This is a genomic window from Streptomyces sp. NPDC037054 (assembly GCF_055606745.1).
Genome location: NZ_JBVJSJ010000001.1, coordinates 453066 through 508972, shown reverse-complemented (window position 1 = coordinate 508972; position 55907 = coordinate 453066). Strand labels below are relative to the sequence as shown.

54 protein-coding genes and 1 pseudogene (2 of these 55 cut by a window edge) are annotated in these 55907 nt (G+C 70.6%); 32 read left to right on the top strand and 23 right to left on the bottom strand.

What is annotated here, in order from left to right; genetic code table 11:
• A protein-coding gene (locus ACZ7D7_RS02255) for a hypothetical protein (protein ID WP_470821630.1) crosses the window boundary here: on the top strand, positions 1-488 show its 3' portion. Its footprint begins 7 nt before the window's first position; only the last 488 of its 495 coding nucleotides appear in the window; the start codon falls outside the window, past its left edge; its stop codon occupies positions 486-488.
• 42 nt (positions 489-530) lie between these two features.
• On the opposite strand, the gene ACZ7D7_RS02250 is transcribed toward ACZ7D7_RS02255, so the two are convergent.
• The 5 genes from ACZ7D7_RS02250 to ACZ7D7_RS02230 form a co-directional block, all read right to left on the bottom strand.
• The gene (locus ACZ7D7_RS02250; protein ID WP_470821629.1) at positions 531-872 is read right to left on the bottom strand and encodes a helix-turn-helix domain-containing protein; all 342 of its coding nucleotides are present in this window, start codon (positions 870-872) and stop codon (positions 531-533) included.
• Positions 873-904: 32 nt separating this feature from the next.
• Positions 905-1315 carry a type II toxin-antitoxin system VapC family toxin gene (locus ACZ7D7_RS02245; protein WP_470821627.1) on the bottom strand — a complete coding sequence of 137 codons (411 nt, stop codon included), beginning with the start codon at positions 1313-1315 and terminating at the stop codon, positions 905-907.
• Positions 1312-1536, bottom strand: a complete 225-nt coding sequence (locus ACZ7D7_RS02240; RefSeq protein WP_470821625.1) for a hypothetical protein — start codon at positions 1534-1536, stop codon at positions 1312-1314. Before ACZ7D7_RS02240 ends, ACZ7D7_RS02245 begins: the two co-directional genes overlap by 4 nt.
• Before the next feature lie 135 nt (positions 1537-1671).
• Positions 1672-2082: an SCO4983 family protein gene (locus ACZ7D7_RS02235; protein WP_470821624.1), complete on the bottom strand. Its 411-nt coding sequence runs from the start codon at positions 2080-2082 to the stop codon at positions 1672-1674.
• Between the two features lie 81 nt (positions 2083-2163).
• Positions 2164-3375, bottom strand: a complete 1212-nt coding sequence (locus ACZ7D7_RS02230) for a pyridoxal phosphate-dependent aminotransferase (protein ID WP_470821623.1) — start codon at positions 3373-3375, stop codon at positions 2164-2166.
• Positions 3376-3501: 126 nt separating this feature from the next.
• On the opposite strand from ACZ7D7_RS02230, the gene ACZ7D7_RS02225 reads away from it, so the two are divergent.
• On the top strand, positions 3502-4224 hold the full coding sequence (locus ACZ7D7_RS02225) for a hypothetical protein (protein ID WP_470821622.1): 723 nt from the start codon (positions 3502-3504) through the stop codon (positions 4222-4224).
• A gap of 25 nt (positions 4225-4249) precedes the next feature.
• On the opposite strand, the gene ACZ7D7_RS02220 is transcribed toward ACZ7D7_RS02225, so the two are convergent.
• Together ACZ7D7_RS02220 and ACZ7D7_RS02215 are read right to left on the bottom strand one after the other, a co-directional pair.
• A complete protein-coding gene (locus ACZ7D7_RS02220) occupies positions 4250-5875 on the bottom strand; it encodes an N-acyl-D-amino-acid deacylase family protein (protein ID WP_470821620.1) in 1626 nt (541 codons plus the stop codon).
• A gap of 14 nt (positions 5876-5889) precedes the next feature.
• On the bottom strand, positions 5890-7155 hold the full coding sequence (locus tag ACZ7D7_RS02215) for an amino acid deaminase (protein ID WP_470821619.1): 1266 nt from the start codon (positions 7153-7155) through the stop codon (positions 5890-5892).
• 136 nt (positions 7156-7291) lie between these two features.
• Between ACZ7D7_RS02215 and ACZ7D7_RS02210 the strand changes: the two genes are divergently transcribed.
• The 5 genes from ACZ7D7_RS02210 to ACZ7D7_RS02190 all read left to right on the top strand — a co-directional run bounded on the left by ACZ7D7_RS02210 (position 7292) and on the right by ACZ7D7_RS02190 (position 11866).
• Positions 7292-8347: a sugar kinase gene (locus ACZ7D7_RS02210; RefSeq protein ID WP_470821618.1), complete on the top strand. Its 1056-nt coding sequence runs from the start codon at positions 7292-7294 to the stop codon at positions 8345-8347.
• Positions 8344-9105, top strand: coding sequence for an IclR family transcriptional regulator (locus tag ACZ7D7_RS02205; RefSeq protein WP_470821616.1), 762 nt, complete (start codon positions 8344-8346; stop codon positions 9103-9105). The genes ACZ7D7_RS02210 and ACZ7D7_RS02205 overlap by 4 nt, the downstream gene beginning before the upstream one ends.
• Positions 9102-9512, top strand: coding sequence for a RidA family protein (locus ACZ7D7_RS02200; protein WP_470821615.1), 411 nt, complete (start codon positions 9102-9104; stop codon positions 9510-9512). Before ACZ7D7_RS02205 ends, ACZ7D7_RS02200 begins: the two co-directional genes overlap by 4 nt.
• 129 nt (positions 9513-9641) lie before the next feature.
• A complete protein-coding gene (locus ACZ7D7_RS02195; RefSeq protein WP_470821614.1) occupies positions 9642-11132 on the top strand; it encodes a GntP family permease in 1491 nt (496 codons plus the stop codon).
• Positions 11133-11236: 104 nt separating this feature from the next.
• Positions 11237-11866, top strand: coding sequence for a hypothetical protein (locus tag ACZ7D7_RS02190; RefSeq protein WP_470821613.1), 630 nt, complete (start codon positions 11237-11239; stop codon positions 11864-11866).
• 12 nt (positions 11867-11878) lie between these two features.
• On the opposite strand, the gene ACZ7D7_RS02185 is transcribed toward ACZ7D7_RS02190, so the two are convergent.
• Complete coding sequence (locus tag ACZ7D7_RS02185; protein WP_470821611.1) at positions 11879-13252, bottom strand: M14 family metallopeptidase; 1374 nt, start codon at positions 13250-13252, stop codon at positions 11879-11881.
• A 454-nt stretch (positions 13253-13706) separates the two neighbouring features.
• Here ACZ7D7_RS02185 and ACZ7D7_RS02180 point away from each other — a divergent pair, with 454 nt between their 5' ends.
• Complete coding sequence (locus ACZ7D7_RS02180; protein WP_470821609.1) at positions 13707-15041, top strand: Nramp family divalent metal transporter; 1335 nt, start codon at positions 13707-13709, stop codon at positions 15039-15041.
• A gap of 19 nt (positions 15042-15060) precedes the next feature.
• Here the strand turns inward: ACZ7D7_RS02180 and ACZ7D7_RS02175 are convergent, their stop codons facing one another.
• From ACZ7D7_RS02175 to ACZ7D7_RS02140, 8 genes are all read right to left on the bottom strand, one after another.
• Positions 15061-16383, bottom strand: a complete 1323-nt coding sequence (locus ACZ7D7_RS02175) for a hypothetical protein (protein WP_470821607.1) — start codon at positions 16381-16383, stop codon at positions 15061-15063.
• Positions 16384-16461: 78 nt separating this feature from the next.
• Positions 16462-16968 carry a SigE family RNA polymerase sigma factor gene (locus ACZ7D7_RS02170; RefSeq protein ID WP_470821605.1) on the bottom strand — a complete coding sequence of 169 codons (507 nt, stop codon included), beginning with the start codon at positions 16966-16968 and terminating at the stop codon, positions 16462-16464.
• Between the two features lie 569 nt (positions 16969-17537).
• Positions 17538-22025 carry a putative T7SS-secreted protein gene (locus ACZ7D7_RS02165; RefSeq protein WP_470821604.1) on the bottom strand — a complete coding sequence of 1496 codons (4488 nt, stop codon included), beginning with the start codon at positions 22023-22025 and terminating at the stop codon, positions 17538-17540.
• 310 nt (positions 22026-22335) lie between these two features.
• Positions 22336-24036 carry a chitinase gene (locus ACZ7D7_RS02160; protein WP_470821603.1) on the bottom strand — a complete coding sequence of 567 codons (1701 nt, stop codon included), beginning with the start codon at positions 24034-24036 and terminating at the stop codon, positions 22336-22338.
• Positions 24037-24234: 198 nt separating this feature from the next.
• Positions 24235-24678, bottom strand: coding sequence for a hypothetical protein (locus tag ACZ7D7_RS02155; protein ID WP_470821602.1), 444 nt, complete (start codon positions 24676-24678; stop codon positions 24235-24237).
• Entirely contained in the window at positions 24678-25109 is a 432-nt protein-coding gene (locus ACZ7D7_RS02150) for a DUF3592 domain-containing protein (protein WP_470821600.1), read from the bottom strand. The genes ACZ7D7_RS02155 and ACZ7D7_RS02150 overlap by 1 nt, the downstream gene beginning before the upstream one ends.
• A 2-nt stretch (positions 25110-25111) precedes the next feature.
• On the bottom strand, positions 25112-25705 hold the full coding sequence (locus ACZ7D7_RS02145; RefSeq protein ID WP_470821598.1) for a hypothetical protein: 594 nt from the start codon (positions 25703-25705) through the stop codon (positions 25112-25114).
• A gap of 20 nt (positions 25706-25725) precedes the next feature.
• Entirely contained in the window at positions 25726-27285 is a 1560-nt protein-coding gene (locus ACZ7D7_RS02140; RefSeq protein ID WP_470821597.1) for a hypothetical protein, read from the bottom strand.
• 406 nt (positions 27286-27691) lie between these two features.
• Between ACZ7D7_RS02140 and ACZ7D7_RS02135 the strand changes: the two genes are divergently transcribed.
• The 14 genes from ACZ7D7_RS02135 (at position 27692) to ACZ7D7_RS02070 (ending at position 39531) form a co-directional block, all read left to right on the top strand.
• Positions 27692-28573, top strand: coding sequence for a hypothetical protein (locus ACZ7D7_RS02135; RefSeq protein ID WP_470822423.1), 882 nt, complete (start codon positions 27692-27694; stop codon positions 28571-28573).
• A 70-nt stretch (positions 28574-28643) separates the two neighbouring features.
• Entirely contained in the window at positions 28644-29351 is a 708-nt protein-coding gene (gene cpaB / locus ACZ7D7_RS02130) for a Flp pilus assembly protein CpaB (protein ID WP_470821596.1), read from the top strand.
• A 9-nt stretch (positions 29352-29360) separates the two neighbouring features.
• Positions 29361-30614, top strand: coding sequence for an AAA family ATPase (locus ACZ7D7_RS02125; protein WP_470821594.1), 1254 nt, complete (start codon positions 29361-29363; stop codon positions 30612-30614).
• Between the two features lie 146 nt (positions 30615-30760).
• Complete coding sequence (locus ACZ7D7_RS02120; protein ID WP_470822421.1) at positions 30761-31090, top strand: pilus assembly protein; 330 nt, start codon at positions 30761-30763, stop codon at positions 31088-31090.
• Positions 31087-31452 (top strand): TadE/TadG family type IV pilus assembly protein, encoded by a 366-nt coding sequence (locus ACZ7D7_RS02115; protein WP_470821592.1) that lies wholly within the window; start codon positions 31087-31089, stop codon positions 31450-31452. Before ACZ7D7_RS02120 ends, ACZ7D7_RS02115 begins: the two co-directional genes overlap by 4 nt.
• A gap of 40 nt (positions 31453-31492) precedes the next feature.
• On the top strand, positions 31493-32830 hold the full coding sequence (locus tag ACZ7D7_RS02110; RefSeq protein WP_470821591.1) for a CpaF family protein: 1338 nt from the start codon (positions 31493-31495) through the stop codon (positions 32828-32830).
• An 11-nt stretch (positions 32831-32841) separates the two neighbouring features.
• The gene (locus tag ACZ7D7_RS02105; protein ID WP_470821590.1) at positions 32842-33786 is read left to right on the top strand and encodes a type II secretion system F family protein; all 945 of its coding nucleotides are present in this window, start codon (positions 32842-32844) and stop codon (positions 33784-33786) included.
• A gap of 22 nt (positions 33787-33808) precedes the next feature.
• The gene (locus ACZ7D7_RS02100; RefSeq protein ID WP_470821589.1) at positions 33809-34696 is read left to right on the top strand and encodes a DUF5936 domain-containing protein; all 888 of its coding nucleotides are present in this window, start codon (positions 33809-33811) and stop codon (positions 34694-34696) included.
• A gap of 73 nt (positions 34697-34769) precedes the next feature.
• On the top strand, positions 34770-36344 hold the full coding sequence (locus tag ACZ7D7_RS02095) for a sensor histidine kinase (RefSeq protein ID WP_470822420.1): 1575 nt from the start codon (positions 34770-34772) through the stop codon (positions 36342-36344).
• Between the two features lie 20 nt (positions 36345-36364).
• Positions 36365-37276 carry a response regulator gene (locus ACZ7D7_RS02090; protein WP_470821588.1) on the top strand — a complete coding sequence of 304 codons (912 nt, stop codon included), beginning with the start codon at positions 36365-36367 and terminating at the stop codon, positions 37274-37276.
• Positions 37277-37420: 144 nt separating this feature from the next.
• Positions 37421-37657 (top strand): hypothetical protein, encoded by a 237-nt coding sequence (locus tag ACZ7D7_RS02085; RefSeq protein WP_470821587.1) that lies wholly within the window; start codon positions 37421-37423, stop codon positions 37655-37657.
• Positions 37657-38256 carry a pilus assembly protein TadG-related protein gene (locus tag ACZ7D7_RS02080; protein WP_470821585.1) on the top strand — a complete coding sequence of 200 codons (600 nt, stop codon included), beginning with the start codon at positions 37657-37659 and terminating at the stop codon, positions 38254-38256. The genes ACZ7D7_RS02085 and ACZ7D7_RS02080 overlap by 1 nt, the downstream gene beginning before the upstream one ends.
• A 35-nt stretch (positions 38257-38291) precedes the next feature.
• Positions 38292-38870, top strand: coding sequence for a hypothetical protein (locus ACZ7D7_RS02075; protein WP_470821583.1), 579 nt, complete (start codon positions 38292-38294; stop codon positions 38868-38870).
• Between the two features lie 79 nt (positions 38871-38949).
• The gene (locus ACZ7D7_RS02070; protein WP_470821582.1) at positions 38950-39531 is read left to right on the top strand and encodes an OmpA family protein; all 582 of its coding nucleotides are present in this window, start codon (positions 38950-38952) and stop codon (positions 39529-39531) included.
• Positions 39532-39548: 17 nt separating this feature from the next.
• On the opposite strand, the gene ACZ7D7_RS02065 is transcribed toward ACZ7D7_RS02070, so the two are convergent.
• The 3 genes and pseudogenes from ACZ7D7_RS02065 to ACZ7D7_RS02055 form a co-directional block, all read right to left on the bottom strand.
• Positions 39549-39752 carry a DUF397 domain-containing protein gene (locus ACZ7D7_RS02065; protein ID WP_470821581.1) on the bottom strand — a complete coding sequence of 68 codons (204 nt, stop codon included), beginning with the start codon at positions 39750-39752 and terminating at the stop codon, positions 39549-39551.
• Positions 39749-40615, bottom strand: a complete 867-nt coding sequence (locus tag ACZ7D7_RS02060; RefSeq protein ID WP_470821579.1) for a helix-turn-helix domain-containing protein — start codon at positions 40613-40615, stop codon at positions 39749-39751. The genes ACZ7D7_RS02065 and ACZ7D7_RS02060 overlap by 4 nt, the downstream gene beginning before the upstream one ends.
• A 366-nt stretch (positions 40616-40981) precedes the next feature.
• A pseudogene (locus ACZ7D7_RS02055) lies at positions 40982-41746 on the bottom strand (transposase family protein).
• Positions 41747-42079: 333 nt separating this feature from the next.
• On the opposite strand from ACZ7D7_RS02055, the gene ACZ7D7_RS02050 reads away from it, so the two are divergent.
• The 3 genes from ACZ7D7_RS02050 to ACZ7D7_RS02040 are packed head-to-tail and all read left to right on the top strand — an operon-like array spanning position 42080 to position 44564.
• A complete protein-coding gene (locus ACZ7D7_RS02050; RefSeq protein WP_470821578.1) occupies positions 42080-42391 on the top strand; it encodes a hypothetical protein in 312 nt (103 codons plus the stop codon).
• Between the two features lie 9 nt (positions 42392-42400).
• Complete coding sequence (locus ACZ7D7_RS02045; protein ID WP_470821577.1) at positions 42401-44023, top strand: alpha/beta hydrolase; 1623 nt, start codon at positions 42401-42403, stop codon at positions 44021-44023.
• Positions 44024-44042: 19 nt separating this feature from the next.
• Positions 44043-44564 carry a hypothetical protein gene (locus tag ACZ7D7_RS02040; protein WP_470821576.1) on the top strand — a complete coding sequence of 174 codons (522 nt, stop codon included), beginning with the start codon at positions 44043-44045 and terminating at the stop codon, positions 44562-44564.
• 181 nt (positions 44565-44745) lie between these two features.
• On the opposite strand, the gene ACZ7D7_RS02035 is transcribed toward ACZ7D7_RS02040, so the two are convergent.
• Together ACZ7D7_RS02035 and ACZ7D7_RS02030 are read right to left on the bottom strand one after the other, a co-directional pair.
• Complete coding sequence (locus tag ACZ7D7_RS02035) at positions 44746-46311, bottom strand: serine/threonine-protein kinase (protein ID WP_470821574.1); 1566 nt, start codon at positions 46309-46311, stop codon at positions 44746-44748.
• A gap of 100 nt (positions 46312-46411) precedes the next feature.
• A complete protein-coding gene (locus ACZ7D7_RS02030) occupies positions 46412-46870 on the bottom strand; it encodes a DUF192 domain-containing protein (RefSeq protein WP_470821573.1) in 459 nt (152 codons plus the stop codon).
• A gap of 175 nt (positions 46871-47045) precedes the next feature.
• On the opposite strand from ACZ7D7_RS02030, the gene ACZ7D7_RS02025 reads away from it, so the two are divergent.
• The 6 genes from ACZ7D7_RS02025 to ACZ7D7_RS02000 all read left to right on the top strand — a co-directional run bounded on the left by ACZ7D7_RS02025 (position 47046) and on the right by ACZ7D7_RS02000 (position 54103).
• Positions 47046-47909, top strand: coding sequence for a methyltransferase domain-containing protein (locus ACZ7D7_RS02025; protein WP_470821571.1), 864 nt, complete (start codon positions 47046-47048; stop codon positions 47907-47909).
• 475 nt (positions 47910-48384) lie between these two features.
• Positions 48385-48888, top strand: a complete 504-nt coding sequence (locus tag ACZ7D7_RS02020; RefSeq protein ID WP_470821570.1) for a hypothetical protein — start codon at positions 48385-48387, stop codon at positions 48886-48888.
• A gap of 150 nt (positions 48889-49038) precedes the next feature.
• Positions 49039-49812, top strand: a complete 774-nt coding sequence (locus ACZ7D7_RS02015) for an isoprenyl transferase (protein ID WP_470821568.1) — start codon at positions 49039-49041, stop codon at positions 49810-49812.
• A 323-nt stretch (positions 49813-50135) separates the two neighbouring features.
• The gene (locus tag ACZ7D7_RS02010; protein WP_470821567.1) at positions 50136-51461 is read left to right on the top strand and encodes a PhoH family protein; all 1326 of its coding nucleotides are present in this window, start codon (positions 50136-50138) and stop codon (positions 51459-51461) included.
• Between the two features lie 425 nt (positions 51462-51886).
• Positions 51887-52594, top strand: coding sequence for an aggregation-promoting factor C-terminal-like domain-containing protein (locus ACZ7D7_RS02005; RefSeq protein ID WP_470821565.1), 708 nt, complete (start codon positions 51887-51889; stop codon positions 52592-52594).
• A 159-nt stretch (positions 52595-52753) separates the two neighbouring features.
• Entirely contained in the window at positions 52754-54103 is a 1350-nt protein-coding gene (locus ACZ7D7_RS02000; RefSeq protein WP_470821564.1) for an AI-2E family transporter, read from the top strand.
• 76 nt (positions 54104-54179) lie between these two features.
• On the opposite strand, the gene ACZ7D7_RS01995 is transcribed toward ACZ7D7_RS02000, so the two are convergent.
• Both ACZ7D7_RS01995 and ACZ7D7_RS01990 read right to left on the bottom strand, forming a co-directional pair.
• Positions 54180-54713 carry an alkyl hydroperoxide reductase gene (locus tag ACZ7D7_RS01995; RefSeq protein WP_470821563.1) on the bottom strand — a complete coding sequence of 178 codons (534 nt, stop codon included), beginning with the start codon at positions 54711-54713 and terminating at the stop codon, positions 54180-54182.
• Between the two features lie 6 nt (positions 54714-54719).
• Positions 54720-55274, bottom strand: a complete 555-nt coding sequence (locus ACZ7D7_RS01990; protein ID WP_470821561.1) for a peroxiredoxin — start codon at positions 55272-55274, stop codon at positions 54720-54722.
• A gap of 134 nt (positions 55275-55408) precedes the next feature.
• Between ACZ7D7_RS01990 and ACZ7D7_RS01985 the strand changes: the two genes are divergently transcribed.
• Positions 55409-55907 carry the 5' portion of a LysR substrate-binding domain-containing protein gene (locus tag ACZ7D7_RS01985; RefSeq protein ID WP_470821560.1) on the top strand. 440 nt of this gene lie beyond the right edge of the window, so the window shows 499 of its 939 coding nt (coding positions 1-499); the start codon lies at positions 55409-55411; its stop codon lies beyond the right edge, outside the window.

The window sequence follows — 55907 nt, the reverse complement described above, 5'->3', positions numbered from 1 at the left end:
TTCTCACCGACTACTTCCGCGCGCCGAACGCCGAGGCGGTGGTGCGGGTGTTGGAGGAGACGGACGGCGGTTCGCCGCTCTTCGTGGACCCGCCGCCGTTCGAAGGGGTCGAGGCGAAGGGCGTGGATCCGGCTGTGGTGCTGGGGCAGCTCGTCGCCGCCGTCCGCCGGACCGAGTGGAGCGTGGACCTGGCGGACGGGGCGACCGTGTGGCCGACCTCCCCGGCGCCGGGGCCGCAGGGTCCCGAGAGTGAGGACGATCCCTGGGCGACCGGCCCGTGGGTGTCGGAACTGCCGTCCCCGGTACGGGACACGCTGGCCGGGGTGGCCGACTCCGACGTCTCCGCGGTCGTCGCCCGGTGGGTGGAGGCGGAGGAGCTTCAGGGAGCCGACGCCGGGAGCGTGCAGCCGCTCGCCGAGGATCTCTTCCGGCTCGCCGCGCGGGCCCGGGACGCCGACGAGCGGCTCTACTGCTGGATGTCCCTTTGAACCCGCCCGCACGACGGCCGGCGGGCCGCGGCGTCGCGCCCCTCAGGCCGCGTCGGTGTCGTGGGCGGTGAAGGTCACGTGGGTGTCGTCGTCGTCCAGGGCGATGTTCAACTTCGCGTCCAGCGCCTTTGCCAGCTTTGCGAGAAGCGGCAGCGTGGGGACGGTGTCGGAACCTTCGATCCGGGAGATCTTGGCCTGAGTGAGGCCGGCGCGGTCGGCCACCTCGGTCTGGGTGAGGCCGAGTTCCGTCCGCCGGTCGTACACGGTTTTGGCCAGTGCCACGGACAGCCGGATCGCGCGCCGCGCCTCCGACACTTCTTCGGGCTCGGTGAAACCCTGTGCGATCTTCCGTTCCCGCAGGCTCTTCCAACGGCTGTGGCTCATCGCTCCACCTCTCCCTCGTGAAGCTGGGCTTGCTACGGGAGCAGGGTGAACGCGGGCGCGTGGCTGGGACGGACGACGCTGAAGTGGCGGCGGTCCAGCGTCGCGATTTCGACCGCGCGGAACTTCTCCGCCACGGCCACGACGAACGCGTCTGCCGTTCCCAGGGGAAGGTCTGCATACCGTTCCACCAGGTCGGCGGCGCGTGCGGCTTCGGAAGGGGTGACTGGGACCAGGTCGTACACGCGGTCAGCCACATCACGCAGGAAGTCGGCCTCGGCCTTCACGCCTGCCCGGCTGGAGAGCATGTAGCCGATCTCCGCCACGAGCGGTGACGGCAGTAGCAGCGGACCCGGGTGGTTCTCCAGTAGGCGCACACAAGCGGCGTGCTGATCATCCTTGCGGTTGGCGGCCGCGACGACGGGGCCAGTGTCGATGACGATCACGCGCTGCGTCGCTCCTGACCGTCCCAGGTCTCACGCACGATGTCCTTGGCTCGCGTCCCGAGGTCGGGGTCGCCGTCGAAGGAAGCGGTCGTGCGGAAGCGCCGACGAGGGCGCTCGTCGTGTTCCGCCTCGGCCCACCCGCGCAGTAGCTCTATGGCGTCCATCAGCCGGTCCTCCGGCAGAGTGTCCAGCAGGCGGTGCGCTTCGTCGCGAACGGTCATATCAGTCAGTCTACGACCCCTGAAGCCACTCGGTCCGGGTCTTGCCGGTGCGCTGAGTGCGGGTTCGTGGCGCCCGGTCCGCGCGTCGCTGCGGGTGCACGCGGACCGGGGCCGTCAAGGGGGCGAGCCCAGGGCTCAGCGGGACGCGAGTTCGCGCGGCTCCAGGGCCGCGGCGTGGGCGTCCATGCGCTCGGCGGACAGGATGGCGGCCGCCGTGTCGGCGCGCGAGGCGGCGACGACGAGGGCGCGTCCGGCCAGGGTGTGGGCCCGCCGGTGCAGGGCGAGGGCCTGGGACGCGGGCGCGTGCGCCGACGCGCGGGCCGGCGGACGACCGCCCCGCAGCCGGGTCACCTGCGCGGCGAGCCGCTCGGCCGCGGCGTCCAGATCGGTGGAGGGGGCCAGGGCGCGCAGCTCGTCGGTGACCGCGAGCAGCGCCGCGAGGTGGCCCGCGAGCTGGATGTCCAGCTCCTCCTCACGGGACCGGTGCGGGAAGTCGGTGCCGGCCGTCGTGCTGTGGACCGACTTGGTGCGGATCGGTTCGTACATGGGACGGCCTCCTGAACTCCAACAGGAAACCATCCTAGCTTAGATTTCGTCTAAAGTTGTCCGGGACCCCAGGATGCGGCGTCAGGGCTGGCTGTAGCCGTCCAGGAAGCGGCCGATGCGGCCCATCGCGTCCCGCAGGTCCGTGACCGCGGGCAGGGTCACCACCCGGAAGTGGTCCGGCTCGGGCCAGTTGAAGCCGGTGCCCTGGACGACCATGATCTTCTCGCGGCGCAGCAGGTCCAGGACCATCCGCCGGTCGTCCTTGATCTTGAACACCTTGGGGTCGAGGCGCGGGAAGAGGTACAGCGCGCCCTTCGGCCGTACGCAGGTCACGCCCGGGATCTGCGTCAGCAGCTCGTACGCGACGTCCAGCTGCTCCTTCAGGCGCCCGCCCGGCAGCACGAGGTCGTTGATCGTCTGGCGTCCGCTGAGCGCGGCGACCACGCCGTGCTGGCCCGGCATGTTCGCGCACAGCCGCATGTTCGCCAGGATCGTCAGACCCTCGATGTAGGAGTCGGCGTGCGCGCGCGGGCCGGAGATCGACATCCAGCCGACGCGGTAGCCGGCCACCCGGTACGCCTTCGACATGCCGTTGAAGGTCAGGGTCAGCAGGTCCGGGGCGATCTTCGCGGTGGGCGTGTGCGTGGCGCCGTCGTAGAGGATCTTGTCGTAGATCTCGTCGGAGCAGACCAGCAGGTTGTGGCGGCGGGCGATGTCGGTCAGGCCCTTGAGGACCGTCTCGTCGTAGACGGCGCCCGTCGGGTTGTTCGGGTTGATGACGACGATCGCCTTGGTGCGGTCGGTGACCTTCCGCTCCACGTCCGCGAGGTCGGGCATCCAGTCGGACTGCTCGTCGCAGCGGTAGTGCACGGCCGTGCCGCCGGAGAGCGAGACGGCCGCCGTCCACAGGGGGTAGTCCGGCGCCGGTACGAGCACCTCGTCGCCGTCGTCGAGCAGGCCCTGCATCGCCATGACGATCAGCTCGGAGACGCCGTTGCCGACGAAGACGTGCTCGACGTCCGTCTCGATGCCGAGGGTCTGGTTGTGCATGACGACGGCCCGGCGCGCGGCCAGGAGGCCCTTCGCGTCGCCGTAGCCGTGCGCGGAGGACACGTTGCGGAGGATGTCCTCCAGGATCTCGGGCGGGCACTCGAAGCCGAACGCGGCCGGGTTGCCCGTGTTGAGCTTGAGGATGCGGTGACCGGCAGCTTCCAGCCGCATCGCCTCCTCGAGCACCGGGCCCCGGATCTCGTAACAGACGTTGGCGAGCTTGGTCGACTGGATCACCTGCATGTCTGGGAGCTTACGGCCCGGTAACGCCGCCCGGGTCGTGTTTTCCGCCACGTGAGACGCGGCGGTTTGGGCGGTTATCGCCGTCCGCTGTCCCAGGAGCCCCTCCCGTCCCTACAATGCGCGGCCATGTCCAGGCCACCGCAGTACGAAAACGGGCCGTACGGTGCGACTCCGGCGTACGGCGACCCCGGCGTGCCGGACGTCCAGGGTGCGCACGGGGCCGGCGGTGAGCCGCCGGCTCCCCCGAACGTGTACGTCCCACCGGCGGCACCTCCACCGGCCTACGACGAGTACGCCGATCCGGCGACGGCCCACGGCTGGCAGAACGAGTACGACGAGACGCGGACGCTTCCGCCGGTGTCGGTGCCCACGCCGGTGCCGGAGCCGGGCCCCCGGGCGGCCGGCGCCCGCCGGGGCGCGCGCCGGAAGCCGAGCCCGTGGCGCTCGCGGCGGGTGGCCGTCGCCGCCGGTGCGCTGGGCGCGGTGTCCGCGGCGGCGCTGATCGCGGGCTTCTCCTTCGGTGGCTCCGAGGGCTCCTCGGGCGGCGCGGAGGGCAAGGACGACCGGCCGAAGCCGACCGTGACGGAGCCGGGGGACGGGTCGGAGGCGGAGGCCGGCGCGTCGGCCGACGCGGAGCCCACGGCGTCGGCGGGCGGCGGCGGCACGGGCCCGGGAGCCTCGGCGTCCCCGGACGCGAGCGCGTCGGACACCGGCTCGGGACCGGCGTCCGCGAGCCCGTCCCCCGGCGCGGCGACGACCCCCGCCCCGGCCCCCACGAGCGCCGCCCCGGGCGGCCCCCACGCCGCCGACGGCAAACCGGGCAAGGGCGGCGGCAGGGGCCCCAAGTAGCGGGCCCGCGGCCCACCCCGCCGGCTCACGCCGGTGTTCTGCGTACCGCCCGCCCCGCCAGTACGTCCGTGCGCCTGCCGTTCTCGACGGCGAACCGGCCGTTGACCAGGACGTGGGGGATGCCCGTCGGGAGCACGCGCGGGTTCTCGAACGTGGCGCCCGCCGCCACCGTCGCCGGGTCGAAGAGGACCAGGTCGGCCGCGTGGCCCTCGCGGACCAGGCCCCGGTCCGGCAGGCGCAGCCGGGCGGCCGGGCGGCCGGTCAGGTGCGCCACGCACTCCTCCAGCGACAGCACCCCCAACTCCCGTACGTACCGGCCGAGATAGTGCGGAAACGTGCCGTACGCCCGGGGGTGCGGCTTCGCGCCCTGGAGGATGCCGTCCGAGCCGCCCGTGTGGACCCGGTGCCGCATGATCGTCCGGACGTTCTCCTCGTGGCCGACGTGCTGGAGGATCGTCGGGGCCAGCCGGTCCGTGAGCAGCAGGCGGCGCGCCACCCGCCACGGCGTCTCGCCCCGGTCCGCCGCCGACCGGGCCACCGTACGGCCGACGTACTCCGTCAGGGCCGGGTCGCCCACGCCCGAGATCTCGATCGTCTCCCACTCCACCGGCACGCCGTGGCAGCCGTCCGAGCCGACCTCCTCCAGGTGGTGGCGGATCCGTTCGGCGGTCTCGTCGTCGGCCAGGCGGCGCAGGATCTGCTCCGGGCCGCCCTCGCTCGCCCAGCTCGGCAGGATCGCCACCAGCGTCGTGCAGCCCGGCGTGTAGGGGTAGGTGTCCAGGGTGATGTCGGCGCCCGCCGCGAGCGCCTCGTCCAGCAGGGCCAGCAGTTCGGGCGCCCGGCCCTCGTTCACGCCGAAGTTCATCGTCGCGTGGGCCAGGTGCAGCGCGCAGCCCGCCTCGCCCGTCAGCGTCACCATCTCCCGGTACGCCTCCAGCGCGCCCGCGCCGTAACTGCGGTGGTGGGGGCAGTAGTAGCCGCCGAACGCCGCCACCACCCGGCACAGCTCCGTCAGTTCGGCGTCCTTGGCGTACATGCCCGGCGTGTACGTCAGCCCCGACGACATGCCGACCGCGCCCTGCTCCAGGCCCTCCGCCACCAACCGCCGCATGCGGTCCAGCTCGGCCGGGGTCGCCTCCCGGTCCTCCCAGCCGACCGCCAGCGCGCGGACCGTGCCCTGCGGCACCAGGTACGCCGCGTTGACCGCGATGCCCCGCCCGTCGACGCCCCGGTCGAGGCGGTCCAGGTACTCGCCCACCGACCGCCAGTCGAAGTCGACGTCGTCGCCGTGGCCGTTCCAGCCGGCGATCGCGCGGCGCACCTCGCCGAGCGTGCGGTCGTCCACCGGCGCGTACGACAGGCCGTCCTGGCCGATCACCTCCAGCGTGACGCCCTGCGCGACCTTCGCGCTGTGGTCGGGGTCGCGCAGCAGCGCCAGGTCGCTGTGCGCGTGCATGTCCACGAAGCCCGGCGCCAGGACCAGGCCCTCCGCGTCCAGTTCCCGCGTCGCGCGCGGCCGTTGGCAGCCCGCTGCCGCCGCCTCCCGCACGATCGACACGATCCTGCCGCCGTCCACGACGACATCGGCGCGGTACGACGGGCCGCCCGTGCCGTCCACGACGTCCGCGTCCCGGATGACCAGGTCCTCCATGACAGCCCGCCTCCTCAGAAGAACGTGCGGATGTAGTCGACGACCGTGCCGTCCGCCTCGGCCACGGGGATCAGCGGCCACTTGTCGAAGGACGTGCACGGGTGGGACAGGCCCATGCCGAGCCAGTCGCCCACCTCCAGGTCGGCGCCCGGCTCCGTGCGCACCCAGGCGTGCTGGTCGGACACGGCCGTCACCGTGACGCCGGTCGCCGGGCGTTCCACGCCGTCGCGCCGGACCACCTGGGCGAGAGGCAGGTCGAGGTCGTACGCGGCGTCCCGCTTGCCCGCGTTGACGAACGCCTGCTCCGCCGACGGCCGCGACACCACCTGGGCCCACAGCCGGAACGCGGGCTCCAGGGCGCCCTCCTCCGGGACCCGGTTGAACGGGGTCAGCCTGCGGTAGTGCCCGTCGTCGTGCGACACGTACGCGCCCGAGCGCAGCAACTTCAGCACCGGCAGCGACAGTTCGGGGATCTCCGCGAACACCTCGGCCACCGCGTCGAACCAGGCGCTGCCGCCCGCGCTCACCACGATCCCGTCCAGGCCCGCGAAACGCCCCGCCTTGTCGAAGTCGACGGCCAGTGCCACGAGCCGGCGCAGCCACGCCCGCACCCGCTCCGGGTCCGCCCGCGGGACCTCGCCCTCGTAGCCCGCGACCCCGGCCAGCCGCAGCGTCGGTACGGCCGCCACCGCGTCCGCGACCGCCGCGCACTCCGCCTCCGTGCGCACGCCGGTCCGGGCGCCCTCGCCGCCGGCCAGTTCCACGACGACGTCCACCGGCCGGGGCGCGCCGCGCAGGGCCGCGTCCATCAGCTCCACGCCGCGCGCGGAGTCGACGTAACAGACGAACCGGAACGCCGTGTCGGCGGCGAGCTGGTCCGCGATCCACGACAGCGCCGCCGGGTCCACCAGCTCGTTGGCGAGGAAGACCCGCTCGATCCCGAACGCCCTCGCCACCCGCACCTGGTGGGGCACCGCGAGCGTGATGCCCCACGCCCCGTGCTCGATCTGCCGCCGGAACAGCTGCGGTGCCATCGAGGTCTTGCCGTGCGGGGCGAAGGCGAGGCCGTGCCGGGCCGCGTACGTCTCCATCAGGCGCAGGTTGTGCGCGAGGCGCTCGGCGGACAGGGCGAGGACCGGCGTCGTGAAGCCGCCGGTGAACAGGTCGCGGCGCTGGGCGGCCAGCTCGCGGACCGTGAGGCCGTCGGCGTCCGGCGGGAGGCCCTTGAACCGGTGGTCGACGCGCTCCTCGGCCAGACGGTCGAGAGCTTCGCTGCTCATTACGGCCTCCCTGATCAGGTGAGTTGCATTCTCTGCAACACCCATTGCGTATATCGCTTACCGCTGTCTAACATCTCGGCCAACACGGGGTCAACGGATCCGACCCGACCCCCCGCGCCGAGGAGCTACGACCATCGTGACCGTCACCGGACCCCGCAAGGCCCCCGACGTCGTGGACGTCGTCGCGCTCGGCGAGTCCATGGTCACGTTCCTGCCCTCCCGGCCCGGCCGCCTCGCCGACGTCCCCTCCTTCGACCGCGCCATCGGCGGCGCCGAGTCCAACGTGGCCTGCGTGCTGGCCGCCGCCGGGCACACCACGCGGTGGGTCGGCCGGGTCGGCGCCGACGGCTTCGGCGACCACCTCGTGGAGACCATCGCCGGCTACGGCGTCGACACGAGCGCCGTACGCCGCGACCCCGCCCGCCCGACCGGCGTCTACTTCCGCACCGCCGGGGACCGCGCGACGGACGCCCACGAGGTGGCGTACTACCGGGCGGGCTCGGCCGCCTCCGCGATGGGCGTCGGCACCGTCGACCGCGCCGCCTGCCGCGCCGGCCGCGTGCTGCACCTGACCGGCATCACGGCCGCCCTCTCCGCCGACTGCCTGGACCTGCTGCGCGACCTGACCGCCCCCGCCCCGGACCGGCCCCTCGTCTCCTTCGACGTGAACCACCGGCCGGGCCTGTGGCGCGGCGACCCCTCCGGCGCCCGGGTCCTGCTCGACCTCGCCCGCCGCGCCGACCTCGTGTTCGTCGGGGAGGACGAGGCCGCCGAGGCCTGGGGCGTCACCGGCGGCGCGGAAGCGGTCCGCGACGCCCTGCCCGAGCCGGACCTGGTCGTCGTGAAGCAGGGAGCGGCCGGGGCCACGGCCCTGGGCGCCGGCCGGCCCGCCGTGTCCGAACCGGCGCCCCGCGTCACCGTCACGTCGGCCACCGGCGCCGGCGACGCCTTCGCCGCCGGATTCCTCTCCGCGACCCTGCGCGGCCTGCCCATGCGGCAGCGCCTGCGGCACGGCCACCTCACGGCCGCCGCCGCCCTCACCGCCCCCGGCGACCTCGCCCCACCCCCCGCCCGCGCCCACGCCGACCGCCTCGCCGCCCTCGACGACGCCGCGTGGGGGAGACTGCGACTCGGCCCCGGCTGGACAGCCGCCGACGACGACCGGGCCGACGAGGAGGCACGCACGCCATGAGCCAGACCGTAGACCGAGCGCTGAGCATCCTGCCGCTGCTCGCCGAGGGCCCCGCCGACCTCGGGCAGGTCGCCGACCGCCTCGGCGTGCACAAGTCCACCGCCCTGCGGCTGCTGCGCACCCTGCACGAGCACGGCTTTGTCTACCGCCAGTCCGACCAGCGCTACCGCCTCGGCGCCCGCCTCATCGCGCTCGCCCAGGAGGCGATGGAGAACCTCGACGTCCGCGAGATCGCCCACCCCCACCTCGTCCGCCTCAACGAGACCTGCGGCCACACCGTGCACCTCGCCGTGTACGAGGAGAACGAGGTCCTCTACATCGACAAGGTCGAGAGCCGCTACCCGGTGCGGATGTACTCCCGCATCGGCAAGCCCGTCGCCATCACCGTCGCGGCCGTCGCCAAGCTGCTGCTCGCCGACCTGCCCGAGCCCGAGCGCCGCGCCGTCGCGGACAAGCTCGACTACCCCCTGTACACGGCCCGTTCGACGCCGAACGCCGACGCCTTCCTCAAGGAGCTGGCCACGGTGCGCGAACAGGGCTGGGCCACCGACCTCGGCGGCCACGAGGAGTCCATCAACTGCGTCGCCGCGCCGATCCGCGGCGCCGACGGCCGGGTGGTCGCCGCGATGTCGGTCTCCGCGCCGAACGTCGTCGTCACCGCCGACGAACTCCTCACCCTGCTCCCGCTGGTACGCCGCACGGCGGACGCCATCAGCGGCGAGTACTCCGGCAGGACACCAGCAAAGGGCACCGCATGACCGAGAAGACCGCACTCACCCCGAAGACCCACACCACCCCGCCCGCGAAGTTCTCCCACGGCGTGAGGAAGGGCAACATCCTCCAGGTCGCCGGGCAAGTCGGCTTCCTCCCGGCCGAAGAGGGCAAGCCGCCCACGCCGGCCGGCCCCACCCTGCGCGAGCAGACCCTCCAGACCCTCGCCAACGTCAAGGCGATCCTCGAAGAGGGCGGCGCGACCTGGGACGACGTGATGATGATCCGCGTCTACCTCACGGACACCGCCCACTTCGCCGAGATGAACGACCTGTACAACACCTACTTCGAGGAGCAGGGCCTCACCCAGCCGCCCGCCGCGCGCACCACGGTCTACGTCGGCCTGCCCGCGGGACTCCTCATCGAGATCGACGCGCTCGCCGTCCTCGGCTGACGCCTCACCCCCGACTCCCCACCCCCGTACACGGTCACGGCGCGGCACCCACACCCCCGGGCGCCGTGCCGCGATCCCCCCTGCCCGAAAGCCCCATGCCTCCCGTGCACTTACGCAGAGGACCCCCGCATGTCCTTCCCGCACCTCCCGCTCGCCGCCGCCCCCGCGCCGGCCGAGACCCCGCCCCACACCGGCGGCCTGCTCCTGCTGATCGACGGCACCGCCGGCCTGCTGACCGTCGCCGCGATCGGCATCGCGCTGCTGCTGTTCCTCATCATCAAGGCCCGGCTCCAGCCGTTCGTCGCGCTGCTCGCCGTGTCCATAGCCGTCGGCCTGCTCGCCGGGTTGTCGGTCACCGAACTCTTCGGCACCGTCCAGCGGTCCGACGCCGTCTCCACCATCGAGTCCGGCATGGGCGGCATCCTCGGACACGTCGCCATCATCATCGGCCTGGGCACCATGCTCGGCGCGATCCTCGAAGTCAGCGGCGGCGCCGAGGTGCTGGCGTCCCGGCTGCTCGGCCTGTTCGGCGAGAAGCGGGCACCGCTGGCGATGGGCCTGACCGGCCTCATCTTCGGCGTGCCGGTCTTCTTCGACGTCGGCATCTTCGTCCTCGCCCCGATCGTCTACGCCGCCGCCAAGCGGTCCGGCAAGTCGGTGCTGCTCTACTGCCTGCCGCTGCTGGCCGGCCTGTCCATGACCCACGCGTTCCTGCCGCCGCACCCCGGCCCGGTCGCCGCCGCCGGACTGCTGCACGTGGACCTCGGCTGGGTCATCCTCATGGGCATCGTCTGCGGCATCCCGGCCGTGCTCGCCGCCTGGGTGTTCTCCGCGTGGATCGGCCGCCGCATCTTCGTCGCCGTGCCGCAGGACATGGTGGAGGCCGCGGCCGAGGCCAGGCAGGCCGTCGTGGACGAGCAGCGTTCCGCCGGCGTCGAGCCGCGCGAGGAGCCCGTCGCCCTCGGCACGGTCCTCGCCATCATCGGCACGCCGCTGATCCTCATCCTCGCCGCCACGTTCTCCTCGATCGCCCTCGACCCGTCCACGCTCCGCTCGGTCGTCGAGTTCTTCGGCAACCCGTTCGTCGCCCTCACCCTCGCGCTCGTCCTCGCCTACTACCTGCTCGGCATCCGGCGCGGCTGGTCCCGCAAGTCCCTGGAGACCGTGTCCACGGCCTCCCTCAAGCCGGTCGGCAACATCCTGCTGGTGGTCGGCGCGGGCGGCGTGTTCGGCGCGGTGCTCAAGGCGAGCGGCGTCGCCCAGGCCCTGTCCGACACCTTCAACGGCGTGGGCCTGCCGGTGATCGTGCTGTCGTACCTGATCTCCGTGGTGCTGCGCGTGGCGCAGGGCTCGGCCACCGTCGCGATCGTGACGACGGCCGGCATCGTGGCGCCGCTGCTCGCCGAGGGCGACCACTCGCAGGCGTTCGTGGCCCTCGTCATCATGGCGATCTCCGCGGGCTCCATCTTCGCCTCGCACGTCAACGACGGCGGCTTCTGGATGGTCGCCAAGTACTTCGGCATCAGCGAGCGGGACACCCTCAAGACGTGGACCGTGCTGGAGAGCGTGCTGTCGGTGGCCGGATTCGCGGTGGCCGCGGTGCTCAGCGTGTTCGTGTAGAGGCGTGGACGCGGGGGCGGACGCGCGGTGTTCGTGTAGGCGTCTGATAACGAAGTCGGGTCCGGCTGTGACCGACACAGGTTTGTCGACCATACTGCTCCGCTGTGGAGCAGCGCATAGGTTCGAGCAGCCAGCCCCTGGAGGGCGCCGGATTCGACCCGGCATTCATCCCCGGGCTCACCTCACCCGTGTCCGGCGAGGACGCCAGGCCGGGGAAGGCCGCGGACACCGCGGCCGAGCCGGAGGAGAGCGAGGAGCAGGAGCCCGCCGCCCCCGAAGCGGCGGAGTCGGCCCCCTCAGCGGGGGGACCGGCTTCCGAAGGGGAGGAGCAGGCCCCGGAAGCGGCGGAGCCGGCCCCCTCCGAGGAGGAGGCCGACCCCGACGGACCCGTCTTCGACGCGTCCGACTTCCGCGCCAGGATCGTCGCCGACCACCGGGGCGTACGCCTGCGTCTGGACGACGAGGAGTGCGAGTTCCGCTGGGACGAGATCGCCGCCGTGGAGACGGAGTCGCCGCGCTTCGGCAAGCGGTTCACCGTCACGGTCCACACCCCGGACCGCCGCTGGTACCCGATCGAGATCCTGGCCGGGACCAAGTCCCAGCACAAGGACTGGGACGAGGCCCTCGACAAGGTGCTCGACGCGTACTTCGAGGAGGACGCCGGCGAGGACCGCGACGGGAACTCCCCCGAGAACACCGCCGAGGAAACCGCCGGGAACGCCGACGACGACTGAGGCTCCGGGGCGTCAGCCGCAGTACTGGGCGGCCTTGCCGATGGACCGGTACATGCAGTCGGCGTTCTCCAGCAGTTGGAGCACCGCGTCACGGTTGCGGGACGTCTCCCGCTCGATCACCTCGTCGGGCGGGTAGAACCCACCCCCGGTGCTCGATCGCGGATACATCTCGAAGGTGTATCCGAAGATCTTCTGGCTGCCCCACAGCCAGTCGTCGATCGACCCGTCGGTGATGTACAGGTCGCTGGACTGCTCGGCCGTGTAGCCGTTGCTGGCGCCCATCTTCTGCCCGACGGCGGCGAAGGCGTTCCGGTCGTCGGCCGTCATGCCGGTCGTCGTGTCCGAGTACGTGTAGCCGAACGGCCACAGCACCAGCTCGCTGTACGTGTGGAAGTCGATGCCGGCCGTGATCTGCTGCTTGCCGCCGACGATCCGGCTGCGCACGAAGTCGGCGACCACCTTCACCTCGGGCGCCGACTCGGGCGCCGCGCCGCGGTAGGTGTCCGAGGACGGCGAGCCCGAGGAGCCGCCGCAGCAGCCCCAGCGGTAGTTCCAGTTCCGGTTGAGGTCCGTACCGACGTACGAGGAACCGGAGTTGGGCTGGCGGTTCTTGCGCCACGAGCGGTAGGAGCCGGACGCGATGTCGTACTCGCCGCCGTCCGGGTTGAGGTCCGGGAGGATCCAGATCTCCCGGTTGTTCACCATGTTCGTGACGCGCGAGTCGCTGCCGTAGCCGGCGCCCAGCTCGCGGAGCAGGTACAGCGCCATCTCCACGGTGAGGTGCTCGCGGGCGTGCTGGTGGTGCGTGAACAGCACCTCCGGCTCGGCCTCGTCGCTCGCCACGTTGTCGCTGATCTTGATGGCGACGATGTCCCGGCCCTGGTACGACTTGCCGATGACGCGCTTGCTCATGATGTTCGGGTACGCGGCGAGACGCTGGTTGATCTCCGCGTTCATCTCGGCGTAGTTGTGGTAGCGCGAGTCGGCGGACGGGAAGTCGTAGAGCCGGATGTCGTCCGCCGCCGTGGAGCGGTCGGGGGCGGCGCCGAGGGGCTGGACCTCGTAGCCCTGCTTGCGGAGTTGGCGGATCTGGGCCGCGCGTCCGGAGACGACGACGGTCTCCTCGTCGGCCTCGTCCACGGTCACGCCCGACGCCGCGATGGCGGTCCGCATGGCCGGGGTGCTGTGGTGGACGTGGATCTCGTACTGGCGGACCTCGTCGGCCGTCGTGGCCGTCGCGCGGGCGCTGTCGGCGGTGGCGTCGGACGACGTCGCCGACAGGGGTGCCGCGAGGGCGAGGGCGAGGAGGCCGGCGAGGGCGGCGGTTCGTCTGCCGCCGCGCAGGCGCGAGCCTCGGACGCCTGAGCCTCGGATGCGGAGTCGCATGAAGTCTCCTTGGTTCTCCAGGGATTCCGGGGTCTCCGGAAGTGGGGAGTGGAGCTGGGGGCGTCTGACAAGTGCCGCCCCTTGGGGGGTGGTTCAGCGACGTGCGGGTGGAGCGCCCGGTGTGCGGGCCGCCGCTCATCGTTCAGGGTGTGGCATGCGCAGGTCAATAGAGAACGGGGCGCGAATGACATGAACCGACCGCAAATCGGCCGCACAGTGTACGCAAGGCGTCCCCATAAGGGAATTTGACGGCGAAAAACCACACGTCCGTGTGGCAAGTGCGCGCATATATGTACGACACGGGGGGTGGTGAGGTTCCCTCAGTGCGGCTCGTACGGCTGCGGTCGGCGACAGCCGTACGAGCCGCCCCCGGCGCCGGTCCGGTACGCGCATCGCGTGAAGATCCCGGCACGCCCTCTTGTCCGCCCGGCGCCCATGGGCTTTCTTGACCTGCATGGCGGACACCACGGGAAACACCAGCAAGGCCGCGGCCGGCGGCGAGCCGGACTCCGGCCGCCGCAAGTCCAGTTGGCGGTACATCGGGCCCGGCATCGTCGTCGCCGCGACCGGCGTGGGCGCCGGCGACCTCGTCGCCACCCTCATCGCGGGCAGCAATTTCGGCTACACGCTCCTGTGGGCGGCGGTCCTCGGCTGCATCGTCAAGATCTCCCTCGCGGAGGCGGCGGGCCGCTGGCACCTGTCCACCGGCCGCACCCTGTTCGACGGCTGGGCGAGCCTCGGCCGCTGGACCACGTACTTCTTCGTCGTCTACGTCGTCGTCTGGGGCTTCGTCTACGGCGCCGCGGCGATGTCGTCGAGCGCGCTGCCCCTCCAGGCGCTGTTCCCGGAGGTGATGGACCTCCAGTGGTGGGGCGTCGCCTGCGGCCTGGTGGGCCTGGTCTTCGTCTGGTTCAACAAGTACGCCGTCTTCGAGAAGGTCATGACCGTCCTCGTCGGCGTCATGTTCGTCGTGACGGTCTACCTCGCGATCCGCGTCACCCCGAACCTCCCCGACGCCCTCGCCGGCCTGCTCCCGGTGCTCCCCGACGAGAAGGACTCGGTCCTCAACACCCTCGGCCTGATCGGCGGCGTCGGCGGCACCATCACGCTCGCCGCGTACGGCTACTGGGTCAACGCCAAGGGGTGGACCAACACCGGCTGGATGAAGGTCATGCGGCTCGACAACCGCGTCGCCTACGTGACGACCGGCGTGTTCGTCGTCGCCATGCTGTTCGTCGGCGCGGAACTGCTGCACGCCGCCAACGTGTCCCTCGCGAGCGGCGACAAGGGCCTCGTGCAGCTCGGCGACATCCTGGAGCAGGAGTACGGCGCCGCCACGGCCAAGTTCTTCCTGATCGGCTTCTTCGCCACCTCCTTCACCTCGCTGATCGGCGTCTGGCACGGCGTGAGCCTGATGTTCTCCGACTTCGTGGCCCGCGAACGGGCCGCCCGCGCCGGCCGTCCGGAGGCGCGGGGCGAGGAGATCGCGGCCGGCGACCGCGAGCGCTCCTGGCCCTTCCGCGCGTACCTGCTGTGGCTGACCTTCCCGCCGATGGTCCTGCTGTTCCAGGGCCAGCCCTTCCGCCTGGTCATCATCTACGGCGTGCTGGGCGCGGCGTTCATGCCGTTCCTGGCGCTGACCCTGGTGTGGCTGCTCAACTCCTCCCGCACGCCGAGGGAGTGGCGCAACGGGGCGCTGAGCAACGCGATGCTGACGGTCGCGGGGCTGCTGTTCCTGGTGCTGTGCGTCAAGCAGATCTGGGACCAGCCGTGGGCGGACTTCTTCTAGATCCTTCCCGCCGAGGCCCTCAGGCCAGGGTCTCCCACGTCCGGTCGAGCGCGATCTCCCGCAGTTGCTCCATGCTCAGCGCGGGGGCGTCCCTGGTGGCGTCCTCGTGCTGGGCCCCTGTGTTGAAGGCGCTGATCACGACCCGGCGCCCGTCCTCCCGCATGGTGTCGACGGTCCACATGACGACGCCCTCGCCGCCCTTCTCGCCCGGCCCCTGACGGGTGGCGACCTTCGTGCCGTCGGGGAGCGTCTCGGCGTCGCCGTAGAGCTCGTCGGCGACGTCGCGCATGTCCCGCTGGACGTTGATCTGGACGAGGCTGCGGCCCTCGCCGTCGTCGACGACGACGTAACCGAAATCGCCCTGACCGCCGCGGTCCACGACGTCGACGCCCTTGGGCATCCTGGCGGCGAGCAGACCGGCGATGCGCTCGCCGGGGACGGACGACGGCGGTTCGGCGGAGGCCGGGGGCTTCCTGTCGCTCTCGGGGATCGCGTCGACGAGGGCGGTCCACCGCGGGTCCATGACGGCCTTCTTCAACTCCACGGCGGACAGCGGCGGTTCCGGCCGGCTGATCGGCGCGTCCTTCTCGGCGGCGGCGTTCCACTCGTTCAGACTGACCTGCTGCCCCTTCGGCGTGACGAGGACCGCGTGCCACCACTTGGTGTCCACACGGCGGTCCGGATACTCGTACCCCTGGAACACCACGACCCGCGCACCGCCGGGCAGGGTGTCGGTCGTGCAGGCGTCGTACGGGGTGAAGACCTTGTCCGGGCACTGCGTGAGGGAGCGGGCCTCCTCGCTGCCGGGCGTGGTGCGGCCGAGGCTCACGGACACGGCCGCGGCGCCGTCGCCGTCGTCGTAGACCACCTTCGCGTACGGCGAGGCCATTTCGCCGTCGGCGCCGCGCGACTCCTCGCCGCTGAACTCGCCGCCGGGCAGGAGGCTCTTGAGCGTACTGAGCACGTCGTCGCCGGAGACGGAGCCGGCGGCGGGGGAGGAACCGCCGGTGGGCGAGGGGTCGCCCGTGGGGGAGGAACCGCCGGTCGCGGTGGGCGTGTTCGCGGCCCCGGAGGCCACCGGACGCCGTCCCTCACCGCCGACGCTCGCGACGCCGCCGTCCGCGCTGCCGGCCGGCAGGAGCAGCGCGCCGCCGACGGCCACCAGGGCAATACCGGCGGCGCCGGACACGACGGCCGCGCGGCGGCGCAGCTGGATGCGCCGCCCGCGGGCCCGGCCGCCGGTGGCGAGGGCGGCGCGGTCGGTCTCGAAGGCGTCGCCGGTGTCGCGCAGGGCGGCGGCGAGTTCTTCCTCGAAGGGGTCGCTGTGCTGGTCGACGGGCATGGCTGATCCACCGTTCCGGGATAGGTGTGGAAGACGAGTCGGCGAAGTGGGGTGAGCGGTCGGCGCTGGGGGGACCCCCTACGGTCTGGCGTACTCGTTGAGGTCCTCGCCGAGCAGCTCGCGCAGCCGGGCGAGCGCGCGGACGCACCGGGTGCGCACGGCGGCCGAGCTGGCGTTGAGGGTGTCGGCGGTCTCCTGGATGGACCGGTCCTCCCAGTACCGCAGGACGATCACGGCCCGGTCCTTGGCCGGCAGCCGCGCGAGCGCCTCCAGCAGGGTGAGCCGCAACGGCAGGTCACGCGCGGCGCCGGGCCACTCGGGAAGCTCCCCCGTGGCCCGCTCGGAGCTGCTGCGCCGCCGCTGGTGGGCGAGGAACGTGCGGGTGAGCACGGTCTGCGCGTACCCGGCCGGATTCCCGACCCGCGACACCCGGCCCCAGCGGACGTACAGCCTGCCGAGGGTCTCCTGGACGAGATCCTCGGCCAGATGCGTGTCCCCGGCGGTGAGCAGACAGGCGGACCGGTACAGATGCCCCGCCCGCGCCGCCGCGAACTCGGCATACTCGTCCGCCCCGATCTCCCCCATGCGTCCCCCTGCCACCCGCCCTGCCGGGGCACACGACGCGCACCCCCACCTCATTGATGCGGTGGACCCCGGGGAATGTTTCAGATGGACGCAACGACGGGCAGGGCCCTCGCCGTTGTCGCGGTGGGGCCCTGCCCGCTCAAGCGCCTGTTCAGCGATCGTCCGCCGAGAGGTGCTGGAGGTGTCGCATGAGGAGTTCAAAGTCCGACCATGCTTTGAAGCAGAACTCGCGATCGTTCATATTGATGTCGTGTACTGCATCGGTAAAGGCTGGGCTCTCGAGCCCTTGCGCTTGAACGAGGATTCGACTGGGGAGTAGCAGCCAGTTCCTTCTCGTCGTGTCGAGCGTCCACTCGACTTGAGTAGGTGTCGATTCGACGGTGTTCGCTATTTGTTGCGCGATTTCGTCTCTTGGAGACTTGTAACGCCACCCCAAGTAAGGTACCTGCGGGTGGCCGTACACGGGATTTGACTCTGCGGGCAATTTGAACCATGCGATCTCTCCAAACCTGCTCAGAGTCTGCCTGGCGTCAATGCTTCGACTCGACATGTGAAGCTCCCGTCGCGTATCACCAGAGGGGTCCAGAATACCCTCCGTCTTGGATGAGCAGCTTCTTTCCGGGATTTAGTAGTCGAATGGCTCTCTCGTAATCACCGTAGGGGATTGGGTCAGAGCTCATGGCCGGATCGTACACATACCTCCCGTCCGTGTACACGTCATGGTAACGGTATTCAGTTACTAGTCGACCTGAATCCTCAGGGATATTTATAACCGGATCACCGCGCATGGTGAAGTTGATGATCTGTCCCCCACCTCCTGTCTCTCTGAGGATTCTCTCGGCGATCTCTGAACAGTCAATGTTCCCGCCGATCGGCGCGGCTCTCATGGCGGCGACTGCTGCCTCATTGGGAGGGTGATGCGGATTAGGTTCTCTGAAATCGAAAATCCCTCGAGTGTTTTGAGCGTCGGGGCAGTCGGGTGCAAGGCCGAGTGAATCGGATCCGGTCTGTGGATTCCGTACGTAGATGGCAGGGTTGGGGGAAGGTGCTAGTCCAAGGGGGTCGGGCGTAAGGTAGCGTCCCGTTTCTGGGTCGTACTGACGGAAATAGTTGTAGTGAAGCCGGGTCTCAGGGTCGTAGTACTGGCCAGGAAAGCGCAGCGGCGTGTACGCGGTACTGCTCGCTTCCCAGGCTGTTGTGCCCCACAGGGTGCTTCGCGCTCGCCATGTGACGTTGCCTTGTTCGTCGACCAGTTCGGTCGGTGTGCCCACCAGGTCGGTCACCATGGCGAAGAAGCGTGAGTCGATCACCTCTTGAGGGGTATCCGCCGCCGTAATGCGTTCCAACTGGGATATCGGGTGCAAGCCGCGGTGCTCCCAGGTCAGCGTGACCGGGTTCGGAAGGTCAGCGGACGTCGTCGTCTGTTCGCACAGGGTGGTGCCGTCCCACGTGAACGTGACCTGCTCGGCCGTCTCGCCGTCCGCCGCCAGGCGAATTTTGGCCGTGCGGCGGCCCAGTGGGTCGTACGTGTAGCGCCAGCGTGTGCCGTCCGGGGTCACTACCGAGGCGAGTCGGTCCTCGGCGTCCCATTCGTATCGCCAGGTATCCGGCTTACGGGACAGGCGGGTCTTCTGCCGCAGAGTGATACGGCCGAGGGCGTCGTGTTCGTAGCGGACGTTGCCGGCGCGGGTGATGCGGGTGCCGGTGTACTCGCGGGAGCCAAGGGCCTCGCTGCCCGGATGACCGGTCGGCCAGAACGCCTGGGTCTGGTTGCCCGCTTCGTCGTAGGAGTAGGTCTCCGTCCAGCTTCTGGCGTGAACCGCCGTCACTCGGCCGACCACGTCCAGGTCGAAACGGCGAAGACCCGAGAACTGGTCGTCCACGCCGATCAGGTTGCCGTCGGCACGGTAGGCGTATGTGCGGTGTTGAACCGACCTGCGGTTCTCTCCGGCCAACACCGACTGGGTCGTCTGACGACCAAGAGCGTCGAAGGTGTGATCCAGCGTGATCGTGTCGCCGATCCGGCGGGAGAGTTCGCGGCCTGCAGGGTCGTAGGTGAAGTCGATGAGATGATCGGCGGCGATCACCCCCGTGATGTGGCCGGCCGCATCATAGGACCACCTCGTTGCCGCGCCCGTCGGCGTCGTGCGGCTCGCCCGTCGACCCAGTTCGTCGTAGGTGTAGTTCACCTGTCGGCCGTCGACCGCCTCCGAGACCACCCTGCCGTGGCTGTCCCGTCGCACCGACAGCGTCGTACCGTCAGGGCCCGTCGCCTCCGACATCTGGTCCGTCGCGTCGTACGCGTACCTCGTGACCCGGCCGTCCGCGACCTTCCTCGTCACTCGTCCCAGCGCATCCCGCTCGAACGACACCACCACGCCCAGGGCGTTCGTGCGCGTGGACAGACGGCCCGCCGCGTCGTGCGTGTACGTGAGAGTGCGGTCGTCGAAGTCGGTCTCGGCGATCAGGCGGCCGGCGGGGTCGTACTCGTAGGACCAGGTCAGGCCCTGCGGATTCACGACCTTTGTCAGCCGAAGCTCCATGTCGTGCTCGAACTCGTGGCGGACGCCGTCCGGACCTGTGCGAGCCGTCAGCACGTCGAAGTGCGTGTACTCGAAGCGTGAGACATTGCCCAGGGCATCGGTGTGGCTCGTGCAATTGCCCTCCCCGTCGTACGTCCATGCCTGCGTGGCGCCGTCCGCCGTCGTGCTCCGGACCAGGCGGCCCTCGACCGTCCAGTCCAGGCGCGTCACGGCCCCAGTTGAGTCCGTGATTCTGACGGGACGGCCGAAGGCATCCCGCTCGTAGCGGGTTGTCGCGCCCAGAGGGTCGGTGATGGCGACCGGGAGGCCCGCGCGGTCACAGCGGACTGTGGTCGTGTGTCCGAGAGAGTCCGTCAGGGACGCGAGGTGGCCCGACTCGTTGTACGTGAAGTGGGTTGTCAGGCCCGCTGCGGATGTGACCGCGACCCTGTTGCCACGTTCGTCGTACGTCTGGCGTATCTCCGTACCGTCCGGCCTCGCCACCCGAACCGGCAGGCCCAGTCCGTCGTACTCCGCCGTCGACTCGAGACCGTCCGGGCGGATGACCGAAATCAGATTGCCCGCGTCGTCGTAGCGGGACGAAGTCGTGTGGCCAAGTGCATCGGTGCGCGACAGGAGCCGGTTGTGACGGTCGCGCTCGAAGCGCGTCTCGGCGCCCACCGGGTCGGTCTCGGAGACGACCTGATAGCGGTCGTTCACGAGGTAGCGGTAGACGTTTCCCGTGCCCGTGACGGCCGTTGTCGTACGCAGCGCCGTGTCCTGGTCCCGTTCACCGTAGGAGAGGCGCAGGCTCATATGGCCTGCCTCGCCGCCCTCCGCGATGCAACGATCGCGGTCGTCGTACTCGTAGATGTAGCTGCGGTCGTTGGTATCGGTCCACGAAGTGATGCGACCCGCTTCGTCGTACGTGAAGCGGAGAGGCAGACCGGACGAGTTCACGACCGCTGTGAGGTCGCCTGCGTCCGAGTAGCCGTACTCGACAAGTCGGCAGTCGCTGCCGTCGTCCGCAGCGCCGACCAGGTGCAGGGCAGTGACACGGTTGTCCTCGGTGGTGATCCGGATGCGGTAGCCGCCGCTGTGGGACACGGCGACGGGTGCGCCGCCAGTGTCGTATTCGTAGCTGATCCAGTTACCGTTGCGGTCGTCGATCTGCTCCAACAGGGCATGACCGTCGGTCCGTTGTGTGAAGTGCCAGGTGCGGCCCGCGGCCTGGTCGGTGATCGTGTAGCCCTCGGACTCGCGCCGCAGCGCCCAACGCGGACCCTCTGCCGACAGACTCATGCCGCCGACGGCCGGGTGAGGGTAGGCAAGGATCAGACCGTCCTCGTGGACGAAGACGATGCGGTCGTCCTCGATTTCGAGCCGCTGGTCCACAGTGCTCGACCAGGAGGGCCCGAACCAGCGCCCTGCGCGATAGCCGGACTCCGCGCGGCGCTTGAATACCAGAGGGAGAGTGCCGGGCAGCGTCACGTCGGTTTGCGGCAAGTACATCTTGCCGGTGGCCAGGTCGACCGGGTCGGAGGGGTTGTTCTCGGTGTGGTGGCCGGGATCACTGTGGGCGCCAGGGCCGGCCTCGTCAAGGTGGGCGCCGCCTGTGCCGAGCCCTGTGGGTTTGCCCAGAGAGTTGCGGCCGTCCATGTGCCGGGCCAGAGTGCTCGCGCCCTTGAAGAAGGCTCCTCCGGCCAAGCTGGGTGCCATGTGGCCCAGCATGCGCATGGGGTCCTTCTCGAATTCGTCCCAGGTGTTGGAGGCGCCCTGGTAGACGTTCTTTGAGAATGCGACCGGGTCCCTCACCGCGGCGATGCCGCCGTCGAGGACCATCGCCCCGTCGTGGAGGTAGGCGCCCGGCTCGGTCAGCAGGCGGCCCGGGTTGACCGTGATTCCGAACTCGACGAGGGAGTTCCAGCCCTCCTTCGCCCCACCCTTGAACCGCTCCCAGTCACTCGGTCTCTTCGGCGCCTTCTCCGCAGCCTTTCTCAGCCTCTGTCTGACAGCCGCCGCAGCCTCGGTAACCTCGTCCTTCGCGGTCTCGATCATGCCGACCAGCTCTGCCATCAGCGTCCGGCCCGGGTCCTCGGCAGGGGGCTTGGTCCCGCCCGGCTCACCGGCCTTGACCGCTGCGTTGTAGTCGTCGACGGCCTTGTCATAACGGCGGGACAACTCGCGTGCTGCCGGGGCCTCTTCGGTGAGAATCCGCTGGGTCAGACGCTGAGCGCCGTCCAAGGCCTCCCGGTAAGCCAGGACCGCGGCGCCCGCTGTCAGAAACGCGTCGAGTGCGTCGTCAAGCTCCTTCGGCAGCTTTTTGACCGTCTTGCGGAACTCCTCGGCCGCCTCTCCCTGCCAGGGATCCGTGTTCAGCTTGCGGAGCTGTTCGGAGCCCTCGCCGAACTGGGCCGCCGCTGCGCCGAGTTTCTTGATCAGCTGGTCCAGCTCGGCAGGTTTGCCCGGTATCCAGTCGTGGACCGTGTCCTCCGGACCTATCCAGATCCTGCGGAAGAAGCGCTTTTCCGTCACCGTGCCACCGCTCCACTCTCGGCCGGCATGGCCTTCCGCTCCGCTGTGCGGCCCCCGTTCGCAAGCATGTGACCAAAGATCACATGAACGCCGTGCGAGAGGCAACGCGTCCCGCACCCTCGCCAGCTGATGTCGACGGGCTCGTCGTCGCGCCGGAGCACAGCTGGCGCCGGGTGATTTGGGCGGGTGTGCTGCCCACCGTGATCGCCGTGCCGCTGGTACCGGCAGCGGCACGGGCATGGCGAAGGGCAGGGACTCCACCGACGCTCCCACGCCGGTGCGGTCCCTGACCCTCGGGCTTCGCCGGTCGTTACGGCAGCGCGTGCACGTGCGGGCCCACCGCGTTCGACCACGCGTTGCCCGCCGTCGCGTCCCAGTTGGTCGACCAGGTCATCGCGCCCCGCAGGTCGGGGTACGTCCGCGACGGCTTGAAGGTGCCGCAGTTCGTGCCCTTGGTGAGGCAGTCCAGGGCCGCGTTCACCACCGACGGCGCGACGTAGCCGCTGCCCGCGCCGCGCGTCGACGCCGGGACGCCGATGCCGACCTGGGACGGGGCGAGGCCGCCCTCCAGCTGGATGCAGGCCAGGGCCGTCAGGAAGTCCACCGAGCCCTGACTGTAGACCTTGCCGTCACAGCCCAGCATCGAACCGCTGTTGTAGTACTGCATGTTGACGACCGTGAGGATGTCCTTCACGTTCAGCGCCGTCTGGAAGTACGAGTTGGACGTCGACTGCATGTCGATCGTCTGCGGGGCCATGGTCAGGATCATCGACGGGCCCGCCTTCGCCGACAGCGCCCGCAGCGCCTGCGTCATGTACGTGGCGTTGAGGCCGTTCTCCAGGTCGATGTCGACGCCGTCGAAGCCGTACGTCTGCATCAGCGAGTGGACGGAGTTCGCGAAGTTCGTCGCCGACGCCGCGTCGTTCACCGTGACGGTGCCCTTCTCGCCGCCGATCGAGATGATGACCTTCTTGCCGGCCGCCTGCTTCGTCCTGATGTCGGCCTTGAACTGGTCGACCGTGTAGCCGTTCAGGCCCGCCGTGTCCAGGTTGAAGGTCACCGCGCCCGGCGTCGGCGTCGCGTCCGCGAAGGACACGGCGATGATGTCGTAGTGGTTCGGCACGTCGGTGAGCTTCTGCACCACCGCGCCGTTGTTGAAGTTCTGCCAGTACCCCGTCACCACGTGCTTCGGCAGCGTGCCCCCGCCGCCGTCCTGCCGGGGCGCCGTACGGGCGGTCACCGTCGCCGACTTGGCCGACTCGCCCGCCGCGTTGCTCGCGGTCACCTGGAAGCCGTACGACGTGTCCGCCGCGAGGCCCGTCACGGTCGCGGAGGTGCCGCTCACCGCCGTCACCTTCGTGCCGTCCCGGTAGACCGTGTAGCCCGTCGCGCCCGCGACCGTGTTCCAGGCCAGCGAGACCGACGAGGACGTCGTGCCGGACACGGTCAGACCGGCCGGCGCGCCCGGCACGGTCGGCTGCGGGTCGGTGCCGCCGCCCCCGTCGGGGCCGAACACGGACACGTCGTCCACGTAGTAGGCGGCCTGTCCGTACCAGCCGTGCGTGTAGAGCGTGACCGACGTCGTCGCCGAGCCGGTCGTGAAGCGGGTGGTCAGCTGCTTCCAGGACGACGAGTCCGGCGTCCACGTCGACACGTCGGTGGTGCCGGTCCCCGTCACGCCCAGGTACGCGTACCCGCCCTGCACCCACGCGCTCAGCGCGTACGAGGAGTTGGGCTTGACGGCGACGGTCTGGCTGCAGCGGGCGTTGTCCTGGCCCGCCGGCGTCGCCTTCAGCGCGGCCGTGCCGCCGTGCACCGGGGAGGAGACCGTCGCCCCGCTGTTCGCGGAGCAGGTCCAGTTGCTCAGGCCGGACTCGAAACCGGCGTTCTTGGTGTTGTTGACGTCCGCTGCGGACGCCTGGCCGGCGCCGGCGAACGAAAGGGCGAGGGCGGCGAGCGCGGTCGCAGCCCAGAGCCGTCGGCGTCCGGGCAAGCCTGGTGCGCGGTCCACTGGGGCCTCCGGTGGGGAGAAGGGGGGAGATGGGGGAGATGGGGGAGCCGAGGGAGGTCGGACGGTGGCCACCGTTGGAGGTACAAGTTGGTCCAGACCAATTGAGCTGTCAAGAGGTCCGGACCTAATCGCAGGTCAACCCACCCCGCGTGAAGGCTCCTTGCCGCCCGACGTTCCCCGTGCCGCCCGGCGCCGCCTCTACTCCCGCCCCTCCCGCCACGCGTCGAGCAGCATCCCCAGCGCGCAGCCCGCCAGCGCCACCGCCGTCGACATCCAGAACGCCAGGCTCGCGAACCCCGCCCGGTCCCAGCGCAGCGACAGCGTCAGCAGCTGCGCGGCGGCCGGCACCGCGCACCCCGCCACCGCGTGCCGCACCGGCACCCCCCGCCACGGCTCCGGGTGCACCCGCGCCGCGGCCCACGTCGCCAGCACCACGCACACCAGGTTCGGCAGGTGCACCAGCGCGAGCGCGGCGCCGAACGAGCCGACGCCGCGCGGCCCGACGAGGTTGTCGTGCACCAGCGTCATCTGCGCGTACTCGGTCAGCACCAGGACGACGACGCCCGCGGCCCACGCCCGGACCAGGGCCGGCGTCGGACCCGAGGCCGTACCGGACCGCGAGGACGTGCTGTGGGGCGGCATCAGGAGCCTCCGACGATCTCGTAGGCCAGCAGCGTCGCGAAGCCCAGCGCCGCCATGCCGCAGCCGGCGGTCAGCACCAGGGCCAGCAGCACCGGCGACCAGTTGCCGCGGCCCGCGACGCTCGCCGTGCGCCCGGGATCGCGCGGGTCGTAGGAGACGGTGACCGGCGTGCCCTCCGGCATCGACCGGGCCGCGAGGTCCTCGAACTCGACGCGCTCCCCGTCGGCCGTGTGGAAGGCGAAGAAGTGCCGCCCGGCGTCGGAGCGCCCGTACGGCTCGGTCTCCACGCGGACGCACTCGCCGCCCGCCCGCACCCCGCGCCGCAGCACCCGCGCCACCGCCGCCAGCCGCCGCGCGTACCGCACCGACAGCGAGCCGAACAGCGCGACCAGCAGGGCGAGGACGACGTATCCGGCGCCCGGCACCTCCACGGCTAGTGCACCTCCACCGACTCGACGACGCTCTTCAGCTCCGCGTCCGAGAGCGCACCCTCGGCCGCGTCGACCCGCACCGCGAACGCCCGGTCCGAGGAGTCCAGGCCGGTGAGGATCACCCCCTCGACGGGCGTGCCCTTGGCCGGCCCGCCGTCCTCGCCGGTCGCCCGGAAGGTGAAGTCGATCCGCTTCGCCTCGTCCGTGCCGGACAGCTCCACGTCCCGCTGCCCCTCGACGTCGGCGCCCATCTGGACGCCCGCCTCGGCCGCGATGGCCGCCTGCTCCGCCGAGTTCGCCTGTGTGAAGCCGAGCTGCACGGTGATCAGCGACACCGTCCGGCCGCCCTCCGTGCGTTCGGCGGCAGCCGCGTTGTGCCGGCCGCGCTCGGCCGCGCTCCGCTCCCGGAAGCCCTTCGGGTACGCCACGGAGACACCCTTCGTCTCCAGCGTTCCCCAGCCGTCGGGCACCGTCACGGAACCCGAACCGGAGCCCGACCCGGGCTGCGAGTCCCCGCAGCCGGTCAGCCCAGCGCAGCAGACGAGCGCGAGGGCGGACAGCAGGCCGGCGGTCACATGCGTACGGCGCGTCTTCATCGTGACGGCTCCTTCCCCGATCAGTTCGCACAGTAGCTGTAGGGAACGTAGGAACGGCGGTTCCCGTCAGGGGCGCCCAGGAACTCGGCATCGGTCAGGGTCTCCGCCTTCTGCTCGGTGCTCACCGACAGGCCGAGGCTCATGCCCAGGTTGAGCTCGAAGCCGTACTCCGCCGCGCTCACCTCGCCCGTGTACGTCATCCGGCTCGACTGGCCCTTGTCGAACATCAGCCGGCCGAAGGGGTCGTCAGCGCCTGGCCGGGACGTCGGCGCGTGGTCGTCGAACATGTACTGGAACGGCGTCCCCACCTGCTCGTTGGCGCTGTCGAGCCACTGCTCGGCGACCGCCCGGTCCGCGTCGCCCTCCGGACCCGGCGGGAAACTCACCGAGTTGGAGACGATCTCGACGCCGGTGGAGCTGTCTGTGCCCTTCACGCTGCCGCTGCCGCCCCGCTTGTCGTCGCCCGGCTTCCCGTTGTCGCCGCCGATCTTCGCGCCGTCGCGCTGCCCGCCGTTCTCGACGGTCCGCGTCGTGTCGACGCGGACCAGCTTGCCGGTCGCCTTGTCGTAGGTGACGGTGATGGTGCCGGTCTGCCGCGTGTTCGCCGAGTACTCCCCGCCGAGCGGCCCGGCCTCGTAGCCGGCCTTCGTGCCGTACTCGATCGACGACGCGTACGTGTACGACTTGGTGTTGGCGTGCGCGTTGTCCGTCCAGGTCACCTCGGGCGCGTACTTGAAGCTGCCGCCGAGCGTCGCGCTCAGCTTCTTCTCGTCGGCCGCCGAGATCTTCAGGCCGGCCGACGCCGACGCCTCCAGGCCCACCTTGCCGTACGTGATCTTCCGGTTGTCGCCCAGGCCGTCCTCGACGCGCTCCCGGGTCTCCTCCTCGTCCTTGAGGGGGCCGGTCCCGAACAGGTACAGGATGCTGTCGCCGACGCTCGCTTCGGCGCCGCCCGGCATCGTGCGCCGCATCTCGTACATCTGGAGCTTCTCGATGTCGTCCCGGAAGCGCTCCGCCTCCTCGGGGCTCTTGAAGACCCACGTGTCGCCGTTGGTCACCTTGATGCCGAGCCCGAGTTCGACCTTGTCGGTGCCGAACCGGCCCACCGTCATCCCCGGCTTGAAGTCCTTCTTCGCGGCGACGGACGCGGTGTCCGTGAAGGTCAGGTAGACCATCTCGTCGTTGTCGTCGACCTCGCCGTCGCCGTTGACGTCCGTGTTCGCCTTCAGGTGCTGCTCCTGGAAGCCGTACTCCTTGCCGATCTCCCAGAAGAAGATCTTCGCCTTGGAGCCGGCCTTGTCGGTGACCGAGGAGACCTGGCACATCGACGGCTCGAAGTCCCCGTCGGTCAGCGGCTTCCCGGCATCCGTGCCGCCGGCCCCGCAGTCGCCGGAGCCGGCGACCTTGCAGATCTGCGCGGCGATCTCGTCGTGGATCCGCTGCCCGAGCCCGGTCGCGGAGATCCCGAGCACGACCGCCGCGCTCACGACGACCATGCCCAGGTACTCGGTACCGGTGGCACCCCGGTCGTCGAAGACGCGCCGCCGACCGTACGTCCGTATGCCGCCCCCGCCCGCCATACGGCACCCTCCTCGCGCACTGGTCTCGCCTGTGTGGACGGCGAGAGTAGGCACGGGGGCCCGCGCGGGGCGTGGGCCCGGGGACCCAAAGGCAGGCCCAGCGTCAACCCGGCGCACGGGCCCACACCGGTCGGGCACCCCGCCGGGCGCCCGACGAGCACCCGCCGGGCACCCGAACCGGCCGGCGAGATGCTCAACCTGCCCCGGTTTGAGCGCTCTTGTTCGCCACCAGTTCCCCCTCTGCTGCACAAACGCTGTTCTCCGGTCACAGAGGCGTGGATACAGTGCTGAGGAAGTCACGCAGTGAAGTCACCAGGTGCATCGGAGTGACACACCGGTGGGCCGTCGGGCATGGGGAAACGGGGAGCCGCGCGTGCCAACTGCCATCGCCGTGACCAGTGCCGACATGGCGCTGCCACCGCAGGACGACCGGACCATGCCGGCCGTCGTGCTGCACGACGTCGACCGGCGCCCGCTCGACCACGTGCTGTCCGACACCCAGGTCCTCCTCGACCAGTACGGCCACCTCGTCGTCGTGTACTCGGCGGCCGTGCCCCCGGCGGTGGAACGCCGGCTGCGCACCGTCCGCGCCCTGCTGGAGAGCGACCGGATCGCCCTGTTCCGCCCCGACCTGCCCCCGCTCGGCGTCGCCGTGCTCGCCCGGCAGCTGCGGCAGCTGGCGTCCTGCGACATCAGCCCCGGCGTGCTCGCCTCCGCCGGGCGGCTGCTCACCCACTACGTCCACGCCGGGGCGCTGCTCAACTCCGTGGCCCGGCTGGACCGCATCCCCGTGGGCCTCACCTCGCACGCCCGGTCCTGGGTGCCCGGCAGCCAGTTCGCCGTCCTCGCCCACCCCGAGCCGCGGCTCGTCCGCATGAGTCCCGAAGCCGTCCTGCCCGGACCCGAGTTCGCCACCTGGATGCTGGTCGGCAAGGGGCAGCTGCCGTCCGACTGGGTCACCGGCACCCTCGCCAAGTCCTGGAACGTGCAGGGTCTGCGCGAGGCGGCGCTGCCCGCGGAGTCGGCCCGCTGGTGGGGCACCGGCCGGCTCGTCGAGTTCGCCGGGTTCCTGCCCGACCTGTCGGTCCTCTACCAACTCGTCACGTCCGTGCGGCGCGGCGTCTGCCACTGGTGCGGCATCGACGTCATCGGCGACCGCTGCGTGTTCTGCTCCGCCACCCCGCCGGACCACGGCCCACCGCCCGACCCCGGGCACGACAAGAGCCCCGCGAGCCGGCACGACCGACGCCCCGCGAACCAACTGGAGCAGCGAACGCCCGCCCGCTGAGGCCGCCCCGGCCCCCTCACCCCGACCGAAGTCCGCTCGACCGATATCCCCCAATGAGGTTGCACGGTTCATGAACTCCCGTCAGCGCCGCGGCGTGATACTCCTGCTCCTGTCGGTCGTCTGCGCCCTGGGCGCCTTCGCCGGCGTCCTCTCCGTCATCAGCGACGTGAAGTCCAAGGTCGGGCCGGAGGTCACGGCCTACCGGCTGAAGACCGAGGTGGCGCCCTACACGACCCTCAGCACGGGCCAGTTCGAGAAGATCGAGATGCCCGAGCGGTGGCTGTCGAAGAACGCCGTCACCGACCTCTCCCAGATCCGCGGCAAGATCGCGGTCACCACGCTGCGGGAGGGGTCCCTGCTCCAGACCGACATGATCGTCGACCAGCCCGCCCTGCGGCCGGGCCAGCAGGAGGTCGCCATCATGGTCGACGCGGCGACCGGCGTCGCCGGCAAGATCACCCCGGGCTCCACGGTCAACGTGTACGCCACCTTCGAGGGCGAACGGGAGGGCGCCCCCTCCCAGTCCAAGATCATCGTGACGAACGCCAAGGTCCTCGACGTCGGCGAGATCACCGCCCTCGACCCCGAGGAGAGCGACCGCACCCAGGAACCCACCGACGCCGTCCCGATCACCTTCGCGCTGTCCACCCTGGACGCCCAGCGCATCACCTACGCGGAGTCGTTCGCCCAGCGGGTCCGGCTCGCGCTGGTCGCGCCCGGCAGTGACACCACCGTCCCGGACCGGGAGCGGACGTACGAACTCGCGAAGGACAAGTGAGAGGCCCGCATGCCCACGAGGATCCTCCCGGCGGTCGGGGACGCGGACGCGGTCCGGTCCATCACGACACTGCTCAGCCAGCTCCCGGACGCCGAGCCGGTGGCCCCGGTCGTGGACTCCACCCAGCTCGTCGACACCCTCGCCCGGCTCGCCGCCGAGTCCGTCGACGAACTGCCCGAGGTCGTGGTCGTGCACGAGCGCATCGGTCCCGTCCCCGCCCTGGAACTGGTCCGCGAGGTCGCCCTGCGCTTCCCGGCCGTCGGCGTCATCCTCGTCACCTCGGACGCGAGCCCCGGCCTCTTCCAGGCCGCGATGGACTACGGCGCCCGCGGCCTGGTCGCCCTCCCGCTGAGCTACGAGGAACTCGCCAGCCGCGTCCAGGCCGTCGCCCAGTGGTCGGTGGGCGTGCGCCGTCACCTCGGCACCGGCGGCGACGTGTTCACCGGCGTCGGCGGCACCGTCGTCACCGTCAGCGGCGCCAAGGGCGGCGTCGGCACCACCCTCACCGCCATCCAGCTCGCGCTCGCCGCCCAGGCCTCCGGGCGCGGCACGGCCGTGGTCGACATGGACCTCCAGACCGGCGACGTCGCCTCCTACCTGGACGTGCAGTTCCGCCGGTCCGTCGCCGACCTGGCCGCCATCACCGACATCTCCCCGCGCGTCCTCGCCGACGCCGTCTTCCGCCACGACTCCGGGCTCGCGCTGCTGCTCGCCCCCGGCGAGGGCGAACGCGGCGAGGACGTCACCGACCGCGCCGTCCGCCAGATCGTCAGCGCCCTGCGCTCCCGCTACGACGTCGTCGTCATCGACTGCGGCGCCCAGCTCGGCGGGGCCGGCGCCGCCGCCGTCGAGATGGCCGACACGGCGCTGCTGGTCACCACGCCCGACGTGGTCGCCGTACGGGGCGCCAAGCGCACGGTGCGGATGTGGGACCGGCTCCAGATCCGCAAGGCGGAGGAGACCACGATCGTCGTCAACCGCCACACCCGGGCCACCGAGATCCAGCCGCCCCTGATCCAGAAGATCACCGGCACGAACGTCGCCCGCACGGCGGTCCCCGCCAACTTCAAGGAACTCCAGGGCGCGGTCGACGCGGGCCGCATGCACGAACTCGAGAGCAAGAGCACGGTCAAGCAGGCCCTGTGGGCCCTCGCGGGCGAACTCGGCCTCGTCAAGGCCCCCGAGGGCGCCCAGAAGGGCGGCAGGCTGCGGGGCGACCGGGGCGCGGTGAGCCTCCGGCGGCGCAAGGAGGCGGGCGGATGAGACGCGTGCGACCGCGGGGCCCGGGGTCGAGGACAGGGCGGGGGCCGGGGACGGCGCCAGAGCCGGGGACGGCGCGGGACCGTGGACCGGGGACGGCGACAGGGCCGGTGCGGGACCGGGGCCAGGTCACCATCGAGTTCCTCGGCATGACGCCGACGATCATCGTGACGCTGGTGGTGCTGTGGCAGGTGGTCCTCGTGGGGTACACCTTCACCCTCGCGGGGAATGCTGCCGACGAGGCGGTACGGGCGGGGACGGCGGCGGAGTACGACCGGCCGGGCAAGTGCACGGCGGCCGGCCTGGACAAGCTGTCGAACGCGTGGCGGGACGGCGCCGACGTGAGCTGCAGCACCGGCAACGGCTACGTCACCTCCGACGTCAGCCTCAAGGTGCCCGTCCTGTTCCCGGGCACGATCGACTTCCCGTTCACGGTCAGGGGTCACGCGGGAGCGGTGGAGGAGGCGGGGCGGGAATGACACGGCGGAGGATCCTCGGGCGGGACGGCGACCGGGGCCAAGTGGCCCTCGAATACCTGGGCTTCGTCCCCATCCTGCTGATCGTCGCCCTGGCGGCGGTCCAGCTCGGCCTGATCTCCTACGCCGCCCAGCAGGCCGGCACGGCGGCCCGGGCCGGCGCCCGCAGCGCCTCGCTGGACGGCCCGTACGCCGCCGACTGCCAGGCCGCGGTGAGCGGTTGGGTGTCCTCCCGCATGAGCTGCGCGCTGGCGGGCGGCGGCGACGAGGTCACCGTGACCGCGACCGTCGACATCCCCTCCGTGGTCCCCGGCTGGGACTTCGGCCCGGCACGCAAGACCGCCACCATGCCGCGTGACCACTGAGACACAGGAACCACCAGGGAAGACGAGGAGCACCGGAGCCATGAGCCTGCGGGCACGCATCAACTCCCCCGAGGAGAGCGGCAACCGGGGCGAGGACGGCCACATGGTCGCCTCCTACCGGGCCAAGCTCCTGGAGGAGATCGACCTCGCGGAGATGAGCTCGCTCGCCGCCGCCGAGCGGCGGGCCCGCCTGGAGCGCGTGCTCGGCCACATCATCAGCCGCGAGGGCCCGGTGCTGTCCACCGTCGAGCGCTCCCAGCTGATCCGCCGGGTCGTGGACGAGGCGCTCGGCCTCGGCATCCTGGAACCCCTGCTGGAGGATGCCTCCATCACGGAGATCATGGTGAACGGCCCGGACCAGATCTTCGTGGAACGCGGCGGCCGGGTCGAACAGCTCCCGCTGCGGTTCGCGTCCCAGGACCAGCTGATGCAGACCATCGAACGCATCGTCTCCACCGTCAACCGCCGCGTGGACGAGTCCAACCCGATGGTCGACGCCCGCCTGCCCTCCGGCGAACGCGTCAACGTCGTCATCCCGCCGCTGTCCCTGACCGGCCCCACGCTCACCATCCGCCGCTTCCCGCGCTCCTTCACCCTCCAGGAACTGATCGGCCTGGGCTCCGTGGACGAGCACATGGTGTATCTGCTGGCCGGACTCGTACAGGCCAAGTTCAACATCATCGTCTCGGGCGCCACCGGCACCGGAAAGACCACCCTGCTCAACGCCCTGTCCGGCCTCATCCCCGAGACCGAACGCATCATCACCATCGAGGACTCGGCCGAACTCCAGCTCCAGCAGGCCCACGTCATCCGCCTGGAGTCCCGCCCGCCCAACGTCGAGGGCAAGGGCCGCGTCACCATCCGCGACCTGGTCCGCAACTCCCTGCGCATGCGCCCCGACCGTATCGTCGTCGGCGAGGTGCGCGGCGGCGAGTCCCTCGACATGCTCCAGGCGATGTCCACCGGCCACGACGGCTCCCTGGCCACCGTCCACGCCAACAGCGCCGAGGACGCGCTGATGCGGCTGCAGACCCTCGCCTCCATGTCGGACGTGGAGATCCCCTTCCCCGCCCTGCACGACCAGATCAACAGCGCCGTCGACGTCATCGTGCAGCTCACCCGGTTCGCCGACGGCGCCCGCCGCATCACCGAGATCGCCCTGCTGGAGAGCCACGGCAGCGAGCCGTACCGGCTGGTCACCGTCGCCCGCTTCACCGCGCGGCCGATGACGCCCGACGGCCGCGTCCACGGCGCGTTCGAGTACCTCCCGCTGCCGCGCCGCACCGCCGAACGGCTCTACATGGCGAGCCAGCCCATACCCCAGGCCTTCGGTGTCGCCGAGTCGGCGGACCAGCTGTCCACCCGAGAAGCCAGGTAGGTGCCGCCCCCATGGACTTGCAGACCCTCGTCGCCCTCACCACCGGCGTCACCCTGCTGACCTGCGTCCTCGCCGTCGTCGGCCTGCACTTCTACGCCCAGGGCCGCGCCCAGCGGCAGGCCCTCGTGGACCGCCTGTCGGCCACCGGCCAGATCACGGCCGACGGCCGCCGCCGCAACTTCGCCGGCCTGGACCGCCGCCTGCGCCGCACCAAGCCGGGCCGCAACCTCGAACTGCGCCTCGCCGCCACCGGCCTGGACGTCACCCCGGGCGAGTTCTTCGTCTACATGCTCGCCACCGTCGCCGGCCTCTGGCTGGTCGGCCAGGCGACCCTGGCCCCGTTCTTCGGCCCGCTCGCCGGCCTGCTCGGCATCTGGGTGGCGCTGCAGTTCCTCAACTGGCAGCGCCAGAAACGCATCGAGCGGTTCATCAACCAACTCCCCGAACTCGCCCGCATCCTGGCCAACGCCACCCAGGCCGGCCTCGCCCTGCGCACCGCCATCGGCATGGCGGCCGAGGAGCTGGAGGCCCCGGCGGGCGAGGAACTCGGCAAGGTGGCCGCACAGCTCGCGGTCGGCGCCTCCATGGACGACGCCCTCGGCGAACTCGCGGAACGCCTCCCGTCCCGCGAACTCGTCGTCCTCGTCACCACCCTGGTCCTCTCCAACCGGGCCGGCGGCCAGGTGGTCAGCGCCCTGCGCAACCTCACGGAGACCCTGGAGGAACGCAAGGAGACCCGCCGCGAGGTCCGCACCCAGCTCTCCCAGGTGAACATGACGTCGTACGCCGTCCCCGTCCTCGGCGTCGGCTCCCTCTTCCTCATGAACGGCGTGAAGGACGGCGCCCTGGAACGCATGACGGGCTCGGGCTTCGGACAGGCGGCGGTCATCATCGCGTTCTCCCTCTACGCGGTCGGCTTCGTCCTCATCCGCCGCATGTCCCGCATCGACGTCTGAGCAGCGGAAGGAACATCGACTCATGGCACTTCTGCTGGCCCTCCTGATGGCCCTCGGCGTCTGGGGCGTCTTCGCCGGCATCCGCATGTACCGCGCGGAGGTCAAGCTCCCCGGGGACCTCGCCCTCGCCCTGGAGGTCGGCGCGACCCGCACCGGCGCGGTGGACTCCCTCGTGGACCGCCTCGGCATGCGCTACGCCCCCGCCGTCCTGCGGATGATGGGCCCCAAGCAGGTCGCCAGGTACCGCCGCAGGATCGACCTGGCGGGCAACCCGGGCGGCCTCACCATCGACCGCTACGCGGCCCGTCGCGCCGTGTACGGCTTCCTGGGCGGCTTCGGCGGCCTGGTCTTCCTGATGCGCGGCGACTTCTTCGTGGCGCTCCTGCTGTTCGCGTTCGGCGCGTTCTGGACCGAGGTCGGCATCTGGGCGGCGATCCGCATCCGCAAGGACGAGATCGAACGGACCCTGCCGGACTTCCTGGACGTCCTCGCGGTCGTCGTCAGTGCCGGCCTGGGCTTCCGCCAGGCCCTGGACCGCGTCGCCTCCCGCTACGAGGGCCCGTGGGCCGACGAACTGCGCATCACCCTCCGCCAGATGGACCTCGGCATGAGCCGCCGCCAGGCCTTCGCGGAACTGCGCCGCCGCAACGACTCCGAGCAGGTCGCCATGTTCGTCACGGCACTCCAGCAGGGCGAGGAACTCGGCGCGCCCATCGTCGACACGCTCGTCGCCCTCGCGAAGGACATGCGCCGCACCGACGCCCAGAACGCCCGCCGCAAGGCCGCCCGCGCGGTCCCCAAGGCCACGATGATGATCACGACGTTCATGGTCCCGGCGACGATGCTGCTGCTGGGCGCGGGCCTGATCCTGGGCTCGGGCACGGACTTCGGGACGATCACGGGGGAGTGAGGGGGTGAGGGAGGTGGCGGAGGACGTGCAGCGAGGCGCGGGCGCGGGTGTCGGCGCGGCGGGCGCGGGCGAGGTGTCCGGCCCGCCCAGCACCCGCACCCGGCTGCTGCGCCGCCGCCCCGCGCCGCCTCCGGAGATCACGACGCCCCCGGCGGGCACGGTCCTGCCGCCCCACTCCCGCACGGGCGCGCAGGACGTCCCGGCGACGACCGCGACACCGGCACTGCCGCCGGGGTGGGAGGCGGCGGAGGGCGCGGACGTCGGAAAGGCGGAGGGGGCGGCCGTCGGAACGGGGGAGGGGAAAGCCGCCGACGGCGGGAAGCACCCACAGGGGCCACCCGCACCCGGCAACGAAACCAGCACGGGTGGTGCGGGTGAGAAACCAATTCCGGCCGAAGGCCGGACCCCACCGCCCCCACCGCTCCCGATCCAGATCAACGCCCTCCAAGCCATGTGCAGGCAAGTCTTCGGCTTCCGCCTGGCCATGATCGCCCTCGCCGCCCCGGCCGCCCTCCTCAACGCCAACCCCGGCCTCGGCACCCGCCTCGTGGGCATCGCCGTAGTCGTCACCTTCATGGCGTCGTACGTCCTCTTCAGGGACTGGGAACGCTTCGGCCCCCTCCTCCTGCGCCACCCCACCCTCCTGGTCCTGGACACCCTCTTCGGCTTCCTGCTCCTCGTCTCGGCCGGCCCCGACACCACCCTCGCCTACGTCAGCGTCTGCACCCCGCTGCTCGCCGGCCTCGTCTACGGCTGGCGCGGAGCCGCGGCGTTCGCCTCCCTCCAGGCCCTGATCCTCCTGCTGGTCTACGCGACCCTGGAGAACCCGGACCCGAGCATCGCGGAGTCGTCCCTGCTCCCCGGCCTGTGCGTGATCGCGGGCGCCGTGGGCTCCAGCCTGCGCGGCCTGATGCTCCGCTTCGGCGAGGCGACGCATGCCCTGACGACGGTCCAGGCCCGCCTGGCGGTCACGGAGGCCGTGAGCGCCGAACGCGCCCGCCTCGCCCGCGAGATGCACGACTCGGTGGCGAAGACCCTGCACGGCGTGGCCCTCGCGGCGGACGGCCTGGCGGGCTCGGCGGGCAGCGACCGCATGGACCCGGCCCTGATCACACAGCAGGCGGAACTCGTGGCACGCTCGGCCCGACGCGCGGCGGCGGAGTCCCGGGAACTCCTCTCCGACCTGCGCCGCGAGTCGGACCCCACGCAGGCGGCCGACGTCCCGTCGGAACTCTCGGCCCGCACGGCGGACTTCACCACGCGCACGGGACTCCCGGCGACGTACCGCACGACGGGCGACCGCCCCGTCCCCCCGGTCCCCCCGGCGGTGGCCCGCCAACTCCTCACCATCGCCACGGAGGCGATGGAGAACGCCCACCGCCACGCCCGGCCGACCCACGTGGACGTGACGGCCGGCATCCAGGGCGACCTGCTCCGCGTCTCGGTCTACGACGACGGAAGCGGCCTCCCGCCGGGCACGAACCTCGAACAACTCCGCCGGGCGGGCCACTTCGGCCTGGTGGGCATGGTGGAACGGGCGGCCTCGGTGGGCGCCCGGATCCGCATCGGCCGCGGCACGCACCCGCGCGGCACGGAGGTGCGCCTGGAACTCCCCCTGGCCGCCCTGACCACCCGACCGACCCCGTGACCACGAGAGGAGGCAGCACGATGCCGAACCCGACACCGCCCCCGCCGGCCGGCGAGCAGCCGCCCCCGAGCCCCTTCGCGGCCGTCCCCCCGCGCCCCCCACTGCGGGTCGTGGTGGCCGACGACAACCCGGTGGTCCGCGCGGGCCTCACCGCCCTGCTCACCGGCCGCGACGACATCACGGTGGTCGCGGAGGCGGCCGACGGCCGGGAGGCCTACGAGGCGGCCTGCGCGCAACGTCCCGACGTCGTCCTCCTGGACGTTCGCATGCCCGGAGTGGACGGCATCTCGGCCCTGCCGTACCTCGTACGGATCGCCCCGGTGGTGATGCTGACGTACAGCAGGGAGTCGGAGATCGTCCAGGAGGCGCTGCGCCGGGGAGCGGGCGGCTACCTGGTCCACGGCGAGTTCACGGCCGCCGAACTGGTCGCCGCGGTACGCGACATCAAGGAGGGCAAGCCCCACCTCACGGCAACGGCGGCGGGGGCGCTGCTGGCACAGCTGAGGGAGGGACCGGGCGGGGGGAGGCTGCCGGACGGCTTGGGGGCAGCGGATGCGACTGCACACGGGGGACAGAAGGCAAACAATCCCTCTTCAGGGCGCGAACTCCCCGACTCTCCAGGACCATTGCCGCTGCCGCACATACCACCCCCACCCATTTCTCCGGAAAACCTTTCGCAGATGCAACCGCATGTGGGACAGTCGTCGTCTGACAGGTCGCGCTACCAGCTCAGCACGAGGGAGGCGGAGATCATGGACCTCATCGCGTCCGGGATGACCAACCAGCAGATCGCCGCCACGTGCTTCATCAGCGAGAAGACGGTCAAGAACCACATCAACCGCATCTTCGCCAAGCTCCACAGCACCAGCAGGGCCGAGGCGGCGGCGAAGTGGCTGGGCACGGCACGGGACTCGGGCCGAGGGGCGGAGTGAACGCGATGACCACCACGTGGCCACGCCCCCGCTGGGCCTCCTTTTGGGCCTGGAATTGGGCCCAGGGACCCTCTTCTGGACTTGCGCTCCGGCCCTACGTTCCTCATGTCGAGAACGGCACCGTTGAACCCGGAGGGGAACCCCATGAGCGACCTGATGCTGAAGACCGCCGTTGCGACCAAGGTTCGCGTCAGCGGCTGGAAGAACACCACGGTCGAGGCCATGCAGCGCCGCGGCGCCGGCGACAGGGGCCAGACCGCGGTCGAGTACCTGGGCATCATCGCGGTGGTGGTGGCGATCGTGCTGGCGATCACGGGTACGGACATCGGCCAGACGATCCTCGACAAGATCAAGGCACAGGTCGCCAAGGTCGCTCCTTGATGCGACCTCGCCTGTATGGCGACGCAGGGCAGGTCTTCCCCATCTACATCACGGTGGTGGGGGGCCTGCTCTTTCTCGCGTTCGCGTACTTCGCGGTCGGCCAGGCAGCAGCGAACCGGAACGGCGCCCAGACGGCAGCTGACGCGGCAGCACTCGCGGCGGCCCAGGACAGGCGGGATCAACTTGCGGGCAGCTGGTTGAAGGACGTCCTCGATCCCACCAAGTGGCAAGGCATCTTCGACGGCGTCCCGGAGGGGGGCTTCACGTCGTCATGCGGCCGGGCGCACCAACTGGCAGCGCTGAACGATGCCCGGGTGGAGAGCTGTCACGATCCGGCGCCGCTCAGGTTCACGGTCGAAGTCGAGTCCAACAAGTCGGTCGGCGACTCACTGGTCCCCGGCACAGAGAAGCAGCATGCGAACGCATCGGCCACTGCCGTGATCGAGCCCTTGTGTGAGTTTGAACTTCCGGCGGAGGACGCTGCGGACGACGTACTGCCACGGCTTTCCTGCAAGCACAGGAACTGGGACCTCGATCCGGACGATCTCACGATTCTGCCGAAACCCGAGGACCTTTTCGACGTCCACCTGGCTGACTGAAAAAGCGAACGATGAGTGGAGAAGGAAGCAGAGAGATGAGCATTCGGTTCACTGCGAAGGCCCGCAGGGGGATGGTCGCCATGACCTTGGCGGCCGGGCTGGCCCTCGGCGTGGCCGGCTGTGGCGGTAGTGGGGACGACGAGAAGCCGGACGCCTCGGCGTCCGCCTCCAAGGAGACCGGGTCGAATCCGAGTGCTCAGGAGGGGCAGGCGGACGAGCCGCTGGCTGAGCTCAAGGGGCCACAGAGCCTGCTGCTGCAGGTGACCTCGGCCAGCCGCGACGCGGGCGGATTCGTGACGGTAAACGCGAGCCTCAAGAACGACGGTGGGGAAACAGCGGTCATCCCCTCCAACCTGAGCGGCAACGAGACCGAGATCATCAGGAACGGCAGCTCCCTGGGTGGTGCCACCCTGATCGACTCGAAGGGCAAGAAGCGTTACTACGTCCTGCGTGACACGGACGGGAGGCCTCTCACCACGACTGGTCTGCCCGCTCTGAAGGCCGGCGAGTCAATCCCGGTTTTCATGCAGTTCCCGGCACCGCCGACGAGCACGACGGAAGTCGGTTTCCAGCTCCCGGGCTTCCCCACCGCCACCATCACGATCTCCGGGTGAGGCCATCATGACCGTCACCCGCATTTCAACGCGCGGGGGAGTTCCCCGCCTCACTGTCACGCTGACCGCAGCCACCGTCATGGTTGCCACGAATCTCTTCGGCGCCGTGGTGGCTCATGCCGACGACAGTCCGAGCGTGCCGCCGGGAACGGAGGCGTCGGCCGCCGCCCCCGTCGAGGTGGACGCCAACGACCCGGATCTGAAGCTCCCGGACGGCGCCACCCTCGCCGAACCCAAGGTCCTCGACATCAAGTCGGTAGTAGAGGACCAGAGTGGCGACGAGCGCCGTGAGGACACCAACTCGGACGTGAAGTTCGCGCTTCAGGCCGAGGTCCTCTTCCCCAAGGACAGCGCGAAGCTCAGCGGCGCGGCGAAGGCCCGCATCGCGACCATCGCCGAGGAGATCACCACGCAGAACGCCACGCGCATCCGCGTCTTCGGCTTCACGGACAACCTCGGCTCCTCGGCCCACGGCGACGTCCTGTCCAGGAAGCGGGCCGACGCCGTGCAGAAGGTGCTGGACCAGGAGCTGAACGACGCGAACATCACGTACGAGGTGCGGGGCTACGGCGAGCAGTACCCGATCGCGGACAACTCGTCGGAGTCCGGCCGCAAGAAGAACCGACGGGTGGAGGTGTCCTTCCCGCGCGGGGAAGGCTGACGGAACCGGTGAGCGCCTCAGGCCTCTGACGCGTACGACACGAAGTCGGCCCACGCCTCCGGCGAGACCGCGAGGCGCGGGCCGGCGGTGTTCTTGGAGTCGCGGATGTGAATGGCGACGGGGGTGTTGGCTATCTCGACGCAGTCGTTGATGTCGCTGCTGTCGCTGTAGCTGCTCTTGAACCAGACCAGGCCGGAAACGCCGTCCAATGTGCCGCTCATGCTTCTCCCCGCAGATGCTCGATGAAGGCCAACGACTCGTCCGGCGTCAGAGCTTGCGCCCGGATCATGCCGTACCGCAACTCAAGAATCCTGAGCTGCCTCGGGTCGGACACGGGTCGGCCGTTGAAGGCTCCTTCGGAGCGGCCGACGGCCGTGCCGTCCTCGAACTTCAGCAGCTGGATCAACCCACTCATTCCCGCGTGCGCCACGCGGTCGGTCGGCATCACCTGGAGGGCGACGTTGCGCAGTGTGCCAACCTCCAGCAGGTGTCCGAGCTGACGACGCCAGACCATCGTCCCTCCGATGGGACGGCGAAGCGTCACCTCTTCCTGGACAAAGCTGAAAACCGGCGCGGGCTGCCGACCGAACACGGAATGCCGGGCCATGCGGGCGTTCACCCCCCGCTCCACGTCCTCAGGGGACTGCGGGGGCTGAGCCATCTCGAACAGCGCACGGGCGTACTCCTCCGTCTGCAACAACCCATGCAGGTTGTGGTTGCCGTACGAGAGCAGCTCGACCGCCCTGGCCTCCATCGCCGCCAGGTCCCGCACCCGCTTCGGGTACCGGACCTTCGCCACGTCCTCCTTCATGGCCGAGAGCAACCCGCCCGCGCCCAGTACGACATCGGCCTCGTCGAGGAACTCGGGCCGGGGGGTGCGCGTGCCGCCCTCCAGCTTGTAGACCATGTCCTCGCCGTAACCGACGGCCCTGCCGAACTCGGCGGCCCGCATCCCCGCGGCCTCGCGCCGCAGCCGCAACTGCCGTCCCACGGTGGCGAGTACGGCCAGCCCCCACCCGTCGTCGGGATCGACTTCCCACCCCGGCTCGTCCGCCTCACTCACGACCTCGACGTCCGTCGCCATGCCACGTCCCTCCACCACCGCCGGCCGGTCACCGTACGCAACTGGCGCCACTCCGTACGGTAGGAAAGCCCAAGCGCCCTCTGTGACGTGATTCGGCGACAATGCACCGAAGGAGTTCCAGGGTCATGGCCGAGTTCTAGCAGGACGCCCCGGGCGGCCCGGCGTCCGCGCCGACAAGGACGTTGGGCTCATCTTCGGCTGACCCCGGGAGCGCGGAGCCTTCCAGTGACACTCGGTGCGCATTCGAACTGCTTCAAGCCGGAGCCTGGAAGGGATCAGGTGTCCGCGAGAAACGTTGACGCCCTAAAGGGTGTTGCACAAGACCGTGTTTGGGCAGCTCAGGGCCACGTAAGGGCGGTCTTCTGGTCATGATGCGATGGCGAGGTTGTGCATGTGGGCGCGGCTTGGGCGGCGTGGTGGAGGCCGTCGCCGTGCTGTCGGCAGTCGCGAAGGATCTTGTAGTTCTTCATCCGGCCGATCACGTGCTCCACTCGGGCCCGTACCGTGCGGTGGGCCGCGTTGTCGGCTTCCTCGCCCGGGAGCAGCTGGCGTCGAGGATGTTTGCGGTGCGGGGTGACGATGCCGCAGTTGAGGTAGGCGCCGTCCCCCAGGACGGTCAGGCCCTGGCTGTGCCCGGCCAGGCCGGACTTCCGCCAGGCATGAGCGTCCGCGGTGGTGCCCGGCACCGGCGGGGCCGCTGCGATGACGAGCCGGGTGTCGGCGTCCACGATGACCTGCACGTTCGCCGAGAACCTGTAGTTGCGGCTGGACGCTCCGACCTTGCGGTCGCGGACCGGGACCAGGGTTCCGTCCACGATCCACAACCGGTCCGGGGCATTGGTCGGGCGGGCGACAGGCTCGAGTGCGAGGAGCGGGCCGAGCTTCTGGCTCACCCGGCACACTGTCGAGGGCGAGACACCGAACAGCGGGCCGAGCTGCCGCATGGTCAGGTTCGTGCGACACGGCCACAACCAGCACTCGCTCGGCCAGCGGCAGACTCCACGGCCGGCCTCGCAGCGTGCCGTTTCCGCCCCGCTCCCGCACCACCTTGAGCAGCCGCCCGAACTGTTCCAACCGGAGCCCCGTGAACGTCTCCACCCACACGCGTTCAGCACTCAACACCCCAGCCACGCGGGGAAGATGCCCAGATCAGAGCCTTGTGCAACACCCTTTAGTCATCGGCGAGCCTGAGTTCGATTCGAGGGAGAAACACCCGTGAGCGCCATGGTGGTTACCGAATGATTCTGTTGCTCGCCTGTTGTGGGACCTCCGGCCTTGGACGAGGGAGGGCGGCGGTGCGTGACGTGTACCGAGGATGGGGCTCAGCTAAGTACGAATACTCAGAGGGGGTGGTGGCTGATACGGATGGGGCACGCGGGCGTCGGCAATACAGTGACTCCAGATGAGCTGGGTGCGCGCCACCACAGAGGTCCTTGCGGCACCCGGCCGCGAGCATGTTCCACGATGGAGAAGACAGTGGGTTGGGATCTCAATATCGATCCGGCGGAACTGCGGGCTTCGGCCGGTGCAGCGGACACTCTCGTCGTCGACCTGGAGCCCTCGTTGAAGAAGGCGATCGGTGATCTGGCGTCCGCTGGCGCGGCTTTCAAGACGTGGAGCGTCGGTCCTCGGCTGGAGGAGAGCAGCGAGGGGTGGGGTTCAGCGCTTGGTACTTTGAGGGACCGTCTCTCTCAGCACGCGCAAGGCCTGCGTCTGCTGGCTGCTGGCCGTGACATCATGGAGCAGGAAGTCATCGCAAAGTTCCGGGGCTGGTGAGTGCCCTAGATGGCGGAGAATTTCGCTCAATTGTTCAGGCAGGACTTCTCGGACCTGACCGCAGCCGCCACTTCGTGGAGGAAGTTGGCTGATGCGCTGGAGAAGGCTCAGTCGGGCAGTGGAAAGCGTGTCACGGGGCCCCTTCACAAAGCGGACTGGACAGGTGTCAGCGCGACCTACGGCTTCGCTGCGATGGAGGCCACCGAGAGCCAGCTTGGTACCGCCCGGGTGAATGCTCGGCTGGTCGCTGTCACTTTGGACACCCTCGACACCAAGATGCAGGCTGCGCAACGCAAGTTGCGTAACGCGGTGGCGGATGCCGAGGAAGCCGGGCACAAAGTGCGGGACGACGGGTGGGTGGAACCAAGGCAGGCTGTTGACCCCAAGTACCACAATGATCCGGACTATCAGGGGATCCAGCAGCGTGCCAACGCCGGGCTCGGTGGCTATCGTGCCCGTATCGAGGAGGCCGTAGCAGAGGCGACCGGAGCAAGCGACGCTGCCGCCGAGATCCTGCACCAGATCGATCCGTTCGACCTTGACAAGCGGTACGGCGCCGCCCACGCCAAGGAGGATGCGGAGAGAGTCGCCGAGTTCGCCGGGATCGACAAGAACGAGATCCCGAACGGCAAGAATCCCAAGGCGGCGGCGGAGTGGTGGGCCGGCTTGGACGCGGAGAAGCGGCACCTCTATCTCGCGGCGTTCCCTGAGCAACTCGGAGCTCTCGACGGACTACCGGCCGCCACCCGAGATCAGGCCAACCGGACCGTGCTGGACATGCGACTCAACGATTACGGTCTGCGGGCAAACGATCTCGGTTACCACGACAGGTACAGCTACCGATCTCTGGCCGCCTTGAAGGACCGCATGGACGCGGCCGACAGCGCCCAGGCGCACAAGCAGCTGTATCTACTCGGTTTCAGCACTGAGAAGGACGGTCGTGCGATCGTCGCCGTAGGCAACCCGGACACCGCGAAGCACACTGCTGTTCAGGTCCCAGGTACAAGTAACCAATTGGACAACGTAGGCAGTCAGATCGACCGGGTGAGCAAACTGCAGGACGCCGCGGGAGCCTGGACCGAGGGGCAGGGCAAGGACGTCGCGGTGGTCAGCTGGCTCGACTACGACGCGCCGGAAGCCAACTTCTCAGCGCGTGATCCAGAGCTGAACCCCGCCATTGCGACTGAGGGACGCGCCCAGGATGGAGCGGCGGACCTACGGAACTTCACCCATGGCCTGCGCGCAGCGCACGAAGGGGAGCGCGGTCACCTGACTGTTCTCGCCCACAGCTATGGTTCCACGACTGCGGGTGCTGCGGACGCGGGCGGTCGAGGGCTGGACGCGGACGACCTCGTGGTCGTCGGCAGCCCCGGCCTCACCGTCGACCGGGCTGATCAACTGCACATCGACCCCGAGCACCTGTATGTGGGCGCCGCGCACGACGACCTTGTCTCTGACCTGGCCTCCGACCTGACGCTCGGCGCGGATCCCAAAGCGGCGGAATTCGGGGCCGAGCGCATGTATGTCGACACTGAGACCCACAGTGGCTACTGGGACGACGGCAGCCAGAGCCTGAACAACCAAGGACGCATCATTGCTGGGCTGACACCGGTCAGTACCCCGCGACAATGAATGAAGGAGCTTCAGGCTCATGCCCGTGGTCCGCAGGGCTTCCATCGCCCTCGCTTTCGCTCTGCTGCTGGGAGGCTGCATGTCCGAGGAAGGTAAGGGCAGGGCCAACGACCCGCTGCCCCGTATGAGTAAAGACAAGGCCGAGGCGTGGGCCAAGAACTGGGCGGAGTCCATGGCTCGCACTGCCAAAGCGGAGATCGCTCCCGGTACGGCCATGGCGAACTTCACCAACTGTGTGGGCAAGGACAATGAGACGGCCGACGACGGCCGCTTTACGCTCAATTACAACGCACGCGCCAAGTTGCCCAAGCAGCAGCACGCGGAGGCCATCCGCGCCATCCGGGATGAGCTCGAGGCGCGCGGCTTCGAGATCGTCGGGTACCGGTCCGACCCCAAGGCGAAGCCCGCCAACCTCGTCGATGCCAAGCACCCCAAGGACAAGCAATTCGTTTCCGCGGGAGATGTGACCGATGAGCTTCTCACCTTCGTCGTCAGCACCCCGTGCTTGCTCCCGCCCGATGCCGAGCAGCAGAAGTTCTGACTCACCTCACGCCCTCAACCACGCTCCGGGCACAGCGGCTCACACTCCTCTCGCGGTCCATGGGCGGCAGCTTCTCGGGTAGCCCAGCAGCACGTTGGCGACACTGACAGCACCCACGACGAGCCCGGCATGTTCGTCGCCAGGTCGAGCTGATCGGCAGGCGGAATGCGGCCCGTGCCGACTACGTCTCCGTCCGGCACCGCCCCGTGGGGCTGCTAGCCGGGGGTCTGCACTGGAGGTTGAAGTCCGACGCGTTCTTGCTGAGGTAGCGGCCGATGCAGGTGGTGGCGGTTGTTCGGTTGCGGGCGGCGCAGAAGCGGAGGGCGGCGCGGCCGTCGGCGAAGGGGCCCGGGGCGTAGAAGACCCAGTAACCGGGGCGCAGTGACGCGAAGTTGTCGCTGCGCAGGACGAGCGCCTCCGGCACGGTCGCGCGGATGCGGGCGAGGCGTTGGTCACGGGCCGCCGTGCCGATGGACAGCGGTTCCGAGTGGAGCTGGGCGATCCACCGGCCCGCGCTCGGACGGGCCGTCGGTGCCGAGGACTTGGCCGGGGCGCGGGACGTCGGTGCCGTGGACGACGGGGTGCGGCGCGGGCTCGGGCTGGTGGTGGCCGTCGTTGGTGGCGGCGTCGGCGCCGCCGAGGCCGATGCACTCGGCGTCGATCCGCCCACCGTGCCGACGGCCCGGTCGTTGTCCGACGTGCGGAGGCTGAGGGCGACGACGACCGCCGCCACGGCCACCGCGAGGGCCGTGCCCGCCGCGACGAGGACCGCTCCGCGGCGGCGCCGGGGGCGGGGCGGCATCGGCCCGCCCGGGACTCCGGCCAGCAGCGTCGGCGGTTCCCCGTGCCATGGCGACGACGCCCCCGGCGTCCCCGGCGTCCCCGGCGCCCCCGGCGTCCCCGTCACCGTCGGCTGCGCCCACCCCGGCGTCACCCCCGGCGTCACCCCCGCCTCCACCTGCGCCAGCATCGCGTCCAGCCGCGCCGCGTCCGGGCGGGCCGACGGGTCGCGGACGAGAAGGGCCTGGAGTACGGGGGACAGCGGGCCCGAGCGGACCGGTGGCGGTACCGGGTCGTCCAGCACCGCCGCCAGCGTCGCCAGGGTGTGCGCGCGGCGCAGCGGGCTCACGCCCTCCGTGCAGACGTACAGGACCAGCCCGAGCGACCACAGGTCGGACGCCGGTTCGTCGCTGTTGCCGCGGATGCGTTCCGGTGCCATGTACTCGGGGGAGCCCACGAGTTCGCCGGTCATCGTCAGCGACGTCGAGCCCTGGAGGGCGGCGATGCCGAAGTCCGTGAGGACCGCGCTGCCGTCGGGGCGCAGCAGGACGTTCGCCGGCTTCACGTCCCGGTGCCGGATGCCGGCCGCGTGCGCGACCCGCAGCGCGGTCAGCACCTGCCGGCCGACACGCGCCGCCTCGACCGGCGTCAACGGCCCCGCCGCCAGCCGCTCTTGGAGCGAGACGCCGGGCACCAGCTCCATCACGATCCACGGATGCGGGTCCGCCTCCACGATCTGGTGGATCGTCACCACGTGCGGATCGCTCAGCCGCGCCAGCGCCCTCGCCTCGCGCAGCACCCGTTCCCGCACCGTGGTGGAGGCCGCGGCGTCGGGGCGTACGGCCTTCAGCGCCACCTCGCGTTGCAGCACTGTGTCCCGGGCCCGCCACACCGTGCCCATGCCACCGCTGCCGAGCCGCTCGATCAGCTCGAACCGTCCGTCGACGAGATCCCCCGCTGCGTCCATGCGCGCCAGGGTAGGGCAGGGCCGTGACACCGGGGGACCGCCGTTCGCGCCCCGCCACCCGTGCCCCCCGTCCGCGCCCGCCGGAACGGCTCCCGCCCCGTCAGCCGGAGCCGTCGTGGCCGTCGTCGGAGCCGCCCGTCAGCACCTCCACCCGCGACCCCACCACAAGCCCCCACCCCGCCATGGCCCCCGCCGCCGCCTCCAGCACGTGCCGGGCCCGCGGCCGGGGCAGGCCCAGCCGGCCGGGGCGCATCGTGCGTACGGCGACGACCTCGAAGCGGCGGTTCAGGTAGGCGACGTCGATCGGGATGCGCATGCGGAAGGTGTGCACGCTGTTCGCGGGGGTGAGGAGGATCGCGCCGTCGACCGAGTCCCGGCCCAGCAGACCCCTCGTACGCGCCCGGTACGAACTCGCGATCTCCAGCGGCACCCGCCGCGCCGGCACCGGCGACCCCGGGCCCGCCCCCTCCGCCCCCTCCGTCTGCTCGCCGTGCTCGCCGTGTACACCGTGCTCGCCATGCACGACCAACTCCCCGCGCCCGTCCCGCCACCGCCCCATGCCGGCACCCCGCTCCCCGTCGTCCCGAGTCGTGAGGAATCACTGTGCCCCAGGGCCCGCGCCCCGCGCCCCGGCGACGAGAGCCCGGCCCGAATCCGGCCCCGAGGCCCCGGCCCGAGGCCCCGGCCCCGAAATCCCGTTGTCCGCCCGCCCGTCCCCCGGATAGGAACGCTCCATGCCCCCGACCCCGACTCCGCCCCCGTCGTCGCCCCCGCCCTCGCCCTCATCCTCACCCCCGCCCCCGCCCCCGCCGTCCAACGACCGTTCCTTCGAGGACCTCGTCGCCGAAGGCGCCGCCGTGCCCACCGAGGGGTGGGACTTCTCCTGGTTCGAGGGGCGCGCCACCGAGGCCCGGCCCTCCTGGGGGTACGCCCGTTCCCTCGCCGGGCGGCTCGGCGCCGCGCGTGCCGCGCTCGACATCCAGACCGGGGGAGGGGAGGTGCTGGAGTTCGCGCTCCGCACCGCCGCCCCCGCGCGGCCCCGACTCGCCGTCGCCACCGAGGGCTGGCCGCCGAACGTCGCCGGGGCCACCGCCCTCCTGGGCCCCCACGGCGTCCCCGTCGTCGCCGCCGACGAGGACGCGCCGCTGCCGTTCGCCGACGGGACGTTCGACCTCGTCTCCAGCCGGCACCCCGTGCGCCCGCACTGGTCCGAGATCGCCCGCGTCCTCGCTCCCGGCGGCACGTACTTCGCCCAGCACGTCGGTCCCGCGAGCGTCTTCGAACTCGTCGAGTACTTCCTCGGGCCCCTGCCGGACGACACGCGCGCCCACCGCGACCCGGACCGCGAGCGCGCCGACGCCGAGGCCGCCGGTCTCGAAGTCGTCGACCTGCGCGCCGAGCGGCTGCGCGTCGAGTTCTACGACATCGCCGCCGTCGTGCACTTCCTCCGCAAGGTGATCTGGATGGTGCCCGGCTTCACCGTCGAGGCGTACGAGCCCCGGCTCCGCGCCCTGCACGAGAAGATCCGCGCCGAGGGTCCCTTCGTCGCCCACAGCGCCCGGCATCTCTTCGAGCTCCGCCGGCCCACCGAGGCGTAGGGCCCCGGCATCCCGTTCACCTGCACCTTTGTGCGCGCGCCCTCACACGTTTTCCACATCGTTATCCGCGCGGCTCGCATCCGGGCGGGGCTTTCACGTAAGTTCAGACCAAGGTAATTCGCGTGAGCAAAGCTGCGCGGGCGGCACCGCGCAGTGGAGGGGGCTGCGCGGAGCCGCACTCCTTGTCAATGAGGCGCCCGCCCCCGCGTTCACCCGTCGGGGGGACCGGCGCGCCGTCCGTATTTCCCGCCACGCCCGGCCGTGTTGTCGCCTTTTATGGGGTTCTCTCCCGCCGTTGTCGCGTTGTCGAGCGATTTCGGAGAGTAGTTGTGGCACGCCGATGCACACAGCACCACTTACAAAGGGTTATGGTGGAAACCCCCCCTCGGGCCGGTCCGTCTCCCCCCCACGGACCGGCCCGTTTTTCATACGTGCGACCGGCCCGCCCCTCTGCGCCCCCGCTACAGTCCTGCGCATGTCGAACGATCACTCGAACGGCCACCCGCCCCACTCCCCGTACGGTCATCCGCCCCACTCCGTGTACGGCCACCAGCCACAAACCCCGTACGCCCCCGCGCCTCCCCTCGCCATGCCCGGGCAGGTCCGTGCCGCGCAAGTCGTCGTGTTCGTGATGGGCGGGCTCGCGGTGCTGGCCACCGTCCTCGCCGGCGCGGTCTTTGGCGCCGAGGACGCCGGGCGCACCTTCGCCATGTATCTGATGACGGTCCCCCTCTTCGTGCTGGCGTTCCGCTACCCCACCGGCGGCAACGGCGTCCGCGTCGCCTCGATCGTGCTGGCCTGCGTGCAGGGCCTCCTCGCGCTCAGCGCGACCTCGCGGGGCGCCGGGGGCGGCCTCGTGCCGCTGGCCGGCGTCATCACCCTCGTCGTCCTGCTGGCGCCGGCCGCCGCGCGCGACTGGTTCCGGAGGCCCCGGGGCGGGACGCCGCCGCAGGTGCCGTACGGGCCTTACGGCACCTGACACCCGATTTCGGGCGTCGGACGGCGGCGGGGGTAGGCTTCGCCCCGGGGTACCGCCATGCGGACAGGGACTCGCCCTCGGCCGCTCCCGCCCGCCGGTCGCGGGCCCGGTTCCGACCTGTCCGATCCGTCCGGAGGGGCTGACAATCACGTGATCCTGCGCGACAAGCTGCGCAACCTGCTGGTCAGGCTGTACGCACGCCGGGTGGAGGGCCACCTGGACCACGCTCAGGTGCCCAAGCACATCGGCGTCATCATGGACGGCAACCGCCGCTGGGCGAAGGCGGCCGGCTCCACCACCGCGCAGGGCCACCGCGCCGGAGCCGCCAAGGTCGAGGAGTTCCTCGGCTGGTGCAGCGAGACGGACGTCGAGGTCGTCACCCTCTGGCTGTTGTCCACGGACAACTTCGACCGGCCGCAGGACGAACTGGTCCCGCTCCTCGACATCATCGAGGACGTCGTACGCACCCTCGCCTCCGACGGACGCTGGCGCGTGCACCACGTCGGCACGATGGACCTGCTGCCGCACCGCATCCAGACCGCCCTCAAGGAGGCCGAGGGCGCCACCGCGGACAACACCGGGATACTGGTCAACGTCGCCATCGGCTACGGCGGCCGGCAGGAGATCGCCGACGCGGTCCGCTCCATGCTCTTCGAGGCGCAGCAGCGGGGCACGTCGATGGAGGAGCTCGCCGAGTCCGTCGACATCGACATGATCGGCCGTCACCTCTACACCGGCGCCCAGCCCGACCCCGACCTCGTGATCCGCACCAGCGGCGAGCAGCGGCTGTCCGGATTCATGCTCTGGCAGAGCGCGCACTCCGAGTACTACTTCTGCGACGTCTTCTGGCCGGCCTTCCGCAAGGTCGACTTCCTGCGCGCCCTGCGCGACTACGCCGCCCGCCACCGGCGTTTCGGCGGCTGACCCGCGGGCGGCCAACCGCGACGGGTACCACGCGGGGACCAGGCGTAACGAGGAGTTCACCGGCGCGCCGTGCCACGTCATGGCATGGCGGTGGTCGTTCGAGGGCATAAGCCAAGCAGGTCGACGCCCGAACCACGGGTGTCGGATCTCAGCGGGCGGCACGGGGCCGTCCGCCCGGGAGGCCCTTTGCACCAGCCCGACCGTGCGGTTTCGGCACGGAAGACGCGGAGGGCCGGTTCCCGGCCCGCGGTGCTCCGCGGCCGAGGACCGGTCCAGCTCGACTCCGTCGCTCCCCGACCTCATCCGAGGGGGTACGTCCTTCCGTGGTGACCAGCACAAAGCGCCACAAGCCCGACCGGCGCACCTATGTTCTCGACACCAGCGTCCTGCTGGCCGACCCGAACGCCATGAACCGCTTCGACGAGCACGAAGTCGTGCTGCCCGTCGTGGTGGTCACTGAGCTGGAGGCCAAGCGGAACCATCCGGAACTCGGCTATTTCGCCCGGCAGGCCCTGCGCCTGCTCGACGACTACCGGGTCCGGTTCGGCCGGCTGGACGCCCCCATCCCGACCGGGGAACTCGGCGGAACCGTCCGTGTCGAGCTCAACCACTCGGACCCCAGCGTGCTGCCCAGTGGCTACCGCCTGGGGGACAACGACTCCCGCATCCTCGCGGTGGCCCGCAATCTGCAGGCCGAGGGGTTCGACGTCACCGTCGTGTCGAAGGACCTGCCGCTCAGGATCAAGGCGTCGTCCGTCGGTCTCCTCGCCGAGGAGTACCGCGCGGAACTCGCCATCACGGACGCCTCCGGCTGGACCGGCATGTCCGAACTGACCCTGCCCGGCGAGCAGGTCGACATCCTCTTCGAGGAAGGACACCTGTACGCGCCGGAGGCCGCCGGCCTGCCCGTGCACACCGGCCTGACCATCCAGTCGGAGCGCGGCAAGGCGCTCGGGCGGGTCACGCCGGAGGGGAACATCCGTCTGGTGCGCGGCGACCGGGAGGCGTTCGGCATCAAGGGCCGCAGCGCCGAGCAGCGCATCGCGCTCGACCTGCTCCTCGACCCCGACGTCGGGATCGTGTCGATGGGCGGCCGGGCCGGCACCGGCAAGTCGGCGCTGGCGCTGTGCGCGGGTCTCGAAGCGGTCCTGGAACGCCGTCAGCACGAGAAGATCATGGTCTTCCGCCCGCTGTACGCGGTGGGCGGGCAGGAGCTCGGCTATCTCCCCGGCAGCGAGGCCGAGAAGATGAGCCCCTGGGCCCAGGCGGTGTTCGACACGCTGTCGGCGGTCACGAGCCGTGAGGTCATCGAGGAGGTCACCGCGCGCGGGATGCTGGAGGTCCTCCCGCTCACGCACATCCGGGGCCGTTCCCTCCACGACGCGTTCGTGATCGTGGACGAGGCGCAGTCGCTGGAGCGGAACGTCCTGCTGACCGTGCTGTCCCGAATCGGCGCGAACTCACGGGTCGTTCTGACCCATGACGTGGCACAGCGGGACAATCTGCGCGTCGGGCGCTACGACGGAGTGGTCGCCGTCGTGGAGAAACTGAAGGGTCATCCGCTCTTCGCGCACGTCACGCTGACGCGGTCCGAGAGGTCCCAGATCGCCGCCCTTGTGACCGAAATGCTGGAGGACGGGCAGATCTGACGGGTTCACTCCGTACGGCCCGGTGAGGGCCGGTTGCGCGGGAGTTGGCGCCGTCCGGAAAGGCGTAGAGCCTAGCCGGGCGGCGTCGGCGCGTGTGCGGCTTTCCTGAAACGTCCTGGCGCAAACGAGGTGTGAGCTTTCACACCCGCGATGGAATTGCCTCGCGGCGGCCGGTTGCGGCAGAGTCTCACTCCTGTCAGGCCCCGCATACGACACGTCTGTACCGCCAGCGGTACGGCACCACAGAAGAAGCATCAACTCCATAGCGTTGTCGTATGCCGCCCGAGCACCACGCGGCGCTCCCCGCAAGGGAGTTGCCCACCGGGCCCGAGCCTCCCGTGACCCCGCAGTTGGGGAGGCCAGTGCCAGGGGCACGATTGCGTCCGCCAGGGTCACCGAAGCGGGCGATGCTGGAAGGAAACCGTGTGAGCCGGATTTCGGTCCGGGGATTCGCAGTGGCCTCGGCCACGGCGGTCACCGCTGTCGGAAGCGTCGTCGGCGTTGCCTCGGGCAGCACCGCGCAGAACAACGACGCCGAAGCGACGGCAGCTGAGGCGGCGACGCTGCTCGCGGACATCCCCTCGGGTCAGCAGGCCCAGGTGCAGACCGCATCCCTGACGCAGCAGGCCGACGCACAGGCCATCGCCGCGGACGCGAGCGCCAAGAAGGACGCCGAAGAGGCGGCCCGCAAGGCAGCCGCCGAGATGGCCATCGCCAAGAAGGAGGCCGCCGAGAAGGCGGCCAAGGCGGCCGAGGAGGCCAAGAAGCGCGCGGCGGAAGAGGCGGCGGCCAGCCGCAGCGCCGCCCGGGACGCCTCCGACTTCGCCGTCCAGAGCTCGTACTCCATCGCGGAGATCCAGGCGATGGCGCGCTCGATGGTGCCCAGCGGCCAGTGGCAGTGCTTCAGCAACATCGTGGACCACGAGTCCGACTGGAACTACAAGGCCGTCAACCCGTCCTCGGGCGCCTACGGTCTCTTCCAGGCCCTGCCCGGCTCCAAGATGTCCTCCGTCGGCGCCGACTGGCAGACCAACCCGGCCACCCAGATCAAGTGGGGCCTCAACTACATGAACGAGCGCTACGGCAGCCCGTGTGACGCCTGGTCGTTCTGGCAGGCCAACAACTGGTACTGAGCCTCAGCCGAGCCCGCCGAGCCGCGTCCCGCGCTCCGGCGGCCGCTCAACCCGGCGCAGCCCCTCACCGTCCTACGGTGGGGGGCTTTCGCCATGTACGGTCTGTCGGGACGGCTCCTGGGGGGAGTGATGCGGAGAGACGGGGGAAAAGGACTGATCATGTCGCGAGTGCCAAGGTGGCTCGGCCGGCTGGGCGCCGGACTCACCGGAATGAGCAGGCGGTTGGACGAGCGCCGCGCCGAGGCGGAGCGGGAGAACGCCGACCCCGAACCCGTCGTCCAGCACGTCCCCCCACCCCCCGAGTACGCCCCCGCCTTCCCCGCCCGTCCCGACCCGGCGCAGGCCGTGCCGTGGGGAGTGCGGGTCGCCGCCGAGGCGGGCTGGCGGCTGCTGGTGCTGGCGGGCACGGTCTGGGTGCTGATGCGGGTCATCAGCGCCGTGCAGCTCGTCGTGCTGGCGTTCGTCGGGGCGCTGCTCATCACGGCGCTGCTCCAGCCGACCGTGGCGCGGCTGCGGCGGCGCGGGGTGCCGCGGGGTCTGGCCACCGCGCTGACCGCGATCCTCGGGTTCGTCGTGATGGGCCTCATGGGCTGGTTCGTGACCTGGCAGGTCATGGAGAACATCGACGACCTCTCCGACCAGATCCAGGACGGCATCGACGAGTTGCGCAGGTGGCTGCTCAACAGCCCCTTCCACGTCACCGACAAGCAGATCAACGAGATCGCCAAGAACCTGCGCGAGGCGGTCGGCGCCAACACGGACGCCATCACCTCGGCGGGCCTGGAGGGCGTGACGGTCGTCGTGGAGGCGCTGACCGGCATCCTGCTGACGATCTTCTCGACGCTGTTCCTGCTCTACGACGGCAAGCGGATCTGGGAGTGGACGCTGAAGCTGGTGCCGGCGGCGGCCCGGCCGGGCGTGGCGGGCGCGGGCCCGCGCGCGTGGCGGACGCTCACCGCCTATGTGCGCGGCACGGTGATAGTCGCCCTCATCGACGCCATCTTCATCGGCCTCGGCATCTACTTCCTCGATGTGCCGATGGCGGTGCCGCTGGCCGTGTTCATCTTCCTGTTCGCCTTCATCCCGCTGGTCGGTGCCGTCGTCTCCGGTGCTCTCGCGGTGGTCGTCGCGCTGGTCACGCAGGGCGTGTTCACGGCCGTCATGACCCTGGTGGTGGTGCTGGCGGTGCAGCAGATCGAGGGGCACATCCTCCAGCCGTTCATCCTCGGGCGCGCGGTGCGCGTCCATCCGCTGGCGGTGGTGCTGTCGGTGGCCGGCGGCGGTCTGGTGGCGGGCATCGGCGGCGCCGTGGTGGCCGTGCCGCTGGTCGCCGTGACGAACACGGTGGCGGGCTATCTGCGGGCGTACTCGCACGAGGCGGCGCTGCGGTACGCGCCGAAGCCGCGCGGCGCGACGGCCTCCGACGTGGCGTCGACGGCACCGCCGGCGCCGCCCTCCGGGCCTCCCGGGGCGTCCGGGGCATCCGGGCCTCCCGGGCGCAAGGAGTAGGGCCGCGCACGGTACGACGGGGCCCCGGCCACCTCGAAGGTGACCGGGGCCCCGGTGCGTTGCCGTGCGGAACGGACTACTCCGCGAGGACCGCCTCGGCGTCCAGCGTGACGCCCACGGCCTGGATCACGGACGCGATCTTGAAGGCCTCCTGGATCGTGTCACGGTCCATGCCGGCCTTGCGCAGCACCTGCTCGTGCGAGTCGAGGCACATGCCGCAGCCGTTGATGGCGGAGACGGCGAACGACCACAGCTCGAAGTCGACCTTGTCGACGCCGGGGTTGCCGATGACGTTCATCCGCAGACCCGCGCGCAGCGTGCCGTACTCGTGGTCCGACAGCAGGTGGCGGGTGCGGTAGAAGACGTTGTTCATCGCCATGACGGCGGCGGCGGCCTTGGCGGCCGTGTACGCCTCCGGCGAGAGGTTCGCCTTCGCCTCGGGCTCCAGCTCGCGCAGCACGATGGGGGAGCGGGAGGCGATGGCGGTCGCCAGCACCGTGCCCCACAGCTGCTGCGCGGGCAGCTCGGAGTTGCCGATGACCGAGCCCAGGTTGAGCTTCAGGTCCTTGGCGTAGTCCGGTATCGAGGACTTCAGGGAGTCGAGCGACATGTCAGGTCACTCCCCGGCCAGCAGCGCGACCGGGTCCAGGGTCTCGTCGCCCTTGCTCCAGTTGCACGGGCACAGCTCGTCGGTCTGCAGGGCGTCCAGGACCCGCAGGACCTCCTTCGGGTTACGGCCGACGGAGCCGGCGGTCACCATCGTGAACTGGATCTCGTTGTTCTGGTCCACGATGAACACCGCGCGCTTGGCGTAGCCGTCCTCGCCCTCGATGCCGAGGTCGCGCATCAGCTCGTGCTTGGGGTCGGCCATCATCGGGAACGGCAGGTCACGCAGGTCCTCGTGGTCCTTGCGCCAGGCGTGGTGCACGAACTCGGAGTCACCGGAGAAGCCGAGGATCTGGGCGTCGCGGTCGGCGAACTCGTCGTTCAGCTTGCCGAAGGCCGCGATCTCGGTCGGGCACACGAAGGTGAAGTCCTTGGGCCACGCGAAGACGATCTTCCACTTGCCCTCGTAGGTCTTGTGGTTGATCGTCTCGAACTCCTTGCCCTTCTCCAGCGAGACGCAGGCGGTCAGTTCGAACTCGGGGAACTTGTCACCGACAGTGAGCACACGCTCTCCTTGCAGCGAGGAAACGCCGGGATTGCCGGGTTTCCCTTGGGGTTGGTTCGCTGTTGATGTTGGCACAGGGTGCATTGATTGTGGAAATAGCTACACTCGGTCGGGTTGATCGGAGGTGGCTATTAGTGACCGTGGGTAAGAAGAGGCAGCCGAGCCTCGCCCAGCTGAGGGCGTTCGCCGCCGTCGCCGAGCATCTCCACTTCCGGGATGCCGCCGCGGCGATAGGGATGAGCCAGCCCGCCCTGTCCGGTGCCGTCTCCGCCCTGGAGGAGGCGCTCGGCGTCACCCTCCTGGAGCGCACCACCCGAAAGGTGCTGCTGTCGCCCGCCGGCGAGCGGCTCGCCGTGCGCGCCAAGGCCGTACTGGACGAGGTCGGCGCGCTCATGGAGGAGGCCGAGGCGGTACGGGCGCCCTTCACGGGCGCGCTGCGGCTCGGCGTCATCCCGACCGTCGCGCCCTACCTGCTGCCGACCGTGCTGCGCCTCGTCCACGACCGCTACCCGCACCTCGACCTCCAGGTCCACGAGGAGCAGACCGCCAACCTGCTGGAGGGGCTGGCCGGCGGCCGGCTCGACCTGCTGCTGCTCGCGGTGCCGCTCGGCGTCCCCGGCGTGGCCGAACTGC

Coding starts and splice junctions, on each gene's coding strand:
- ACZ7D7_RS02085 (WP_470821587.1), top strand. CDS start 37,421: ATGAGCGACCTGATGCTGAAGACCGCCGTTGCGACCAAGGTTCGCGTC.
- ACZ7D7_RS02140 (WP_470821597.1), bottom strand. CDS start 27,285: ATGGCGGGCGGGGGCGGCATACGGACGTACGGTCGGCGGCGCGTCTTC.
- ACZ7D7_RS02065 (WP_470821581.1), bottom strand. CDS start 39,752: ATGAGCGGCACATTGGACGGCGTTTCCGGCCTGGTCTGGTTCAAGAGC.
- ACZ7D7_RS02225 (WP_470821622.1), top strand. CDS start 3,502: ATGTCCAGGCCACCGCAGTACGAAAACGGGCCGTACGGTGCGACTCCG.
- ACZ7D7_RS02195 (WP_470821614.1), top strand. CDS start 9,642: ATGTCCTTCCCGCACCTCCCGCTCGCCGCCGCCCCCGCGCCGGCCGAG.
- ACZ7D7_RS02240 (WP_470821625.1), bottom strand. CDS start 1,536: ATGACCGTTCGCGACGAAGCGCACCGCCTGCTGGACACTCTGCCGGAG.
- ACZ7D7_RS02080 (WP_470821585.1), top strand. CDS start 37,657: ATGCGACCTCGCCTGTATGGCGACGCAGGGCAGGTCTTCCCCATCTAC.
- ACZ7D7_RS02170 (WP_470821605.1), bottom strand. CDS start 16,968: ATGGGGGAGATCGGGGCGGACGAGTATGCCGAGTTCGCGGCGGCGCGG.
- ACZ7D7_RS02075 (WP_470821583.1), top strand. CDS start 38,292: ATGAGCATTCGGTTCACTGCGAAGGCCCGCAGGGGGATGGTCGCCATG.
- ACZ7D7_RS02115 (WP_470821592.1), top strand. CDS start 31,087: ATGACACGGCGGAGGATCCTCGGGCGGGACGGCGACCGGGGCCAAGTG.
- ACZ7D7_RS02040 (WP_470821576.1), top strand. CDS start 44,043: ATGCCCGTGGTCCGCAGGGCTTCCATCGCCCTCGCTTTCGCTCTGCTG.
- ACZ7D7_RS02105 (WP_470821590.1), top strand. CDS start 32,842: ATGGACTTGCAGACCCTCGTCGCCCTCACCACCGGCGTCACCCTGCTG.
- ACZ7D7_RS02020 (WP_470821570.1), top strand. CDS start 48,385: ATGTCGAACGATCACTCGAACGGCCACCCGCCCCACTCCCCGTACGGT.
- ACZ7D7_RS02035 (WP_470821574.1), bottom strand. CDS start 46,311: ATGGACGCAGCGGGGGATCTCGTCGACGGACGGTTCGAGCTGATCGAG.
- ACZ7D7_RS02060 (WP_470821579.1), bottom strand. CDS start 40,615: ATGGCGACGGACGTCGAGGTCGTGAGTGAGGCGGACGAGCCGGGGTGG.
- ACZ7D7_RS02125 (WP_470821594.1), top strand. CDS start 29,361: ATGCCCACGAGGATCCTCCCGGCGGTCGGGGACGCGGACGCGGTCCGG.
- ACZ7D7_RS02180 (WP_470821609.1), top strand. CDS start 13,707: ATGGCGGACACCACGGGAAACACCAGCAAGGCCGCGGCCGGCGGCGAG.
- ACZ7D7_RS02025 (WP_470821571.1), top strand. CDS start 47,046: ATGCCCCCGACCCCGACTCCGCCCCCGTCGTCGCCCCCGCCCTCGCCC.
- ACZ7D7_RS02070 (WP_470821582.1), top strand. CDS start 38,950: ATGGTTGCCACGAATCTCTTCGGCGCCGTGGTGGCTCATGCCGACGAC.
- ACZ7D7_RS02120 (WP_470822421.1), top strand. CDS start 30,761: ATGACGCCGACGATCATCGTGACGCTGGTGGTGCTGTGGCAGGTGGTC.
- cpaB (WP_470821596.1), top strand. CDS start 28,644: ATGAACTCCCGTCAGCGCCGCGGCGTGATACTCCTGCTCCTGTCGGTC.
- ACZ7D7_RS02045 (WP_470821577.1), top strand. CDS start 42,401: ATGGCGGAGAATTTCGCTCAATTGTTCAGGCAGGACTTCTCGGACCTG.
- ACZ7D7_RS02000 (WP_470821564.1), top strand. CDS start 52,754: ATGTCGCGAGTGCCAAGGTGGCTCGGCCGGCTGGGCGCCGGACTCACC.
- ACZ7D7_RS02135 (WP_470822423.1), top strand. CDS start 27,692: ATGGCGCTGCCACCGCAGGACGACCGGACCATGCCGGCCGTCGTGCTG.
- ACZ7D7_RS02250 (WP_470821629.1), bottom strand. CDS start 872: ATGAGCCACAGCCGTTGGAAGAGCCTGCGGGAACGGAAGATCGCACAG.
- ACZ7D7_RS01995 (WP_470821563.1), bottom strand. CDS start 54,713: ATGTCGCTCGACTCCCTGAAGTCCTCGATACCGGACTACGCCAAGGAC.
- ACZ7D7_RS02215 (WP_470821619.1), bottom strand. CDS start 7,155: ATGAGCAGCGAAGCTCTCGACCGTCTGGCCGAGGAGCGCGTCGACCAC.
- ACZ7D7_RS02200 (WP_470821615.1), top strand. CDS start 9,102: ATGACCGAGAAGACCGCACTCACCCCGAAGACCCACACCACCCCGCCC.
- ACZ7D7_RS02145 (WP_470821598.1), bottom strand. CDS start 25,705: ATGAAGACGCGCCGTACGCATGTGACCGCCGGCCTGCTGTCCGCCCTC.
- ACZ7D7_RS02155 (WP_470821602.1), bottom strand. CDS start 24,678: ATGCCGCCCCACAGCACGTCCTCGCGGTCCGGTACGGCCTCGGGTCCG.
- ACZ7D7_RS02100 (WP_470821589.1), top strand. CDS start 33,809: ATGGCACTTCTGCTGGCCCTCCTGATGGCCCTCGGCGTCTGGGGCGTC.
- ACZ7D7_RS02230 (WP_470821623.1), bottom strand. CDS start 3,375: ATGCAGGTGATCCAGTCGACCAAGCTCGCCAACGTCTGTTACGAGATC.
- ACZ7D7_RS02110 (WP_470821591.1), top strand. CDS start 31,493: ATGAGCCTGCGGGCACGCATCAACTCCCCCGAGGAGAGCGGCAACCGG.
- ACZ7D7_RS02030 (WP_470821573.1), bottom strand. CDS start 46,870: ATGGGGCGGTGGCGGGACGGGCGCGGGGAGTTGGTCGTGCATGGCGAG.
- ACZ7D7_RS02205 (WP_470821616.1), top strand. CDS start 8,344: ATGAGCCAGACCGTAGACCGAGCGCTGAGCATCCTGCCGCTGCTCGCC.
- ACZ7D7_RS02235 (WP_470821624.1), bottom strand. CDS start 2,082: ATGTACGAACCGATCCGCACCAAGTCGGTCCACAGCACGACGGCCGGC.
- ACZ7D7_RS02175 (WP_470821607.1), bottom strand. CDS start 16,383: ATGCCCGTCGACCAGCACAGCGACCCCTTCGAGGAAGAACTCGCCGCC.
- ACZ7D7_RS02185 (WP_470821611.1), bottom strand. CDS start 13,252: ATGCGACTCCGCATCCGAGGCTCAGGCGTCCGAGGCTCGCGCCTGCGC.
- ACZ7D7_RS02050 (WP_470821578.1), top strand. CDS start 42,080: ATGGAGAAGACAGTGGGTTGGGATCTCAATATCGATCCGGCGGAACTG.
- ACZ7D7_RS02220 (WP_470821620.1), bottom strand. CDS start 5,875: ATGGAGGACCTGGTCATCCGGGACGCGGACGTCGTGGACGGCACGGGC.
- ACZ7D7_RS02090 (WP_470821588.1), top strand. CDS start 36,365: ATGCCGAACCCGACACCGCCCCCGCCGGCCGGCGAGCAGCCGCCCCCG.